Here is a 57,671-nt window from a genome sequence, read left to right as displayed (position 1 = left end):
AGTAGGTGTAGCCGTCGCCCGTCGTGCCGTTCGTGTTGATCGTCAGCGGGTAGGTGACCTTGGCCTCGCGGCCCTTCGCGATCATCTCGTCGAAGGTCGTCGGGGTCGAGTCGACGAGCTCGGTGTTGCGGACGACCGCGACCGTCTCCATCGCGTAGGGCAGGCCGTACGTCTGGCCGTCCCACGTGACGGCGTCGACGGCGACGCCGATGAAGTCACCCTTCTTGTCGGCGAAGTCGACCGGGGTGACGACACCGTTCTCGACGAGCGCGCCGAGCCAGTCGTGCGCACCGATCGTGATGTCGGGGCCCTCGCCCGTGCCGACCTGCGCGATGAAGTCCGCTCGGATGTCCTCGAAGTTCTTGACGACGGTCTCGATCTTCACGCCCGTCGCATCGGTGTAGGACTTCGCGGCGGACTCGACGGCCGGCTTGCGGTTCTCGTCGACCCACACGGTGAGCGTCGCGTCGGCAGGGGCGGCGCTCGTGGGGGTGGAGGCCGACGGAGCAGGGGTCGTGGCGCCCGGTGCGGGGTCGCCCGAGCAGGCGGCGAGGAGCGCGCCCACGGCCAGGACGGCCGGGACGAGCAGGGTGCGGGAGGTACGCATGGTTCTTCCTTCCGGTGGTGGTGCGGCGTCGTCGTCGGCGACGGCGCCGTGGGATCGTCCCGCCGGCCTCAGCCGCGCGGGTCGGGAGTCGGGACGGTGGCGCGCAGGACGGCTCGGCCGCCTGCTGCCAGGTGCACGGTGCCGTCGACCGGGAGGTCGGCGAGCAGCTCGTGCACCGCGCCGGCGTCGGCCACGGGGACCTCGACGTCGGAGTCGGTGTGGTTGAGCAGGACGGTGTACTCGACGCCGTCGCCCACGCGGGTGACGGCCTCGACGCCCTCGGGGAGTGCGGGCGGGACGATCCCCGCGTCGGCGTAGGCGGCGGCGAGGACGGGGGCGAGCCCGTCGACGTCGAGGAACGCGGGCACGTACCAGGCGGTTCCTGCGCCGTGCTCGTGGCGCGTGACGGCGGGCAGGCCCGCGCCGGGCCCGCTCGCGAAGGTTGCGACGACCTCCGCACCGTCGAGGACGACGTGCTCCTGCCAGACGCGGTTCGTGAGCGTCGTCGGCCACTCCCCTGCGGGCGCCCACTCGACCTCGGCGGTGGCACCTTCGCGGAGAGGAAGGTACTCCTCGACGTGGACGCCGAGGACGGTGCGCAGCGGGGCGAGGTAGCCGCCCGCGTGGACCGTGTCCGTCTCGTCGACCGCCGCGGCGAAGCCCGCGACGACGAGCGTCCCGCCGCCCGCGACGTACGCGGTGAGGTTCGCGGCGGCCTGTTCGGTGAGCAGGTAGGACGCGGGCGCGACGACGAGGCGGTAGCGCCCGAGGTCGTCCGTCGGGCGGACGAGGTCTGTCGTGAGGTGGTCGCGCCACAGCTGCTCGTACCAGGTGCGGGTGCGTTCCTGGGCGTCCATGTCGACGCTCGGTCGCCACTCGAGACCTTGCGCCCAGTGGGACTGCTGGTCCCACAGGAGCGCGACGTCGCTGCGCACCGTCGTCCCCTGCATCTCGCCGAGTCGGGCGAGGTCCCGGCCGAGCTCCACGACCTCGCGGAAGACGCGCGAGCTCGTGCCAGCGTGCGGAACCATCGCTGAGTGGAACTTCTCGGCGCCGAAGCGCGAGGCTCGCCACTGGAAGAACATCACGGCATCCGCGCCACGGGCGACGTGCGCGAGCGAGTTGCGCGCCATCTCCCCCGGACGCTTGGCGACGTTGCGGGGCTGCCAGTTGACGGCCGACGTCGAGTGTTCCATGAGGATCCACGGTGCACCGCCGCTGGCCGAGCGCGTGAGGTCGGCGGCGAGCGCGAGCCCGATGTGCCCGTCGACGTCGGCAGCGGTGAGGTAATGGTCGTTCGAGACGATGTCGACCTCGGGCGCCCAAGCGTGCATGTCGATCGCGGGGCACTCGTTGGCCATGAAGTTCGTCGTCACGGGCTGGCTCGCGCGGGCCCGGATCGCGTCGCGCTCGAGGATGTAGCACTCGCGCAGCGCGTGCTCGCTGAAGCGTGCAAAATCGAGCTGCTGGGACGGGTTGCCGATCGAGGCGGTCGGTCCGGGCAGACCGACCTCGTCCCACGTGCCGTAGACCTGGCCCCAGAACGTCGTGCCCCAGGCGGCGTTGAGGCCGTCGAGGTCGCCGTAGCGGTCGGCGAGCCATGAGCGGAAGGCAACGAGGGCGTGAGGGGAGAAATCCTCGCACACGGGGGCGCCGTACTCGTTGTGGACGTGCCAGAGGACGACGGCCGGGTGGTCGGCGTAGCGCTCGGCGAGCCGTGACGCGATGCGGACGCACGCCTCGCGGTACTGCGGCGACGTCGGGGCGGCCGCGCCGCGCGAGCCGGGGCCGAGCGGGACCCCGTCACGGGTGAGGACGCGGGCCTCGGGGTAGGTCGCGTAGAACCAGGCGGGGGGCGCGGCGCTCGGGGTGCCGAGGTCGACGTCGATGCCGGCTGCGTGGAGGTCGTCGAGGAGCCGGTCGAGCCAGCCGAAGTCGTACTCACCCTCGCGCGGCTCGAGGAGCGCCCAGTCCCACATCCCGATCGTCACGGTCGTCACGCCGGCCTCACGCATGAGGACGAGGTCCTCGTCGCGGACGTCCTGCGTCCAGTGCTCGGGGTTGTAGTCCGCGCCGTACGCGATGCGGCGTCCCAGCGGCCACTCGGTCGCCATGGTGCTCCTTCGGTCGGCGTCGTGCTGCGCGCCGTCGTGCAGTCGTCCCAACTGGGAACGGTCACAGTCTGACGCAGGCACTGCGCTCCTCACAAGCGCTGGCAGACTTCCGTTACAGGACCGTGACCACACTTCCGTTGACTGTGACCGTGCGCAGCCCTCTGTGCGCGGGCACAGGAGGGACGACGAAGGGGCGGGGTCCCCGGTCATCGACCGGGCACCCCGCCCCTTCACCACACCAAGTCCCCCTGGCGCATGGTTACTTCTTCTTGCGCGCCTTCGCCGCCCGACGACGCTCCTCACGGTTGCCCGAGCCGACGGCGCCGCCCTCGGCACCGGCCTGCTCAGCCTCCCCGGACTCGCCCGGCGCCGAGTACTGCAGCGGCACCCGCTGCCCCGGACCGTCGAGCCCCTTGGCGACGAGCTTCGTCGCCGGACGCGCAGCAGCAGCCTCCTCAGCCTCGGCATCGAGCGCGTCGAGGTCGATCTCGTCATCGGCGACCTCATCGCCCTCCTCGACGGGAGCGACGCTCACCTCAAGGTTGAAGAGGTACGCGACCGACTCCTCCTTGATCGCCTCGGTCATCGACTGGAAGAGCTGGAAGCCCTCGCGCTGGTACTCGATGAGCGGGTCACGCTGGGCCATCGCGCGCAGCCCGATGCCCTCCTTGAGGTAGTCCATCTCGTAGAGGTGCTCGCGCCACTTGCGATCGAGGACCGAGAGGACGACGCGACGCTCGAGCTCGCGCACGTTTTCCGCACCGAGCTGCGCCTCGCGCGTCGCATAGGCGACGCGCGCGTCGCCCTTGAGCTCCGCAGAGAGGAGCTCGCTCGAGAGGAGCTCGCGCCCGCCGGCCTCCTCGACGACGTCGTCGACCGAGATCGAGACGGGGTAGATCGCCTTGAGCGCTGTCCACAGCGTGTCGAGGTCCCACTCGTCAGGCGCGCCCTCCGCCGTCGCGGCGTCGACGTAGCCGCCCACGACGTCCGCGATGAAGTGCTGGATCTGGTCACCCATGTCCTCGCCCTCGAGGACCCGACGACGCTCGTCGTAGATGACCTCGCGCTGGCGCGACATGACGTCGTCGTACTTGAGGACATTCTTGCGGATCTCGAAGTTGCGAGCCTCGACCTGCGTCTGCGCCGACTGGATCGAGCGCGTCACCATCTTCGACTCGAGCGGCATGTCGTCCGGGAAGCCCGCGCGGTTCATCATCGACTCGGCAAGACCCGAGGAGAACAGGCGCATGAGCTCGTCCTGCATCGACAGGTAGAACCGGGACTCGCCCGGGTCGCCCTGACGGCCGGAACGACCGCGCAGCTGGTTGTCGATGCGCCGCGACTCGTGACGCTCGGTGCCGAGCACGTAGAGACCACCGAGCTCGACGACCTCGTCATGCTCGGCCTTGACCGACGCCTCGCACTCCTCGAGGACCTTCGGCCACGCCTCGTTGTACTCGTCCTCGTTCTCGACCGCGTCGAGACCCAGCTCAGCCATGCGATCGTGCGCGAGGAACTCGACGTTGCCGCCGAGCATGATGTCCGTACCACGACCCGCCATGTTCGTCGCGACCGTCACGGCGCCCTTGCGGCCCGCCATCGCGACGACCTGCGCCTCACGCTCGTGGTGCTTGGCGTTGAGGACCTCGTGCGGGACGCCCTGCTTGCGCAGCGCCTCCGAGAGGAGCTCCGACTTCTCGACGCTCGTCGTGCCGACGAGGACCGGCTGCCCCTTGGCGTGGCGCTCGACGATGTCCGCGACGACCGCCGTGAACTTGCCGGACTCGTTCTTGAAGACGAGGTCAGGCTGGTCGATGCGCTGCATCGGACGGTTCGTCGGGATGGGGACGACCCCGAGCTTGTACGTGCCCTGGAACTCCGCGGCCTCGGTGTCGGCCGTACCTGTCATGCCCGAGAGCTTGCCGTAGAGGCGGAAGTAGTTCTGGAGCGTGATCGTCGCGAGCGTCTGGTTCTCCGCCTGGATCGCGACGCCCTCCTTCGCCTCGATCGCCTGGTGCATGCCCTCGTTGTAGCGACGGCCGGGCAGGATGCGGCCCGTGTGCTCGTCGACGATGAGGACCTCGCCCTTGAGGACGACGTAGTCCTTGTCGCGCTTGAAGAGCTCCTTGGCCTTGATCGCGTTGTTGAGGAACCCGATGAGCGGCGTGTTGAGCGACTCGTAGAGGTTGTCGATGCCGAGGTAGTCCTCGACCTTCGCGATGCCCGGCTCGAGGACGCCGATCGTGCGCTTCTTCTCGTCGACCTCATAGTCCGTGCCCGGGGTGAGGCGGCGGACGACCTTGGCGAACTCGCTGTACCACTTGTTGACGTCGCCCGAGGCGGGGCCCGAGATGATGAGCGGCGTGCGCGCCTCGTCGATGAGGATCGAGTCGACCTCGTCGACGATCGCGAAGAAGTGGCCGCGCTGGACGAGGTCGTCGGAGGACCACGCCATGTTGTCGCGCAGGTAGTCGAAGCCGAACTCGTTGTTCGTGCCGTACGTGATGTCCGCGGCGTACTGCTTGCGACGCTCAGCAGGGTCCATCGACGAGAGGATGCATCCCGTCGACATGCCGAGGAAGCGGAAGACACGACCCATGAGCTCGCTCTGGTACTGCGCGAGGTAGTCGTTGACCGTGACGACGTGGACGCCCTTGCCCGCGAGCGCGTTGAGGTACGCGGGCGCGGTCGCGACGAGCGTCTTGCCCTCACCGGTCTTCATCTCGGCGATGTTGCCGAGGTGGAGCGCCGCACCACCCATGAGCTGGACGTCGAAGTGACGCTGGCCGAGCGTGCGGCGCGCAGCCTCACGCACCGCGGCGAAGGCCTCAGGCATGAGGTCGTCGAGCGTCTCACCCTCGGCGAGGCGCGCGCGGAAGCGCGTCGTCTCCTCACGGAGCTCCTCGTCGGAGAGCGCTGTGAAGCTGTCCTCGAGCCGGTTCACCTGGGCTGCCACGCCCGACAGCTTCTTGAGGATGCGTCCTTCGCCGAGGCGGAGGACCTTCTCGAGGATCGCAGCCACGCGCCACTCCCGAATCGTTGAGGTTGAGGCCGTCACCCTGAACGACGACGGCATACTCGCCCATCCTATGCGCGGACGGGCCTCCCAGGTCACACCTGTGTCACGGCGCTACGCGCAGAGCGGACACGAGGTCGCCGCGCGCGTCCTCCGGGACGACGACGCGCTCCGCCCCGAGCCACGCCCCGAGCCGGGCGAGCTCCGCGTGCACGACACCGGGCAGGTCCGCCACCGGGCGTTCCCGGGTCCCCGGGGCGCGCCCCGGCTCGTGGAACGCCCCGAGGACCTCGACCGCCCCCGCACGGCGGTCGAGCCGCAGGTCGAGGCGCGCGACGAACCTGTCCCCCACGAGCAGCGGCAGCGCGTAGTACCCGAACGTGCGCCGCGCCGCAGGAGTGTAGATCTCGATGCGGTACGTGACCCCGAAGAGGGCCTCGAGCCGCGGTCGGAACCACACGAGCGGGTCGAACGGGCTCACGAGCGTCGACGCCCTCGCGCTCCCGGGCAGCGTCGCGTCCCGGTGGAGGTACGTCGGGGCGTCCCAGCCACGCACGGCCACGGGCCGCAGCGTGCCGTCTGCGACGAGCTCCGCGAACGCGGCGTCGACGAGAGGTCCGCGCAGCCGGAAGTAGTCGCGGAAGCACGCCGCGGTGCCGATGCCGTGCGCACGCGCACCGATCTCGAGGAGGCCACGCACGCACGTCGCGTCGTCTGGCTCCGCCGCGAGAACCTCGGCCGGCAGGACCCGCGACGGCAGGTCGTAGAGGCGCTCGAACGTCGGTGTCCGTCCCGCGACCGCGACCCCTCCGGTCGTGAGGAGCAGCTCGAGGCAGCGCTTGGCGACCGACCAGTTCCAGCCCCACTCGGTGCGCGCGCCCCGCGGGTGCTCGTCCTCGATCGCCGCCTGCACGCCGGCCGCCGTCACCGGGCCGAGCTCTCCGACGAGCTCGAGCACCCGCGCGACGACCTCCGGGTGCGTCCGCGCGACGGACGAGATGCCGCCCCACGCGTACTCCTCGGCCCGACGACGCCGGACCGCGAGCAACGGGTACGTGCCCACCGGCACGATCGAGGCCTCGTGCGCCCACGTCTCGACGAGCCGTCGCGGACCGCGGCCCGACGCCCGCTCGAGCGCAGCGACGTCGTACGCACCGTGACGCGAGTACGTCGGCACGAGATGGGCGCGCGCGAGCACCTGGATCGAGTCGATCTGCAGAAGACCCCGGCCCGCGACGGAACGCGCGAGCGCGGCGGGCCCGAGGCCGGGCGTCGCGACGACGCTCGGCCGGTTCAGGCCCTGCGCGCCGAGCGCGACACGACGGGCCTCGCCGAGGGAGAGCGTCTCGCGGGTGATCGCCATGCCCCGATCGAACCACGTGCCACCGACATCGCCGCAGCGGACACGTGGGTGTGCACAGCCCCCGCCCGACGAGGGTGAGGCCCCGGTCCGTGGGACCGGGGCCTCGCCGTCGTGCGGTCGTGCCGGGCGTCAGTCCGCGGTGACCTCGGACTCGGAGACGTCAAGCTCGATGACGCCATACGACCAGCCCCGACGGTTGTAGACCGCCGACGGACGACCGGTCGCCGAGTTGACGAAGAGGAAGAAGTCGTGACCGACGAGCTCCATCTCGTAGAGCGCGTCGTCGATCGTCATGGGACGGGCGGCGTGCACCTTTTGTCGGATGAGCACAGGAGAGTCGCCGAGCGTGGACTCCGAGACCTCGCCCGCGGCGAGCGGCGCGGCCGGAGCCTCCGGCTCGGCCGGCGGCTCCGCGGAGTACGGCCGGACGTCGACAGGCGGCGCCACCATGTTGCCGCGGTGGTCCTTGCGACGGTCACGCACCCTGCGAAGGCGCTCCATGAGCTTGGCACTCGCGAGGTCCAGCGCCGCGTAGCGGTCGTCCGCCGCGGCCTCTGCCCGCACGACGGGTCCCCTGTCCCGGACGGTGAGCTCGACCCGTTCCCGCACGTCGGCGAGCCTCGGGTTCTTCTCCTCCGTCACCTCGACCTCGATGCGCTGCGCACGCGGCGCGAGCTGCGAGACCTTGCTGAGCTTGTCCTCGACGTGTCGGCGGAAGCGCTCGGGCACCTCGGTGTGCCGGCCGACGATCGCGATCTCCATGTGAGCCTCCGTTGTGGGCTGGCGAGCGCTCCCTCCGGAACGCTCGCGGACTGTCGTCTGGGGGTGGGCCACCAGGGCCTCGAGGTCCGATCACCTCCTTGACGAGTCGTACGTCGCCCCACCGTCGTCCGGCGCCCGGGCACAGATGGTCCGGGGTGAGATCCAGGTGGGCTGGCTCACGACGAGCCTATCCCGTCCGCCGACGGGCTCGCAGCACCTAGGTCCCTGGCGTCGCCGCGAGGACGACCGCGCCGAGCACGCAGCGCCCCGCCGCGACGAGCGTGTCGTGCACCGCGGCGAGGGTCGCGCCCGTCGTGAGGACGTCGTCGACGACGACGACGGGCGTCGACGCGTCGCCAGCGCGGGCGACCAGCGCCCCCGCGAGGTTCCTGCCGCGTGCGTCGCGGCCGAGACCCGCCTGGTCCCGCACCCACGCCCGACGTCGCAGCGCGCCCTCGTCGCGCCGGGCGTCGACACCCCCGGCGCGCAGGCCCCGCACGAGACCTGCCGCGAGGACCTCGACGGGCACGCAGCCGCGGCGCAGCGTCGAACGCGGCGACGACGGCACGGGCACGACGGCGACAGGGCCGGACGTCGCGGCTCGCACGACGCGAGCGAGCGTGCACCCCGCACTGTCCATGACCTCCGCGAGCGCCGCGTCGACGTCCCGCCGTCCGCCGTCCTTCCAGGCGACGACGAGGCCGTGCACGGGTCCGCGCAGGGCCGCGAGCGCCCACACCGGCAGGGGCGGCAGCCCGTCCGTCCGGTCGAGCCGTGGCGCGCCCTGCTCGCAGCGGCGCGGTTCTCCGAGCAGCATGACGCACGAGAGGCACAGCACGACCCCCCGCGCGCCGCAGCCCGCGCACGCGAGCGGGACGACGAGGTCGCCGAGCCGCGCCAAGGGTCGCCACCGAGCCGGGTCCACCCCGAGATCCTCACGTACGACAGCAGCTGGGAGCGCCGGCCTGTGGATGCCCGGCACGGTTCTCCATGCTGGGGTCGGCCGGTCAGCCCGGGTACGTGAGCCTGCGCACGCCCGCGACCACCGGCGTCCAGTTCGTGCCCGTCGCGCCGCGGCCGAAGACCTCGCCGTCCGACGTCTCGACGTACACCGCGCGCCGGCCTCGGCCCGCCGTGAGCGCCACGGCGCCCTCGACGGTCGACATCGCCTCGCTCGTCCCTCCGACCGGGACGACGTGCGCCGCAAGATGCGCTCCCCCCGGCGGTGCGCCGAGGACGACGAGCGTCGACTCGTCGACCCAGTCGACGTCCGTCACGGTTGTGAGGGACGCGCCGCCGCTCACGGGCGTCGTGAGCCCCGTCGGCGTCCCGTCCTCGGCGCGCACGACGCCTGCGACGAAGACCCGCGCGGCCCCCGGCGCCCCGACGACGACCGCGACACGGGCGCCGTCGCGCGCGACACGCAGCGCCACGACGCTCGTGTCCTCGAGCCACGGGGCCTCGAACAGCAGCGGCTCGTCCGCGCCCGGCGTGAGGACCATGAGCGCCGGGCCGTGACCGCTGTCGGCGGTCCAGACACGTCCCGTCCGGTCGACCGACGGCACGACGAGGTTCTTACCCTCGACGAGCGGCGTCGGCGGCGCCCCGTCCGTCGCGAGCCGAAGGATCCGCGACGTGCCCTCCCGCGCGACGAGGACAGTGCCGTCGGCCGACGAGGCGAGGCCCGTGACGTCGACGCCCTCGAGCGGTGCCACGCCCTCGACGGGCGCAAGCTCCCGCCCCTCGAGCCGGACGAGGACCGAGTCCTCGGCCCTCAGCCCGACGGGCGGGCCTCCGGGCGACAGGTCGCGCTCGAGCTGCAGCGGTGACGCCCCCGTGAGCGACACCCCTCCCACCCTGAGGTCCACGCCTGCCACGCCGAGCGGTCGGAGGGTCGCGTCGATCTGTGCGGCGAGGAGCGACCGCTGCCGTTCGTCCGCCGCGAGGACCTGCTGGCTGAGGTCGACCGTCACCCGTCCGGTCTCGTCCGGCCGCACGCCCTCGACGGAGAGCGTCGTCCCCGGCGGGGCACCCGAGACGACGACGTCGCGCAGCAGCGTCGACGGCCCCGCGAGGAGCGAGGAGATCGCGTAGGACGCGTGGTTCTCACGCGGGAACCAGCGCACCTCGGGGACGAGGAACGCGAGGTCCGTCGTCGCGAAGTACACCGATGTCGCCTCGTAGGCCGCGCGGAAGTTCGGCTGCGAGACGAGCAGGCCGTCCGGGACGGCGGCGATCCGCCACTCGCCCTCCGCGGTCCGCTCGAGCTCGACCTGGACGTCCTGGACCGCCTCCGGGTCCGCCTCCGTGAGCCGGCCCGCCCCGTCGACGGACGCCGACACGCGGGCGTGCCCCGTGAGCGCGAGACGGGTCGCCGTCGCGACGTCGAACGTCGGCACGGGCGACGGCGCCTCCGTGACGCCCTGGGTACCGCTTCCGGTTCCTTCCCCGGTCGGGGCGCCGCTCGTGCGCGACGGGTCGTCCGTCGCGCCACCGTCGTCCTGCCCCTCGGCCGTGTTCGGGCTCGGGACCTCGCGCGGGTCGTCGAACGCAAGATCACCCGCATAGACGGTGATGCCGGTGCGGGGGTCCCACGCGTCGACGGCCGCGGGCGTGAGGAACGTCCGCGCGGTCTCGAAGCGGTCGACCGCGCCGGCGGCCTGCGCCGTGACGAACCCGCGGACGATCTGCTCGGGCGACGCGCCGGCGACCGGCCCGTCGATAATGAGGTAGATGGGGTCCTGCCCGTCGACCGTGTCGGCCGCGCCACGCGCGACCGGCCCAGCCGTCGGGAGCGACACGCACCCGGCCAGGGCCGCGGCTGCGAGCGCCGCCACCACCGCGGTGCGGGCACGCTGCCCTCTCGACGCCGTCATGACTCCTCCTCGTCGCCGTCGGTGAGCACGGGCACGGACGCGGCGCCGAAGCCGCCAGGGGCGCTGCTCGGGTCGTGGTGCTCGGGGTCCCGCGGCTCGGCGCTCTCGGGGACGAGCGGCACAGGCGACGTCACGAGCCGGATACCTGCGCGGCGCGGGAGCGTGAGCCGGAACGCGGCGCCCTCCCCTGGACGCCCCCAGGCCTCGAGCCAGCCGCCGTGGAGCCGCGCGTCCTCGAGAGAGATGGCGAGACCGAGGCCGGTCCCCCCGGTCGTGCGCGCCCGCGCCGGGTCGGCGCGCCAGAACCTGTCGAAGACGCGCGACGCAGCCTCCGCGGTCATCCCGACGCCGAAGTCACGGACGTGGACGGCGACGGCGTGCGCGTCCGACGCCACCGTCACCTCGACGGGGCCATCCTCGGCGTGCTCGATCGCGTTGACGAGCAGGTTCCGCACGATGCGCTCGAGACGCACCGGGTCGACGTCGGCCCGCGCTGGGGTGTCCTCGTAGTCGACCGAGAGGAAGACGCCCTTCGCCCCAGCGAGCACGACCGCGTTGTCGACGGCACGGTCGACGATGTCCCGCACGTCGCGGTGCTCCGCGTCGAGCGTCGCCGCACCCGCGTCGAAGCGAGAGATCTCGAGGAGGTCCGCGAGCAGCGACTCGAAGCGGTCGAGCTGGAGCGAGAGGAGCTCCGCGGAGCGCCGCACGACGGGATCGAACTCGTCCCGCGCACCGTTGATCATCTCGGCGGCCATGCGGATCGTCGTGAGCGGCGTGCGCAGCTCGTGCGAGACGTCGGAGACGAAGCGCTGCTGGACGGCGCTCAGCGCCTCCATCTGCTCGATCTGCCGCTGGAGGCTCGCGGCCATCTCGTTGAACGACCGACCGAGCGTCGCCATCTCGTCGCTGCCCCGCACGGCGAGACGCTCACCGAGGTGCCCCTCGGCGAGCCGCTCGGCACTGAGCGCCGCCCGCTGGACGGGGCGGACGACCTGCCGTGTCGAGACGTACGTGATGACGACGAGGATCGCGATGAGGGCCGCTGCTCCGACGAGCAGCACGCTCTGGATGAACCCGAGCGTGTCCTGCTCCGCGGCGAGCGAGTAGACGAAGTAGAGCTCGAACGGTCCCGCGAGCGGAACCTCCACGAGCGAACCAACGGCGATCCCGGGACCGGACCCGGCGGCGGTCGGGATCGCGACCGACTGCCACAGCTGCCCCTCGCCGCGGACGACAGCAGCGCGCAGCTCGTCGCTGATGAGCGGGATGAGCGACTGCGCGGTCGTGATGTCGACGATACTCGGCGCCACCTGGGCCGCCTCGGTGCGTAGGAGGACGACCTCACGTGAGCTCGTCCCGCTCGAGCGCAGCTTGGGCAGCATGTCGTTGAGCAGCAGCTGGACCTGCGTCGACGTCGCCGCCGTCGAGGTATCGAACGTCAGCTGGGCCTGCTGCGCTGTCCGCGCGGAGTCGAGGAGGACCTCCTCGAGCCGCTGGTCGAAGACGCCGTCACGGATGGATCCCGAGAGGTAGCCGCCGAGCACGAGGAGAAGCACGGTCCCGACGACGAGTGCCGTCGAGACGACCTTGACCTGGATCGAGCGTCGCCAGCGCTGCACGAACCTGCCGAGCGGACCGAGCCGCACGGGCGCCTCTGCGTCGACGGGCTCGGTGCTCATGCTCCCGAGGAGCCGGCGCGGTAACCGACGCCACGGACCGTCACGACGATCTCGGGCCGCTCGGGATCGTGCTCGATCTTCGAGCGGAGCCGCTGGACGTGGACGTTGACGAGACGGGTGTCCGCAGCGTGCCGGTAGCCCCAGACCTTCTCGAGGAGCACCTCGCGCGAGAACACCTGCCACGGCTTGCGCGCGAGCGCGACAAGCAGGTCGAACTCGAGGGGCGTGAGGGAGATCGCCGTGCCGTCGCGCAGGACCCGGTGCCCGGTGACGTCGATCTCGAGGTCGCCGATCGTCAGACGCTCGGCCTCGACCTCCTCGTTGCGGCGCAGCCGCGCGCGGATCCGCGCGATGAGCTCCTTGGGCTTGAACGGCTTGGAGACGTAGTCGTCCGCCCCGGCCTCGAGGCCCAGGACGACGTCGACCGTGTCGGTGCGCGCCGTGAGCATGATGATGGGGACGCCCGACTCGGCGCGGATGAGCCGACAGACCTCGTTGCCGTCCTTGCCCGGCAGCATGAGGTCGAGGAGCACGAGGTCGGGCTTGGCGGCACGGAATGCCGCAAGCGCACCGTCGCCGTCGGCGCAGAAGGACGGCTCGAAGCCCTCCGAGCGCAGCACGATGCCGATCATCTCCGCCAGTGCGGTGTCGTCGTCGACGACGAGGACGCGTTCCTTCATGGCGGCCAGTCTGCCATCTGGCGTGGTCACATGGCGCGGACCGGCCTGCACGGCGGGTGAGGTTCGTGGCACGATGGCGCGTGTCCGCGCGGTGAGAGATGCCGTCGGGCGCACCGACGGGGGCTGGGAGGTCGCACGGATGTCGAGCGGAGACGGTACGGGGTGGGGTCAGCCGAGCCCCGACGGGCACGACGGGACGCCGCGGCCGGAGCCTCGGTACGGCCAGTACGCGCCGACGCCACCGAAGCAGCCGCAGGATGAGCAGCCGCAGTACGGCCAGCCCCAGTACGGCCAGCCCCAGTACGGGCAACCCCAGTACGGCCAGCCCCAGTACGGGCAACCCCAGTACGGCCAGCCCCAGTACGGCCAGCCCCAGTACGGACAACCGCCCGCCGGTTACGGGCCGCCCCAAGGATTCGCGGGCCCGCCGCCCTCGTTGCGCCCCGGGATCATCCCGCTGCGTCCGCTCGGCCTCGGCGAGCTCTTCGACGGCGCCTTCGGTGCGATCCGCACGAACCCGCGCGTCATGGTCGGTCTCACGACACTCGTCGTCGCGATCACCGTCGCGCTCGGCGTCCTCGGTCAGCAGGCCATCACGAACCTCTTCCCGCAGATCTTCGGCACCGGCCTCGGCGAGTTCTTCGGCGAGGACCTCTCGGCCTCCGAGGTCGAGGAGATGCAGTCCGTCATGGCGCCGTTCGTCGCGACGATGCTCCTCACCCCGCTCATGTCGCTCGTCGTCACGCCCGTGATGACCGGCATGCTCACGGTCTCCGTCTCCCGCTCCGTGCTCGGCCACCGCGCGACGACGGGCGAGATCTGGGCGGCGACACGACCCGTCGTGTGGCGCCTCATCGGGTTCACGCTCCTGCTCGGCCTCGCGTCGAGCATCGTCGTCGCCCTCGGGATCGGGCTCGTCGTCGTGGTCGCGCTGCCGCTCGCGTCGAGCGTCGAGGGCGGGCTCGTCACGGTCCTCGTGGCGATCCTCGTCGCGCTCGGGCTCGTCGTCCTCTTCACGTGGTTCGCCGTCCGCACGATGCTCATCGCGCCGTGCATCGTCCTCGAGAAGCTCTCGATGGGCACGGCGATCGTCCGTGGATGGGGACTCACTCGCGGCGGGTTCTGGCGGCTCCTCGGCATCTACATCCTCGCCCAGATCGCCGTGAGCATCGTCGCGCAGATCCTCGTCGTCCCCATCGGCTTCCTCGTCGGGCTCCTCGGGGCGTTCCTCCCCCTCGACGCGGCGATGACCGGGGTGACGATGCTCTCGATGCTCATCACCTACGTCGTGACCATCACGTTCCTCGGCTCGCTCATCGCGCTGCTCTACATCGACGTCCGCATGCGTCGTGAGGGGCTCGATGTCGAGCTCGCCGCCGCAGCCGCACGCGAGACCCCCTGAGGTGCTTCCACGTCCGCGGCTCGCACTGAGCATCCCCGTCGACCCCGACGCGCCGACCGCGCGTCGGTGGCTCGAGGACGAGCTCGCGCGGCCGGAGTACCACGAGGGCCCCTCGCTCCTCGAGCGCTTCCTCACATGGATCACCGAGAAGATCGGCGCGCTGCTCGCCGCGGGAGGTGACGTCTCCCCCGCCCTCCTCGTCACGCTCGTCGCCCTCGTCGTCGCAGTCGTCGTCGCCGCGGTGTGGGTCGCCGGACCTGCCCGGTTGCGCGCCAAGCGCCTCGCACCCGGGGCGGTCGCCGCGGACGACGACGCACGCACCGCCGCGCAGATGCGCGCCGCGTCGCTCGACGCCGCCGCACGCGGTGATCTCGCGACCGCGGTCGTCGAACGGTTCCGCGCCGTCGTGCGCGCCGCCGAGGAGCGCGTCGTCCTCACCGAGCTCCCCGGGCGCACCGCGGACGAGGCTGCGAACGAGCTCAGTGCCGCGTTCCCCGCCTCGGCTGCGGGTGTGCGCGCCGCCGCCCGGCTCTTCGACGACACGCTCTACGGCGAACGTCCTGCCACGGCGCAGCACCTCGCGACGCTCGTCGCGCTCGACGAGGAGCTCGACGCGAGCCGGCCGCTGCCCTCGGCCGAGCGCGCCGCCGTCCCTGGGAGGCTCGCATGAGCGCCGACGTCGCACGCACCGACGACGCCGTCGGCGTCACGGGCGACGGGTCCGACGTGCGGTCGCGCGTCAGCGCACGCTGGCGGCGGTGGCGGTGGCCCCTCGGGGTCGTCGTCGTGCTCGTCGCCACGGTCCTCGCCCTCACCGTGCTCTCGCCGCGCCGCAGCTCCGTACCGCTCGACGTCGCGAACGTCGGCGACGACGGCGCCCGGGCCGTCGCCCAGGTCCTCGGCCGGCAGGGCGTCGACGTCGTGCAGACCACGAGCGCATCCGACGCCACGCGCAGGGCTCAGAGCGGCTCGACGCTCGCGGTCGTCGGGGACGGGCCGCTCGCCGACGAGGTGCTCGACGAGCTCGCACGCGCGCGCGCGGACCTCGTGCTCGTCGGCGCCGATGCCGACGCCGTCGCACGGCTCACGGAGGGCCGCGTCACGGCCGGCACCACCGGCACCGTGCCGGCTGTCCCGCTCGACGCGGGCTGCGTCGACCCCGACGCGGTCGCCGCAGGTCGGATCGCGGTGCTCGGCACGGCCTACGTCGTGGACGAGGGCGCCACAGGATGCTTCGTCGTGCCCGGCACGACGGCCGCAGCCGTCGTCTCCGTCGTCCTCGACGACGGTCGTCGCATCGACGTGCTCGGCTCGACCGATCTCGTGACGAACGGCACGGTGGCGCGCGAGGGCAACGCGGCGCTCGCCCTGCGCACCCTCGGACGGCACGCTGACCTCGTGTGGTTCCTGCCGCGCGCCATCGCGCCCGTGGTCGAGGGGGTCGGACCGCCGTCGCTGCTGGACCTCCTGCCCGACGAGGGTCGGTCGCTCGCTCTCCTCGGCGCTCTCGTCGCCCTCGCGGCGGTCCTGTGGCGCGGCCGCCGGCTCGGCCCAGTCGTCTCGGAGGAGCTCCCCGTCGAGGTCCGCGCTGTCGAGTCGACGTACGGTCGCGGCCGGCTCTACCGCCGTGCCTCGGCACGCGGGCACTCCGCCGCCGCGCTGCGCGCGGGCGCCGCCGACCGCATGGCCCGCAGGGTCGGCCTGCCTCGCTCGGCGGACGGCCCGACGCTCGTCGACGCCCTCGCGCGGGCGACCGGCCGCGACGCCCTGCCGATCACCCAGCTGCTCCACGGCCCCCCGCCCTCCGACGACGCGGCGTTCGCCGCCCTCATCCACCAGCTTGACCAGCTCGAGAGAGAGGTTGACCGCTCGTGACCGACGAGAACATCCCGACGCCGGACGCCGCCGTCCCCACCAGCGACGTCCCCGCGAACGACGTGCCCAGCGCGACCGCACCGGCACCGATCACGCCGGAGCCCCGAACCGCGTCGGGCGACGACGCCGCGCTCCGCGCGTCGCTCGCGGCCGTGCGCGCCGAGGTCGCCAAGGCCGTCGTGGGCCAGGACTCCGCCGTGACGTGCCTGCTCATCGCACTGCTGTGCCGCGGGCACGTGCTGCTCGAGGGTGTTCCCGGGGTCGCCAAGACGCTCCTCGTGCGCACGCTGTCGGCCTCGCTCTCGCTCGACACGGCGCGCGTGCAGTTCACGCCGGACCTCATGCCCGGCGACATCACGGGCTCCCTCGTCTACGACGCACGCACGGCCGAGTTCTCCTTCCGCGAGGGGCCCGTCTTCACGAACCTCCTGCTCGCGGACGAGATCAACCGCACGCCCCCGAAGACGCAGTCCTCGCTCCTCGAGGCCATGGAGGAGCGCCAGGTGTCGGTCGACGGCACGCCGCGCCCGCTACCGGACCCGTTCCTCGTCATCGCGACACAGAACCCCGTCGAGTACGAGGGCACGTACCCGCTGCCCGAGGCACAGCTCGACCGCTTCCTCCTCAAGGTCGTCCTGCCGCTCCCCGAGCGCGAGCAGGAGTTCGAGATCCTGCGGCGCCACGCGACCGGCTTCTCGCCGCGTGACCTCGCGGGCGCGGGGGTCCGCCCGGTCGCTGACGCAGCGACCCTCGAGGCTGCGCGCGACCATGTCGCACGCGTCCAGGTCGCGCCCGAGATCCTCACGTACATCGTCGACCTGTGTCGCGCGACACGCAGCTCGCCGTCGCTCTCGCTCGGCGTCTCGCCGCGTGGCGCGACGGCGCTCCTCGCGACGTCACGCGCGTGGGCGTGGCTCGCGGGCCGCGACTACGTGACGCCCGACGACGTCAAGGCGCTCGTCACCGCGACCCTGCGCCACCGCGTCCAGGTACGGCCCGAGGCCGAGCTCGAGGGCGTCACGGCCGAGTCGGTGCTCGCGACGGTCCTCGCGAGCGTGCCGGTTCCCCGATGACGCTCGCTCCTCACCACGGTGCCGGGGAGGCCTCGTGGTCGTGACCGGTCGCGCCGTCGCCCTCCTCGGGCTCGGCGCACTGCCCGTGATCCTGCGCCCCGAGGTCGCGACGGTCCTCGCGTGGGTCGTCCTCGTCGTCCTCATCTGGGTGCTCGACGTCGCCCTCGCGGCGTCGCCGCACCGCCTCACGGTCGCCCGCACGGTGCCCGCGTCGGTGCGCCTCGAGGAACCGACGACGTCGACCGTCGTCCTCACGAACGTGTCGGGGCGTCGCGCGCGCGGACGGCTCCGCGACGCGTGGCCGCCGTCGGCGGGCGCCGCAGCGCCGGTCCACGAGTTCGACGTCCGCGCGGGCGAGGGTGCCCGGATGCGCACGACGCTTGTGCCGCAGCGCCGGGGCGACCGCACGGCAGCAGGCGTGACGGTGCGGACGTACGGTCCGTTGCGCGTCGGCGGGCGTCAGGTGACGCTCGACGTCCCGGCGACCCTGCGCGTCCTGCCGCCCTTCCGCTCTCGCCGTCACCTGCCGTCACGGCTCGCGCGACTGCGCGAGATGGACGGACGCTCGGCCGTCCAGGTGCGTGGCGAGGGCACGGAGTTCGACTCCCTGCGCGAGTACGTCATCGGCGACGACGTCCGGTCGATCGACTGGCGGGCGACGGCGCGCCGCGGCGACGTCGTCGTGCGCACGTGGCGTCCCGAGCGTGACCGCCGGGTGCTCATCGTCCTCGACACGTCACGAACGTCGGCCGCACGCATCGGCGACGAGCCACGTCTCGACGCGGGTATCGAGGCGTCGCTGCTGCTCTCGGCGCTCGCGTCACGCGCGGGCGACCGTGTCGAGCTGCTCGCGTTCGACCGGCGTGCGCGTGCACGTGTCGCGGGTGCGTCCGGCGCAAGGCTCATGCCCGCGCTCGCGGAGGCGCTCGCGCCCGTCGAGCCTCAGCTCGTCGAGACGGACTGGCCCGCGCTCGTCACGGCCGTCCGAGAGCGGCTCAGCCAGCGCGCGCTCGTGGTCCTCCTCACGACGACGGACCCGGCGGCCGTCGAGGCGGGGCTCCTGCCCGTCGTCGACGGGCTCGTGCGTGACCACCTCGTCGTCGTCGCGTCCGTGCGGGACCCGGAGATCGACGAGCTGCGTCGCACCCGTTCCGACGTCGAGGGGCTCTACGACGCCGCGGCCGCCGAGCGCGGCGAGCTCGAGCGGACGTCCGTCGCGACCGTGCTGCGGCGTCGCGGCGTCGAGGTGCTGCACGCACCGCCCGACGAGCTCGCGCCCGCGCTCGCCGACCTCTACCTCGCGCTGAAGTCCGCGGGACGTCTCTGAACCGTCCCCCGGGCCGGCCCGGCGGGCTGCCGCGGCGTGCGGGCACGGCGGGCTGGCGCGACGTGGGCAGGGCTCGTGGCCCGGCACGCGCGCAGACCGCGCACACGGCCCGCGTGCGCTCACCCGTGACGGCGTCTGCGAGAATCGACGCCATGAGTGCGCCCCAGCAGACTGACCGTGAACGCCGCCACCGCAGGGTGGCCCTCATCGTCGTGGGTGCGATGGTCGCGAGCGTCGCGGTACCGGCGCTCGCGATCCTCGCGTTCTGAACCGTCCCCGGCGGCGCGGGCCCGACACTGTGCGGTCGCGCGCCGTGACGGGCCGCGCGAGCTCAGGCGGGTTGCGCGCTCACGCGTAGAGCTGGACGCCGCCCGCGCGGTCCTCGTCGAGGTCGCCCGTCTCGCCCGCCCGCACCGCTCGGCGGCCGTACACCGTCACCCAGGTCCAGAACGCCGCGAGCACGACCGCGCCGATGGCGATCTTCAACCACCACGGCAGCGTCGACCCCGTCACCCAGCCCTCGACGATTCCGGACACCGCGAGCGCCACCGCGAGCGTCACGACGATCGTGAACGTCGCACGGCCCTCCTGGGCCAGAGCGACACCGCGCGGGCGCCGGCCCGGATCGACGATCGTCCAGAACAGCCGCAGGCCAGCCGCTCCCGCGACGAAGATCGCGGTGAGCTCGAGCAGCCCGTGGGGCGTGATGAGCGCGAAGAAGATGTCGAGGCGGCCGTGCTCGGCCATGAGTCCGCCCATCGCCCCGACGTTGACCGCGTTGTTCGCGAGGACGTAGAACGGCCACACGCCCGTGATGCCGAGGGCGATGCACTGGGCCGCGATCCACGCGTTGTTCGTCCACACGGTGAGGGCGAAGTCGAGGCCCGGGTCGTAGTACTGCGCGAAGGCCTCGTCGACGTAGTGCTGCTGCTCCTCGGGCGAGCCGAGCAGCGCGAGGATCGTGGGGTCGTTGACGGCGGCGACGCCGGCGACGACCGCGACGAGCACGCATGCGGCGGTGACCCCGTGGACCCACCAGCGGATGCGGTAGACGGCTGCGGGGGCGCTCACGGTCGCGAAGCGGACGACGTCGGACCAGCGTGGGTCGTGCGCGCCCGCGAGCGCGTTGCGCGCGCGGGAGACGAGCACCGAGAGCCGCTGCACGAGCCCCGGGTCGGGCGCGCTCGACCGCACGACGGACAGGTGCGTCGCGACCGATTGGTAGAGGCGCACGAGCTCGTCGGCCTCCGCGCCGCTGAGCCTCCGGCGACGCGTGAGCTCGGCGAGCCGCTGCCACTCGGGCTCGTGCGTGAGTCGGAAGGCGTCGAGGTCCACGACCGCTACCCTAGCGGGAGCGGCTCGGACGGCGAGCGCAGCATCCAGGGAGGTCATGTGCGCGACGGCATCGTCACCGGGGAGGGCGTCGTCGTCGATGCGCGGCCCGCCGCGTTCCTCACGCGGGGCCTCGCACTCCTCCTCGACCTCGTCCTCCTCACGGTCGTCATACTCCTCGGCGTGTGGATGATGTCGGGGGTCTCGCTGCCGACCGGGTATGAGGGGCCGATCACCATCGCGCTGCTCGTCACGGTCATGGTCGTCATCCCCACGACGATCGAGACGCTCACGCGTGGTCTCTCGCTCGGCAAGCTCGCGCTCGGGATCCGGGTCGTACGCATGGACGGCGGGCCCATCACGGTGCGTCACGCGTTCATCCGCGCGCTCGTCGCCGTCGGCGAGACGTACCTGACGTCGGGGGCCCTCGCGCTCACCGTCTCCCTCCTCAACGAGAAGGGACGCCGGCTCGGGGACCTCCTCGCGGGGACGTACGTCGTGCGCGACCGTGGTCGCAGCACGGTCGACGTCACGCTCGTCATGCCGCCGCAGCTCGCGGCGTGGGCGCGGACCGCGGACATGCGCAGGCTGCCCGACAGTCTCGCGCTCGCCGCGCGTCAGATGCTCTCTCGCGCGGACCGGCTCGCGCCCGCCGCACGCGAGCGTCTGGGCCGGTCTCTCGCGGCGGAGACCGAGCAGTTCGTCGCGCCCGGTCCGCCTCCGGGCACGCATCCGGAGGCGTTCCTCATGGCGGTCCTCACCGAGCGCCGCGAGCGCGAGTGGGCGTCGGCCCAGCGCACGCGCGACGCGGCGCTCGAGCAGGCCTCGATGATCCACCGGCTCCCGTACGGGGTTCCGGACCCGTCCTGAGCAGGCGCCCCCGCGCACGACGACGGGCCGCGCGCACCTGGGTGCGCGCGGCCCGTCGTCGTCGTCTCAGTAGCGGTAGTGCTCGGGCTTGTAGGGACCCTCGACGGGGACGCCGATGTAGTCGGCCTGAGCGGGGCTGAGCTCCGTGAGGCGGACACCGAGCGCGTCGAGGTGGAGGCGCGCGACCTTCTCGTCGAGCACCTTGGGCAGGCGGTGGACGTCGGTCGCGTAGGCGTCGGGCGTGCCGGCCTTCGTGAAGATCTCGACCTGAGCGATCGTCTGGTTGGCGAACGAGTTCGACATGACGAACGACGGGTGACCCGTCGCGTTGCCGAGGTTGAGGAGGCGACCCTCGGAGAGCACGATGATCGAGCGGCCGTCGGGGAACGTCCATTCGTGGACCTGCGGCTTGATCTCGGTGCGCGTGACGCCCGGAACCTTGGCGAGGCCGGCCATGTCGATCTCGTTGTCGAAGTGACCGATGTTGCCGACGACGGCCTTGTTCTTCATGCGCGTCATGTGGTCGGCGGTGATGACGCCGAAGTTGCCGGTCGTCGTGATGAAGAAGTCGGCCTCGCCGAGGACGTCCTCGATGCGTGCGACCTGGAAGCCGTCCATCGCGGCCTGGAGCGCGCAGATGGGGTCGACCTCGGAGACGATGACGCGGGCGCCCTGGCCGCGGAAGGCCTCGGCTGCGCCCTTGCCGACGTCGCCGTAGCCGGCGACGAACGCAACCTTGCCGCCCATGAGAACGTCGGTCGCGCGGTTGATGCCGTCGGGCAGCGAGTGGCGGATCCCGTACTTGTTGTCAAACTTCGACTTCGTCACGGAGTCGTTGACGTTGATCGCGGGGAAGAGGAGCTCGCCCGTCTCCGCGAGCTGGTAGAGGCGGTGGACGCCCGTCGTCGTCTCCTCGGTGACGCCGAGGATTCCGGGGGCGATGCGGGTCCAGCGCGTCGGGTCGGCGGCGAGGCCGCGGCGCAGGACGGCGCGGACGACGTTCATCTCCTCGGAGTGGTCCGTGTCGCCGTCGGCCGTGTCGGCCTCGACCGCGCCAGCCTTCTCGGCGGCGAGGCCGAGGTGGACGAGCATCGTCGCGTCACCGCCGTCGTCGAGGATCATGTTCGGACCCTCGAGACCGCCGTCGGCCGTGGGCCACAGCATGATCTGCTCGGTGCAGTCCCAGTACTCCTCGAGGGACTCACCCTTCCACGCGAAGACGGGCACGCCAGCGGGGGCCTCGGGGGTTCCGTTGCCGACGGCGATCGCGGCGGCGGCCTCGTCCTGCGTCGAGAAGATATTGCACGACGCCCAGCGAACCTCGGCGCCGAGCGCCGTGAGGGTCTCGATGAGGACGGCCGTCTGGACGGTCATGTGGAGCGATCCGGCGATGCGCGCACCACGCAGCGGCTGCGCGTCGGCGTACTCGGCGCGGAGCGCCATGAGCCCGGGCATCTCGTGCTCGGCGAGACGGATCTGGTGGCGGCCGGCCTCGGCGAGGGCGAGCGAACGCACCTTGTACTGGCCGGGCACCTCGTCGAACGAGGACATGGGGCTCCCTGGGTCGGGCGGAGGAGGACGTCGTCAGGATATCCCGCGGCGCACTGCCCGGGACGTGGCCCTGGGCACGTCCGCACGGGACGAGAGTGAAGTGTGAGGCGTGCGGGGACGCACGCCGGGGCTTTATTCGCGGGCGGCGCTGAGGCAGACTGTCGCCATGCACGCCCCTGCACGCCCTCGCCCGCGCCACCGCCGACGCCGCGCGTGGACCGCGCCGCTCCTCGCGCTCGTCCTCGCCGTCCCGACGCTCGCCGCCGTCGCGGCGCCCGAGGCGTCGGCCGCGTCGGGCACCGTGACGATCTCCTCGTCCGTGAGTCGCTCGACGATCACCCGGGGCACGAAGGTCACCGTGCGCGGCGACTACCGCCAGGGGGGCACGGCAGTGACGTGCTGCTCCCTGCGTCTCCAGCAGCGCACGACGGGGTCGTGGCGCACCGTGGCGACGCTCAAGCCCGCGCAGGGCAAAGTGAGCCGCACCGTGACGCCGAAGGTGACGACGAGCTACCGCTTCATCACGACGAGCGGCAAGACCGTTTCTCCCGTCCGCACCGTCAAGGTACGCGCCGCCACGGCCGCGAGCGCGAAGGTGACGCTGTCCTCGTCGGTGAGCGCCTCGAAGGTCAAGCCCGGCACGAAGGTGACCGTCACCGGCTACTACCGGCAGGGAACGAAGCCGATCTCCCGCTACTCGGTGCGCCTCCAGCAGCGCACGACAGGCTCCTGGACGACCGTCCGGACGGTCCGCCCGTCGTCGAAGGGCAAGCTCACGACCAAGGTGTCGCCGACCCGCACGACGCAGTACCGGTGGACGACGACCTCCGGCAAGACGGTCTCACCGACCCGCAAGGTCACGGTCTCGAAGGTCGCGAGCGGCGTCACCGTCTCCTCGAAGGCCTCCGCGTCGCGTATCACCGCCGGGACGTCCGTGACGCTCACGAGCCGCTACCGCTCGAACGGCGCACCGGTCACCTGCTGCTACCTCCGCGTCCAGGCGTCGACGACCGGCAGCTGGAAGACGCTGCGCACGCTGCCGCCGTCGAGCACGGGCAACTACACGTACCGCGTGACGCCGACCGCGACGACGAGCTACCGCTTCATCACGACGAGCGGCAAGACGGTCTCGCCCGTCCGCAAGGTCACCGTCACACCCCGCACGAACGTTCCCGAGCAGAAGCCCGAGGCGCCGAAGCCCGAGCCCAAGCCCGACCCCGAGACGTCCGCGCCACCGAGCGCGACCGCGCCCGACGCGTTCACGATCGCGGGCAAGGGGTTCGGTCACGGCCTCGGCATGTCGCAGTTCGGCGCGTACGGCATGGCGACGGCCGGCCGCACGTCGACGCAGATCCTCGAGCACTACTTCACGGGCACGAGCGTCGCCAACCGCACGCTGCCGGAGGACGTCGCCGTCCAGGTCATCGCGAAGAGCGACCCGGACACGCTGACGTTCACGATCGACAGCGGTATGTGGCGCATCCGGACGGCCAAGGGCACGACGGCGCGCGACAAGATCCCCTCGGGAACGACCGGCACGCTGAAGATCGTCGGCGGCAAGCCCGTCGTCGTCGTCGGCGGGACGACGTACCCCAAGGCGTCCGAGCGGGGTGCGACGCTGCGCCTGCACTGGTCCGGCACCGAGTACTACCAGAGCACGGGAACCCCTGCGGTCGCCCGGCTCCTGCGCGAGTCGGGCAGCGCCGCGACGCACGGCACCTACCGCCACGGCCGGTTCACCGTCACCGTCATCGACGGTCACCTCAACGTCGTCAACGAGCTGCGCTTCGCCGACGAGTACCTCTACGGTCTCGGCGAGATGCCGTCGTCGTGGCCCCAGGCCGCGCTCGAGGCGCAGGCGATCGCGGGACGCAGCTACGCGTTCGGCAAGGTCGCTGCGCCGCGTCGCGCCGCGTGCAACTGCAACGTCGTCGACTCGACGTCCGACCAGTTCTTCACGGGCTGGACCAAGGAGAACGAGGGGACGAACGGCTACTACGGCAAGCGCTGGCAGGCCGCGGTCGACGCCGTGACGAGCGGCACCAAGGGCCGCGTCGTCCTCCACGACGGGGGTGTCGCGACGACGTACTACTCGTCGTCGACCGGGGGACGCACCGCGAACTCCGAGGAGGTGTGGTTCGAGAAGATCCCCTACATCCGGTCGGTCGACGACCCGTGGAGCCAGCAGGCCCCTGGCGACCTCAGGAAGACCAACCGCGTGTGGACGAGCACGCTCACGCAGGCACAGGCCGCATCGATCTTCGGGCTCACGGACATCGCCCGGATCGAGGTCACCGAGACGTGGGCGAGCGGCCAGGCCAAGACCTTGCGGGCGACGTCGGTCGACGGGCGCACCGTGGATCGCTCCGAGCAGGGCGACCGGTTCCGGACGCTCCTCGGGCTGCCTGGCGGCTGGATCGACAAGGTGACCCCCGGGCAGTGAGGCGCCTCACCCCGTGCGTCGAGGGGTGAACATACCCGGAGATCAGGTGAGCGCTCTTGTCTTCGTGAGCATTCTCTCCGCGTCAAGGTCTTGATTCTCACGGTCGGTCTCGCCCTACGATGGCCGCGCCCGCGGAACCCCCGCGGCACCGCAGCCCTGGGGAGCCCACCGCATGACCGCACCGCTCGACCGCCGCCGACCGCCCGCAGTCCTCGTGGCGCTCGGCCTCGCGCTCGCCGGCATCCTCCCCGTCGCCGCCGCGACGGCCGCTGACGCCGCACCGGTCGCCGCGGCCTCGACGCGGATCGCCGCGCCCCAGGCAGCACGCCCCGTCGTCACCGTCGTCCCCGGCGACCGGCGCTTCGCGCTCTCCTGGAGCCGCGTGAGCGGCGCCAAGCGCTACACCATCGAGTGGTCGACGTCGAAGAAGTTCACGAAGAAGACGACGAAACGGGCGACGACCTCGTCCCGCACCCGCACCCTCACGAAGCTCAAGCTGCGCACCGACTACTGGGTCCGCGTCCGCGCCGTGACGAGCACGGGCACCGTGACGAGCAAGGCCGTCAAGACCCGCGTCGACACCCGTGCCGTCGGCCGCGTGCCGATCACCGTGAAGCCCGCGGGCACGCACAAGGTCAAGGTCTCCTGGGGCCGGCTCCCCCGCGGCACGAGCGTCTCGCTCAACGCGTCGTGGCACTACTCCCACCTCACGACGAAGGGCAAGCACTTCACGGTGACGGGCATCCGTCCGACCGAGACGTCACGCGTCGTCACCGTCCCGTCGTCGTTCCGCAAGTACGTCGGCTCGTCGACCGGCAACCCGCTCTACGTCCAGGCCACGTACCGCAACGGACCCAAGAAGAGCACCTCGCGCTTCGGCTACTCCCGCACGGGCTCGAGCCCGACGGGAGCCCAGGGCGCGAACCCGCTCCGCGTCGCGACGTACAACATCGGCTCGATCGCGGCGACGAAGAACACCTCCCGTCCCTGGGAGAAGCGACGCTCCGCCGTCGTCAACGCCATCAAGCGCGCCGATGCCGACGTCATCGCGGTCCAGGAGGCGACGACCGCCAAGGAGGCGGACACGGGCAGACGTCAGATCGAGGGGCTCGTCAGCAAACTCGGCGGTGACTACCGGCTCGCCTACTCAGCCAGCTCGATCGGCAACGTCGACGGCTGGGCCACCAAGGGCGCGCACCTCATCGTCCGCAAGGATCGCGTCAAGGTCCTCTCCTCCGGACTCACGTCGATCAACGAGATCATCAGCAAGGAGCACCGGCTCGACAAGAACCGGTTCTTCGCGTGGGCGCACGTCGAGGACCGCACGACGAAGCAGCGCACCTGGGTCGCGTCCCTCCACCTCGAGAACGACAAGCTCGGCAGCGCGAAGCAGCGCCGCGCGGCCGCCCTCGCGATCGACGACCTCCTCACGCGCAAGCGCGGCTCGGCCAGCGAGCCGATCATCCTCATGGGCGACCTCAACTCCGACGTCGTCCGGCACACGTCAGGCCCGACGACCGCCCTCGTCGAGCGTGGCTACGTCGACACGCTCTCGGGCCCCCGTGCCACGGGAAGCCGCTGGAGCACGTCGAACAACCAGAACGGCGCGAAGGACGGCGGCTACCCCGACAAGCCGTTCCGCTACGCCTACGCACCGACGCGCATCGACTACGTGTTCGTCAAGGACGCCGCCGGCGTCCGCCAGCACACGAACCAGGTGATCCTCACGGGCGGGAAGTTCGACGCCCGATACCGCGGCTCGGACCACAACCTCCAGCACGCGGACATCGTCCTGGGCTGACGGGTGCCGGCCCGGTCCCGGCACCCGTCAGCGGCGCCCGAACCGGCGGGCCAGGACGCGACGCGCCCTGCGCGCCTGCACCCCGGCACGTGTGCGCGCCGGCCGGACGAACGACGTCGTCCGCGCCCGTGCGATGCTCGCGTCGAAGGCCGACGCGTCCTCGCCGTCGTCGTGCACCGTCCTCAGCCCGTTGCGATGGAGGAACGCGAGGTACGCGTGGAAGCGGTCCGGGAAGAGCTCGTGGAACCGCGTCATGTCCGTGCGCTCCGCAAGCTCCGCGACCGACGGCACGCTCGTGAGGTCCTCGATCCGCGTGTGCGGGATGCCGTGCAGCTCCGCGAGCTCGCGCGTCCGGCTGTCGTGGACGAGCAGGTGCGACGGCGTGCCGCCCAGCAGCCCGGCGATCGTGCCGTGCAGCCGGTAGCCGACGAGAAGGTCCTGCCGACCGGCCCAGTCGATCCACCCCCACGGGCTCGGGAAGTACACGAGCCGTCGCGTGCGGAACAGGTCGTCGACGACCTCAGGCCGCGCTCCGCCCTGGGGTTCCTTGCCCGCGACGACCCACCGCGCGCTCCGTGAGTCCTGCACGGGGACGAGAAGTCGCGGATGCTCGCGCAGGGCACGCTCCGCGAACGCCGTCGCGCCGTCGACCCGGAAGTCCGCCCCGAACCCGACGTGCGAGCGCCGACCGATCGTGCCAGCGACCTCTCGCACCCGGTGGTGCGGCCCCCACATGAAGAGCGACGGGCACCCGATGACGTCGACCCGCCCCGGGTCGACGCCGAGGGAGACGAGGTACGTGCGGGTGAGCTCGCCGCGGACCCCGATCGACTCGGACCGGGCGAGCACCGCGTCGACGAAACGTCGGACGACGGCATTGTGCCGTGCGGCCTCGGCTGCGGCCGCAACCTTCTCCGACCCGGTGCGTCCCATCCGGATGTCAGCCGGGTGGTCCGCTGCGTCAGCCGTCGTCTGCGCGCCGATGCCGACGACGGTCACCGGGATGTCGAGCTGCTCGATGATCGCGGCGTACCTCTCGAGGTACGAGGAGAAGCCGATCCGGAAGGCGTTGGACATCGGGAGGACGAGATGGTCGTACCGCGACGAGACCTTGGCCGCCCATGCTGCCGGGTCGTCGAGCAGGTGGGCCTTGAAGGCTCCTGCACGCACGGTCGCGGCCCGCGTCGAGAGCGTACGGTGCACCGCGTGCGCGTAGAGGAGGTTGCCCGTGTTGCCGCCGACCGCGAAGGTCGACGCGTACGGCTCGAGGACCCGCGCAGGGTCCTGGGCGCCGCGTAGGAGGATCCGCGTCATACGCGGCTCCCCGCCGGCCAGAGTCGACGGGGAACGGTACATGACAGGGCAGCGAACATCTCTCGACGCTAGACGCTGGGCGGCACCACCGCGACCGCTGGGGGGTGCAGGGCCCTACCCTCGGAAACGCGCCAACCGTCGACGTACCTTCTGGAGGAACGTCACGCTGGGACGGACCGGGCCGACGCGGCGGCCGCGCGCGATCGCAGCGTCGAACGCTGTCGCGTCCCGCCCCTCGTCGAAGACGGTCTCGAGCCCGTTGCGCCGCAGGAAGTCGAGGTACGTTGCGAACCGCTCCGGCTGCAGCGCGTGAAACCTCTCGTAGTCGGTCCGCGCCGCGAGCTCCGCGACGTCCGGCACGCCGTCGAGGACGTCGATCCGCGTCGACGGGATCGCGTGGTACTCGGCCAGCTCGAGCGTCCGCGAGTCGTGGACGAGGAGATGGGCGGGCGTCCCGCCGAGGATCCCCGCCACGTTCCCGTGGAGCCGCGTCCCGACGACGAGGTCCTCCCGACCGAGCGTGTCGATCCATCCCCACGGGTTGGGGTGGAAGAGCATGCGCCGCTCCCGGTAGAGCGGGTGTCCCGTGTGGATCGGCAGCCGGACGTCGTGGCGCGTCATGTCGAACTCGTCGACGCCGTGGACGACCGCGCACATCGAACGGAAGTCCTGGACCGCGACCGTGAGGCCCGGGTACCGGGCGGCGTTGTGCTCGACGAGGTCGGCGACGCCGTCGACCCGGTGGTCGATGTTGAGCGAGATGCGTGCGTCAGGGAGCAGCGGGAGCTGCGGCTGCCGCACGCGCAGGTCGGGACCCCACGTGAAGAGCGAGGGGCACCCGATGACGTCGACCCGCTGCGGATCGACGCCGAGCCCTACGAGGTAGCGGCGCGTGAGATCGCCGCGCACACCGATCGACGCGGAGCGCTCGAGGACCGCGTCGACGAACCGCCGCACGACCGCGTCGTGGCGCGAGGCGCCCCGCGCCCCGGGAAGCCGTGCCGACCCCGTGCGTCCCATGACGAGCGGTCCGTCGCCGTCGATCGCCTCGAGGGTCGTCTGCGCGCCGACGCCGACGACAGTCACGGGGATGTCGAGCAGCTCGACCGCGGCGGCGAGCCGCTCGAGGTCGTCCGTGAACGACGCCCGGAACGCGTTCGACATCGGGATGACGAAGCGGTCGTAGCGCGAGCTGACGTCCGCCGCCCAGGCGCGCGGGTCGTCGAGCTCCTCCAGGTCGAACGCCCCGGCGACGACCTCGGTGCCCGCGACCGAGAGCGCTCGGTGCACCGCGTGCGCGTAGAGGAGGTTGCCGGCGTTCCCGCCCATCCGGCGCAGCGACTCGGCTGCGGGGAGCACCGCCGCGGGATCCTGGGCGCTGCGGAGGAGGATACGTGCCATGGAGAACCTCTCGGACGTGCGGGGCATACCGACGGGCCCGCCGCGCGTGAAACAATGCCACGTCGCCCGATCCCGGGCGGCGACCGGCCGCTCGCGCGGTTCGCTCGACCCGAAGTCTAGGGCTGGTACCCATGTCGTCGCTCCCCCGCGCCTCAGCGTCCACGCTGCTGGGGCCGTTTGCCCTCGTCGCCGTCGTGCTCGGGCTCTTCCTCGGTGCGGTGTCGACCGTGCTGGGCCTCCCCCTCGTCGTCACCGCGGTCGCGCTCACGTGCTCCGCCGTCGCGGAGCCCTGGCTCGCCGGCCCCGCTCGCGCCTTCATGCGCCGCGCGTCGTTCGGCCACTCCGTGCGGCTCGCCGGACGCGCCGCGCTCGTCGCGCTCGCCGTGAGCCGCGAAGCTCCTGACCTCACCGGGGCCGCGACCGCGGCCGCCGTGTGCCTCGTCACCGTGAGGGTCGTCGACAACCTTGCGGGAGCGGTCCTCCGGTCACGGCGGACGACCGCGGTCGCGACCCGCAACGTCGGCGACCTCCCGGGCACGCGCCTTCCGGTGCCCGCAGCCGTGCTGCTGCCGCTCACGACGCGCGCCGCGGCCATCGAGCCCTTCGTCGTCGTGGGCCTCGCGCTCACGGTCGTCACGCCCACCTGGCTGACGCTCTCCGCGGTCGCCGTCGCCGCCTACGCAGCGCTCGCGCTCGCCACGGGCCTCGTCGCGCTGCGCCTCGGCAGGTCGGGCACGGCCGCCGTCCTCCTCCCCCAGGTCGCTGCGGCGCTCGACGCGCTCGCCCCCGACGTCGCGCTCTACCTCAGCGGCGACGCCGCGTCGGTCTACCAGGCGGACATGTGGCTCGCGACGCTCGAGCGCACCGCACCACGCACCGTCGTCGTCCTGCGCGAGCGGAGCGTCATGGAACGCCTCGCACCGACGTCCCTGCCCGTCGTGTGCGTCCCCGACGCGACGACGCTCATGGCGCTCGGCCTGCCCACGGTCCGCGCCGCCCTCTACCCGGCGAACGTCGGCAAGAACATCCACCTCCTGCGCGAGCCGCACATCCTCTCCGTGTTCGTCGGCCACGGCGACAGCGACAAGAACGCGTCGTTCAACCCGTTCACACGGGTCTACGACGAGGTCTGGGTCGCAGGTCCCGCAGGGCGCGAACGCTACCGGCGCGCACAGGTCGGCGTCGTCGACACGGACGTCCGCGAGGTCGGTCGGCCGCAGGCGGCCGGGCTCGCCGCCCTGCCGGTGCGCAGCGGCGCGGAGATCCCGACGCTCCTCTACGCGCCGACGTGGGAGGGCTGGAACGAGGAGCAGGACTACGGGTCGGTCGCGCACCTCGGCGTGCGGCTCGTCGAGCACCTCCTCGCGTCCGACGCCCCGGTCCGGATCGTCTACCGGCCCCACCCCTTCACGGGCCGTCGTCGACCCGAGGTGCGTGCCGCGCACGTCCGGATCATCGAGCTGCTCGACGCCGCGAACGCGCGCGCGGGCCGTCCGGCGCCGCCCCTGCCCCCGCTCATCGACGAACCTGCCGACGCGGCGAGCCGCGAGGCCGCGGTGCAGGCGCGCGACGCCGCGTGGTTCGCGTCGTCGCCCGCGGCGCACCTCGTCGTCGCCCCGCGCACGGGCGTGAGCATGGACGCCTGCATGACCGTCGCCGACGTGCTCGTCACGGACGTCTCGTCGGTGCTGTCCGACTGGCTCGCGACCGGCCGTCCCTTCGGGCTCGCGGTCCCCGCCCGCCTGGCGGTCGACGATCTCGTGCGTCTGGCCCCGACGGCCTCGGGGGGCACGCTGCTCCTCGCCGACGGGACGGGGCTCGACGAGATCCGCGACCTCGCCCTCGGCCGCACCGACGACGCCCGGGCCGACGAGCGGCTCCGCCTCCGCACCCACCTGCTCGGTCCGTCGCCCGCCACGGCGGACGTCACGTTCGCCGCCGCGGTGCGCGACATCGTCGCGCGGTCCGAGGAACGGCTCGCGCGCCTCGGGACCACGGACACCCCGTCGTCCGCAGCCGGGGCAGTCACCTCGCACGACGCCCTGGTCCCTTCCGACGACGCGGCCGACGGGGGCGCAGGCCGGTAGCATGGACCGGCGGCGTCCCGCAGGGCGCCCGAAGCAAAACGAAGGAGTCGTCCTGTGCGCACGGTCGGAGTGGTTCTCGCCGGAGGCGTCGGTGCTCGTCTCGGGCTCAAGGTGCCCAAGCAGATGGTGAAGATCGCCGGCAAGACGATCCTCGAGCACACGGTGAGCGCCCTCGACGCGAGCCCCGAGATCGACGAGCTCGTCGTCATGATCACTCCCGGCTGGTCCGAGCACGTCGCGACGCTCCTCGGCAGCCGCTACGGCAAGCTCACGCGGATCCTCGAGGGCGGCGCGACGCGCAACGAGACGACGCGCCGCGTCCTCGACGCCCTCGGCGAGGAGGAGTGCAAGGTCGTCCTCCACGACGCAGTGCGCCCTCTGCTCGACGAGCGGGTCATCAAGGACTGCGTCGACGCGCTCGACTCCTACGGCGCCGTCGACGTCGTCATCCCGTCGGCCGACACGATCGTCGAGGTCGACGCGCACGACGTCATCTCCTCGATCCCCGACCGCAACCGACTGCGCCGGGGCCAGACGCCCCAGGCCTTCAAGCTCTCGGTCCTGCGCGCCGCCTACGCCAAGGCGCTCGACGACCCGTACTTCGCGGCGACCGACGACTGCGGCGTCGTGCTCAAGTACCTGCCCGAGGTCCCCATCAAGACCGTCGCGGGGGCCGAGCACAACATCAAGGTCACGCACCCCGTCGACCTCTTCATCGCCGACAAGCTCTTCCAGCTCGCGTCGCAGGGGCCGAGCCACCTCACGGCCGCCGAGCGCTCAGAGCTCCTGCGCGACCGGACGATCGTCATCCTCGGCGGCTCCTACGGGATCGGCGCGGAGATCGCCCGCATCGCCGAGGCCGCAGGTGCGAACGTCGTCGCCCACGGGCGGTCGACGACCGGCCTCCACGTCGAGGACTACGAGTCCATCGCGACCGCGTTCGCGCAGACCAAGGCCGAGCACGGCAAGATCGACGCCGTCGTCCTCACCGCGGGAGTCCTGCGCATCGGCCGCCTCGCCGAGACGACCGAGGAGCAGATCGCCGAAACGATCGGCGTCAACTACCTCGCCCCCGTCCACGTCGCCAAGGCTGCCTACCCGTATCTCGCCGAGACGAGCGGCCACCTGCTCTACTTCACGTCGTCGTCCTACACGCGCGGCCGCGAGAACTACGCGCTGTACTCCTCGACCAAGGCCGCGGTCGTCAACCTCACGCAGGCGCTTTCGGAGGAGTGGGCCGGCGTCGGCATCAAGGTCAACGTCGTCAACCCCGAGCGCACCGCGACACCCATGCGCACGCAGGCGTTCGGCGAGGAGGCCCCGGGTTCGCTCCTCTCCGCCGAGGCGGTCGCGGAGTCCTCTCTCGACGTCCTCGTCTCCGACGCGACAGGCCTCGTCATCGACGTGCGTCGCGAGCAGGCACAGGACCGCGGCGAGGCCATCGCGAGCGCGCTCGACGAGACCGAGGCCGAGCTCTCCGAGAACACCACCGCCTGATCCGTGGACGCCGCGGACGCCGTCGACGACGAACCGCTCGCGTGGGGCAGGCACCTTCCCGCGCGCGTGCGTCAGCTCTACACGCTCGGGGCGCGGCCACTGCTCGTCTCGGGCGTCGCCCTCATCGCATGGGCGTTTGCGGCCGCCACACCTCCAGTCGAGGTTATCGGCGCCCTCACGGTTCCGCTCGCCCTCGCCCTCGTCCTCCAGCGGCGGCTCATCGGGCGGACGCCAGGGGGACGCCACGGGCGCTTCGTCCTCGCGGACGGCACGGCTGTCGGCACGTTCGTCGTGCCGCGCCTCGTCGTGCTCGCCGCCCTCGTCCCCACGTCACGCGGCGACGTGCCGCGCATGGCGACGCTCGCCGTCCTCGCAGCGGCGCTCCTCGCCGAGCCGGTCCTGCGCACGCTGCTGCGCCGCGCCGTCCCGTACGCGTTCAACGTCCCGGCGGGCTACGGCCCCGTCCGCAACTGGCCGCTCCTCGACCCGACGCTCGCGTGGCTCGCATGGCTGATCGCCGCTGTGTGCGCGATCCTCGGCCAGGTCACGGGCCGCGGCGAGGTCGTCGGTCTCGTCGCAGCGTTCCTGACGCTCGGCCTCGTCGCCACGCTCGGGGTCGACGCGTTCCGCCGGACCACCGCCCGCCAACGGTTCGAGCGGCGGATCCCGGAGCTCCTCACCGAGGTCGCCCCCGCGATGCTCCTTCACTGGGAGTCCATACCAGGGACGGGCTACCAGGTACGCATGTGGCTGCCGTACCTCGACCGTGTCGGCGCTCCCTACGTCATCGTGCTGCGGGATCCGCTCAACATCCCGGACATCTGCCAGGCCGCGACCGTGCCGATCATCGTGCGCCCCGCGCTTGAGCAGCTCGACGAGGTCGCGGCCACCCCGTCCCTCCGCGTCGCGCTCTACGTCAACACCGCGACGAAGAACCAGCACCTCGTGCGCTACTCGAACCTCACGCACGTCCAGCTCAACCACGGGGACTCGGACAAGGCGCCGAGCCACAACCCGGCGTTCCGCCTCTACGACCGCAACTACGTCGCCGGGCAGGCGGCGATCGACCGGTTCGCTGCCAACGCAGTGCGCGTCCAGGACGACTTCTTCCGCATCGTCGGGCGGCCGCAGGTCGAGGGCGTCCTCCCCGCGCCCGACGTCGACCGCACGCCGACGACCGTCCTCTACGCCCCGACGTGGCGCGGCTTCTACATCGACTCCGACTACACGTCGCTGCGCGTCGGCGCCGACCTCGTCCGTGAGCTTCTCGAACGCGGTGTGCGCGTCGTGTTCCGGCCCCACCCGTTCGCACGGAACGACAGCCGTCTCGCGCAGTGCTGCGACGCGATCATCGAGCTGCTCACGGAGGACAGCGCCACGACGGGCGTCGACCACGTCCACGGGCCGCGCGCCGAGGACGTCGACCTCGTCGAGTGCTTCAACCTCGCCGACATCATGCTCTCGGACATCTCGAGCGTCCTCGGGGACTTCCTCTACTCCGAGAAGCCCTACGTGCTGCTCGCGACCCAGCAGACGGCCGACGACCTCCGCGTCGACGTGCCGCTCGCCGAGGGCGGGTACGTCGTCCGTGCGGTCGACGGCACGACGGCCCGGACCGATCTCGCCGCGGTGCTCGACCTCGCCCTCGGGCCCGACCCCGCGCGCACCCGACGGGAGGAGCTGCGCCGCCACTACCTCGGCGACCTGCCGCGCGACGGCTACGCGGACCGCTTCGTCGCGGTGATGCGCGACGAGCTCGGGCTCCCACCCACGTCCTGAGCCGCGCGACGCACGGCCACGGGTCAGCGCTCGCGCCGCACGACCTCACGCGCGGCGTCAAGGAAAAGCCCGACGTAGTCGTCGCGCTCGACGTCGCCGAGGTACGCCGTGCGCAGGCGCAGCCTGTCGGTCCGGAGCGGATCGGGGCCGAGGAGGTCGTCGAGCGCGGCACCGAGCCCGGTGAGCTCCTCGTCGATGACGTACGCGCCCTCCGCGACCGGGTTGGCGGCGACGAAGTCCTCGGTCGTCGTGCCGACGGCGACGAGCGCGAACGGCTTGCCGGAGAAGAGGAAGTCCGGGACGACGCTCGAGACGTCGGACACCATCGCATCCGCCGCGTTGAAGCAGTCGACGACGGACATCTGCTGGGCCGCAACCTCGCCGAAGAGGTGCGCGCGACAAGTCGCGGCGGCGTCCGTCGCGAGCAGCTGCTCGATCTCCCTGCACGCGGCGGCGAGGCTGCGGGACCGCCACGCGTGCGGGTGCGGGCGGAACACGACGGTCGTTCCGCGCCGCAGCAGCTCGCGGACGATGTCCGGCCCCTGGAGGAGCGAGGAGTAGTTCGAGTCCGCCATGAACCCGGCCCACGTGGGCGCGTAGAGCACCGTGAGCGGTGCGTCCGCGGGCCGCGCCGCGGCCGGCGCGACGTCGGCGACCTGGGGACGTCCGACGATCCGGAAGAAGTCCTCGCGCGTCGTCACGCCGTTCGCCGCATAGCGGTCGACCGCCGCCTGCCCTGCGACGAAGTTGAGGTCGTACATCCGCATGACCGGGTTGAAGCTCGGTGCCTTGTCGGAGTCCCCATGGTTGAGCTGCACGTGCGTGAGCTCGGTGAACCGCACGAAATGGCAGTTGCGGATCGAGTTGTTGACGTAGAAGGCGGTCGTGAGGCTCGGGACGAGGACGTCGTCGAGGCCGTCCATCGCGCGCACGACGACGACGGGCCTGTCGGTGAGCGCCGCGACGGCCTCGAGGTTGCGCGGGTGCCGGAGCACGACGACGAAGGGCTCGCCGATCTGCTCGAGGTACGGCAGCCACATGCTGATCTGGTACGTCGTCTCGAGCCCGGCCTCCCAGTAGAGGACGAAGCGCGGCGCGTACTCCTCGAGCCCGCCACGCAGCCCCTGCTCGGCCTGCAGCCGGTCGCGTCGCGCGAGGAGCGCCCAGACACCAGCGCCGACGAGAGCAGCGAGCGCGAGGGACATGAGGCCGAGCGCGGGGACCATGCTGGTGCCGAGAGCCGCCAGGACGAGCGCGACGACCATCGCAAGCACCGACCCAGGTGCGACGAGGTGCACGGTGCGCGGGGTACGCGCGAGTGCAGCCCATGGAGCATTCGCTGCCGCGGGCTCCCACGCCGCCTCGGCACGTCCGAGCACCGTCTCGGCCAGCACCCCGAGGACGAGAGCCCCGGCCACGACGAAACCGAGGGCATCGGGGTTCGTGACCGCGACGAGCACCGCGCCCAAGGAGCGCGACACCGCGAAGCTGCCGAGACCGAAGCGGCTCGGCCGGGGTGTCGCGTCAGGCCGCCGGAGCGCGCGCCGCACCGCGCCGACCGGACGGAGGAGCGCGAGGACGGCGACACCCGCCGCGATCATCACCCAGAGTCCGCCCTCGACCGCGCCGACGACGAGCAGCGCGCCGAGCGCGGCGGCCGCGTTGACGAGGACCGCGACGTTGCCGAGGGCGATCGCGCCGATCTTGCGGAGCATGGGTCAGCCCTTCGCGGGCCCGGACCGGGCCCTCGTGTGCTCGTGGTAGGCCGCGGTGACGTCCTCGGCCGGGCCGTCCATCCGGACGAGCCCCTTGTCGATCCAGATCGCACGCGTGCACATCGCCTTGATGGAGGCGAGCGAGTGCGAGACGACGAACACCGTGCCCGCCTGCCGGCGGATCTCGTCGACGCGCTGGCGGCTACGCTCCCGGAACGCTGCGTCGCCGGTCGCGAGCGCCTCGTCGATCATGAGGACGTCGGGCACCGCGGCCGTCGAGATCGCGAAGCGGAGCCGCGCCGCCATGCCCGCCGAGTACGTCGTCATGGGGAGGTGCACGAAGTCGCCGATGTCGGCGAACTCGACGATCTCGTCGAACCGCTCCTCGACCTCGTCCTTCGTGAGGCCGAGGGCGAGCCCGCCGATCATGATGTTGCGCGCGCCCGTGAGCTTGCGTACGAGGACCGCGCTCACGCCGAGCAGCGACGGGATGCCTGCGACGTACACGGAACCCTGGGACGGTTGGATGAGGCCGGCAAGCGCCTGGAGCGTCGTCGACTTGCCCGAGCCGTTGGTCCCGACAATGCCGATCGACTCGCCGTGACGCGCGACGAACGACACGCCACGGACGGCGTGGATCTCCGTGACGCCGCCCGTGCTCCCGAGAGAACGGCCGACGAGCTTGCGCATCCTGCCCTGCGGAGCAGCCTCGACGGCCTTGCGCCTCGTGCCGAGGATCCGGTACGTCACGTGAAGGTCGTCGACGACGACCGACGGATCGCCGAGCACTACCTCGCCGTCCGTCATCGGGGTGAGGTCGTCCGCGTCGACCTCGACGTCGAACTCGTCAGTCACGTCCGTACCTCGCCTCGTCGCGCCAGAAGATCACAAAGCCCACGACGAGCGTCACGACGGCCCACGCGAGCCCGACGAGCCAGAGCTCGCCCGACAGCTGCGCGGAGGGTTCGTCGAGCATCGCCTGACGTGCAAGGTTGAGGTACACGGCGACGGGCTGGTAGTTCATGATCGTCGCGAGCACGCCGCCGCCCGCGAGGTAGTGATCGATGCTGAAGATCACGCCCGACGCATACATGCCGATCCGCAGGACGAACGGCAGGAAGTTCAGCACGTCCGGCCAGCGTGCACCGAGCCGCGCGAGGACGAAGCCCGCTCCCGTGCTGAACATGAAGAGCAGGAGCACCGCAGGCACGATGAGGAGCCATCGCCAGTTCGGCGTCGAGTCGAGATGGAGCATCCAGCGGTCGGAGACGAGGACGAAGCCGGCCATGACGGCGAGCGCCGGCAGGAGCATCGCGAGCTCGGCGAGCACGGAGGAGATCGGCAGGACCGCCCGCGGGAAGTGCAGCGACCGCACGAGGTTGAGGTTGCGCGGGATCGCACGCGCGGCGCCGGTGACGGAATCCTGGAAGAACTTGTACATGAACGTCCCGACGACGATGAAGCCGATGACGTTGGTCATCCCGTCGCGGGTCTTGAGCAGGAGGCCGAAGATGAGCACGTAGACCGCGGCGTTGAGCGTCGGGTTGAGGATGTCCCAGACACGTCCGAGGTACGTGTTCTGGTTCTCGGCCTCAGCCCTCGAACGCGCGAGGACGAGCATGAAGTCGCGGCGCGTCCACAGCGAGCGCACGTACTCACGCAGCCCGGGTCGCACACCCATCTGGTGCAGCCCGTACCGCTCCGCGATCTCGGCAGGTGTCATCCCCGCCGTCGCGTCGTTCGTCGCGTCTGTCGTCACGCGTCCATCCCTACAGGTCCCGTCCGTCCGGTTGTCCGACGTTGCATTGTGTCAGCCTCCTCGGCAGTCGTCCTACCCGGGCTCCCCCGCGGGAGCGTCGGAGCGGGGGTCGAGGCCGGCGACGAGCGCCGCCGCGGCGGCGACGAACCGTGCGGTCGCACGGCCCGGCGTGACGTCGGAGAGGTAGTGCTCGACGAGCGCACGCGCGGCATCGTCGTCCGACTCCGCGAGGGCCCGCGCGACCGCGGTCGCGGCGTCCTCGTCGGCGTCGAGCATGCGCTCGGGCGCGAGGATCGGCGCAGGTTCGGGCACGACCGCGTCCCCACCCGGGCGGGCGACGAGGAAGGGACGGCCCGTGGGCAGCCAGTTGAGGGCGACGCCGGAGACGTCGCACACGAGGACGTCGGCCCGGGCGAACGCAGCGGCGAGGTCGGGCGACGTGTCGACCCGGTGCGCGCCGCCGGCACCCGTGACGAGCGCGCGGATCTCCGCGTCGGCCGCGCCGTACTCCGCCGACGTCACGCCCGTGAGCGGGTGAGGCCGGTAGAGGACGTCGTAGCGGCCGTCGTCGAGCAGGGCGCGCACGAGGCGCACGCCGTGGCTGAGCACCGACGAGTAGGCGACCGACGGCTGCGCGCCCTCCCACGTCGGCGCGTAGAGCACGGCCGTCCGCTCCCCCGGCGTGCGCTGCGGCAGCGTGAGGAGCCCGCTCGAGTCGAGCTGCGGCTGACCGACGATGACGCAGCGGGCCTCGGCGTCGTACCGCGGGACGTGCGCGACGAGCCGCTCGACAGCCGCACGCCCCGCGACGAAGCAGAAGTCGTACGCCTTCACCTGGTTGGACGCGCTCACGCCCTTGTCGGACTCGCCGTGTCCGAGATAGACGTGCGTGAGCGACGTGAACCGCAGGTTCTCGAAGTTCCGGGGCGAGTGGTTGACGTAGAGGGCGACGCGGACGTCGCTGCGCGCGAGGAGGTCGTCCATGCGCCCGTAGCGCGCGATCGTCAGCACGTCGAGGCTCGACGCCTCCCGCACGGCACGTGCGGTGCGGGAGTCCTGGCAGACGACGACGGTCCGGGCGACGCGGTCGAGCGCCTCGAGCGCCGGCACCCACGGGCGCAGCTGGTAGAGGCTCTCGAGCGTGTCCGGGAAGAACACGACGACCCGGTGCGGCAGCGACGTTCCCGCGAGCTCGTCGTCCTGGCCGAGGCGGTCCGGGATCGTCACGGGGAAGAAGCGCGAGCGGCGCGCGCGGCCCATGACCCAGCGCTGCAGCGCCCGCACCTGGCGGGAGCCGAACGATGACGCGCTCATGCCTCGTCCCACAGACCGGCGAGCTGGTTGTCGACCATCGAGAGCGCCGAGCCGATCGCCATGTGCATGTCGAGGTACTGGTACGTGCCGAGGCGGCCCCCGAAGAACACTCTCGGCTCGGCCGCCGCGAGCTCGCGGTAGCGGAGCAGCATCTCACGGTCGGAGGCGGTGTTGACCGGGTAGTACGGCTCATCGCCCTCGTCCGCGAACCGCGAGAACTCACGGACGATGACCGTGCGGTCCGTCTGGAGGTCACGCTCGGGGTGGAAGTGGCGGAACTCGAGGATCCGCGTGAAGGGGACGTCCTCGTCGGCGTAGTTCATCACCGACGTGCCCTGGAAGTCGCCCGTCTCGACGATCTCCTGCTCGAAGTCGAGCGTGCGCCACGTGAGGCGCCCCTCCGCGTGGTCGAAGTAGCGGTCGAGCGGCCCCGTGTAGACGACGGGCACGCGCCCGACGACCTTGTCCTTCGAGAGCTCGTGGGAGTCGTCGAAGAAGTCGGTCGACAGGCGCACCTCGATGTTCGGGTGGTCCGCCATGCGCGTGAGCCACGCCGCGTACCCATCGGTCGGCAGGCCCTCGTACGTGTCGTTGAAGTAGCGGTTGTCGTACGTGAAGCGCACGGGCAGCCGCGAGATGATCGACGCCGGGAGATCCCGCGGGTCCGTCTGCCACTGCTTGGCCGTGTAGCCGCGGATGAACGCCTCGTAGAGAGGACGGCCGATGAGCGAGACGCCCTTCTCGTCGAGGTTCTCGGGCCGCTTGCCGTCGAGCTCGGCGGACTGCTCCGCGACGAGCGCCCGCGCGGCGTCGGGCCCGTGCGACGAACGGAAGAACTGGTTGATCGTGCCGAGGTTGATCGGCATGGGGAAGACCTCGCCGCGGTGCGACGTATACACGTGGTGCACGTAGTCCGTGAAGGACGTGAAGCGGTTGACGTACTCCCAGACGCGTTCGTTCGACGTGTGGAAGAGGTGCGCGCCGTAGCGGTGCACCTCGATGCCCGTCGTCGGTTCGACCTCGCTCCACGCGTTGCCACCGAGGTGGTCGCGCCGGTCGAGGACGACGACGCGCCGGCCCGCGGACGCCATGCGTTCGGCGACCGTGAGCCCGAAGAGCCCCGCACCGACGACGACGAGGTCTGCTCCCATGGTCACGACTCCTTCTCCCCCGCGCGACGACGCAGGATGACGGACCTGTACGCGACGCGACGCACGGCCTCCGGGACCAGACGGTACCCGCCCCGCACGACGACGTTGCGGACGGCCTGCGGGGTGCTCGTGAACCCCTCGCGCCGGAACGTCCCCTGGAGGGAGAGCTCCGAGCGCAGCAGCGAGCGCCCGCCGCGGCGCGCGTACGAGCCCGCGCCGGTGCGGTACTTGACGAGCGGCTCGGCGAGGTTGGCGACCTTCGCGCCGTGCGCGATCATGCGCGCGAAGAGCAGGTAGTCCTCCATGAGGTGGAGGTCCTGGTAGCCGCCCGCCGCCGCGACCGCGGAGCGACGGTAGACGACGCTCGGGTGGTTGAAGGGGTCCGCGAAGCGCGCGTAGCGCGCGATCTCGTCAGGGTCCGTCGGCAGGACGCGCAGCGCGCCCGTGACGTGCTCGTCGTCGTCGAACTCGACGAGCGCCGTGCCGACGAGGTCGGCGCCGGCCGCGACGACAGGGATCTGCTCCGCGAAGCGCCGCGGGAGCGAGATGTCGTCCGCGTCGGCACGCGCGACGACCTCGTGCGCGCAGCGCGCGAGCCCCGCCTCGAGCGCACGGGCGAGCCCGACGTTCTCGGGGAGCTCGACGAGCGTCACCGGCACGACCGCCCGCTCCCGGATCGCGACGAGCTCCGCCGCGATCTCGGGCCCGACGGGGCCGTCGCGCACGATGACGACCTCGTCGGGACGCAGCTCCTGCTCGACGGTCGCGGCGTCGAACGCGCGCGCGAGGAACTCGGCGCGATCGCCGCGGTAGACGGGCAGGAGGACGGAGAACGGAGGAAGCTCGCCCGTCATCGCACGGACCGGTCGAGGACCACGACGTCGTCCGCGAGCGAGAGGCCCGCGAGGACCTCGGACGTCGGACGCGGTCGTCGCAGGACGCCGTCACGCAGACCGCGACCCCCCGCACGCAGGAGGACGCCACGCGCCTGGGACCGCGCGACCGTCCGCGCCCAGCGACGCAGCGTCGACGCACCGTAGAGCAGCCGCTCGCCGCCGCCGAGCGCGCGCGACCGCGTGAACATCCAGATCTTGTTGCGCACCTCGAAGTAGAACCGGTCCCCCGGGTCGGCGTCCGTCGCGCCGAACGTCTTCGTGCGGTGCTCGACGACGCTCGCGGGCACGTGGAGGCCCGTCCCGTCGCGCAGCAGCCGGCACGAGTACTCGAAGTCGTCGTTCCAGATGAAGTAGTCGGCGACGGGCAGACCGTGCGTGCGGACGGCGTCCGCGCTCACGAGCATCGAGACGAACGACGTCGAGCGCACCGGGACGACGCCTGCGCGGCGCGCGGCCGCGAGCGCCGCCCGGCTCGCGCCCGGCCGGCTCCGGGGCGTGTTCATGGGATGGTCGCGCCCGTCGGTCCACACGACGCGGCTGCCCGCGGCGTCGACCGGCCCCGGGTGCGTCGCCCATGCCGCGAGCAGCTCGGCGAGAGCCGTCGGCGTCGGGATCGTGTCGTCGTCCATGAGCCACACGCCGTCGGCGCCGAGGCTCGCGACCGCGTGCGCGAGGCCTGCGGCGAAGCCGCCGGCGCCCCCGGTGTTGCGCTCGAGCGTCACGACGACGGGAGCCGCCGGGTGGTTCCTCGCGACCTGCGCCGAGTCGTCGGTCGACGCGTTGTCGACGACGAGGATCGCGTCGAGCGGCCGGGTCTGCGCAGCGAGCGCGTCGAGCGCGTCCTGGAGCAGGTCCCGGCGGTTGAAGGCGACGACGACAGCGACGACGCGGCCGCCGGGCCGCACGAGAGGAGAGTCCACCACCCCTCGAGGATACCGATGAGCGGAGCGCCGGGGCGCCCCGACGTCCCGCGACGCCCTCAGTAGGACGGGTAGACGTAGTAGAGGACCGCCGAGCGGGGGAACCAGCGCTCGAGCACACCGCGATGTCCCGCGGGGAGCGGACCGACCGTGTTGCCGTCGATGAGCCGCACCCTGCCGCCCGAGATCTCGCTCACGAGCGCGACGTGCGTCGCCTCGCCCGCGGGCCCCGTCGTGTGCCGGAACGCGAGCGCACCGACCTTCGGCGTCGTGCCCGAGGGGAGGGTGCGCAGCGTCGTCGACCGGAACGTCCTGAACCTGTTGATCTTCGGGACCGCAGCGCCGTTGCCCGAGGCCTGCGACGCCCACGACTGGAAGAACGAGCACCACGCGGCCCGCGACCCCATCCAGGTGTTGAACTTCGTCGTCTGTCGCGACGGGTCCGGCGCGCGCCTCACGTAGCCGACCTGCGAGCGGGCGGCCGCGATCATCGCGCCGCGGTCGCCCGTGACGGTCGTCGACGCGACAGCGCCGCTCGACGGCGAGACGTAGGCCGTCCCGCGCGAGAACCTGTGGACGCATCCACGCTCGAGCAGTCCGCACCGGCCGTCGGCGACGGGCACGCCCCACCGGCCCTTCGCCGCGCGCGCGTCCGCATACCAGCGACCGGTCGCACCGCTGACCAACCACGTGCGGACCGTCGTGCGCGTCGACGTCTTGCGCGTCACCTCGACGAGGACACCCCCGGCGTACTCGCGGGACCGGACCTTGACGAGGCCGGTGACGCGCGTCGCCCGGCGCTGCGCAGGGGTGAGCGTCCGGATCTTGTCGAGGGGCCGGCCAAGGCGCGTCGTCCCGAGCGCGGCGGCGCGCGCCTCGAGCGTGCGTGCGCCGCGACTCACGACGACGGCACGCTGCGCGGTGCGGACGGTCCTGCCGTCCGCACCGAGCACCCGCACGCGGAACGCGTCCTGCCGGTCGACGACGACGTGCGCCGTGAGACGCCCCGACGCCGACGTCCGGGAACGCACGACGCGGTTCCAGCGCGTCCCTCGGCGCTGCTCGACGACGACCTCGCGCGTCGCCGCCCTCGTCACGCCGCTCACCCTCACGGCGAGCCAGAGACGCTCGCCCGCACGGGGACGCGTCGAGGACACGGCGAGACGCACCGTGGGACGCGTCTCGGACGCCGCGGCACGGACTGCGGAGCCGTCGACGACGGGCGCGGCGACTGCCGCGGGCACGAGAGGGCCTGCGAGCGCGAGGACGAGCATGAGCACGAGACCGGGCACCAGGCGAGCTGGGGGACGACGAGCCATCACCCCACAGTGCCACGGGGCCCCGGGCGTGGCCAGAGCAGAACGGGGCGGGGTCGCTCGCGACGCGCGACCGGGGCACCTATTCTCGGCTGGTGACCACACGCGACCCGTACCTCGACAACGCGCGCGGCCTCCTCATCGGCCTCGTCGTCCTCGGGCACGTCCTCACGCCGCTCGCGACCCGAGAGGCCGACGTCCTCAACTTGTGGATCTACTCGTTCCACATGGCCGCGTTCGTCACGGTCTCCGGGTACGTCGCGCGGGGCTGGGTCGGCAGCCCGCGCCAGGCGGCCGCGATCGTCACGTCGCTCGTCGTCCCGTACGTGCTGCTCGACCTCGCGCACGAGGCGATCGCCTCCGTCCAGGACGGCACGGCCATCCGCGTCACGCTCCTCACGCCGGCGTTCACGCTGTGGTTCCTCGTCGCGCTCGCCCTGTGGCGCCTCGCGACCCCGGTCCTCAGGGTGCTCCGGCACCCGCTCGCCGTCGCCGTCGTCCTCAGCCTCGCTCTGCCCTTCGAGCGGGCGCTCGACTCGACGCTCTCCCTCGGCCGCGTCGTCGGGTTCCTGCCGTTCTACGTCCTCGGCGCCTGTGCGACGCCGGCGACGCTCGCACGCGTCCGGGGGCTCGGACGGAGGTGGCGCCTCGTCGGAGGCGCCTACCTCGTCGCGCTGCTCGTCGTCTGCGTGGTCGTCGAGGACCGTGTGCACCGTGGCTGGTTCTTCCTCGACGGCTCCTACCGTGAGCTCGAGCTCGACCCCGTGCCCGGTCTCGTCATCCGTGCGCTCGCGCTCGCTGGCGGCCTCCTCGGCACCCTCGCGATCCTCCTCGTCGCGCCGCGCGGCGACTCATGGCTCACCCGCTGGGGTCGCAACAGCCTCGCCATCTACATCGTCCACGCACTGCTCGTGCGGCCGTTCCTCGGTTCCGGGACGCTCAAGGCGCTCGAGGGCCCGTGGGTGGTCGCCGCCGCTGTCGGCGTCGCCGCCGTCCTCACGGCGATCCTCGCCCTCGACCCCGTCGCGCGGGGCGTCGACGCGCTCGTCCGGCCGGCCTGGCTCGGGCGACTGCTCACCGACCGCGAGGCGGCCGCCCGGCGCGGCGCACCGGCCGACGCGGCACGCAGCGGTACGGAGGTGCACAGCGCCGAGGTGCGCAGCGGCACAGAGACCACGGGCGTACCCGGTGACGAACAGTCGCGTCCCGCTCAGTAGCGCGGGTAGCCGTAGAACTTCACGCGGTTCGCGGTCGACCACTTCTGCTCGGACACGCCACGGAAACCGCCGCCCGGACCGTAGTTGCCGTGGATGACGTTGAGCCAGCGGCCGTCCGCGCTCACCGAGGTCACGAGCATGACGTGGTTCGCCTCGGAGTGCGGGGGCCTGGTGCTCACGAACGCGAGCGCGCCCGGGCGGGGCTTCGAGCCCGTCGGCATGGACGCCCGTACCTTCGAGACGAAGCTCGGGTAGCTCTTCGCGACCGGGATCGCGGCCTGCCCCGCGGCTGCGCCCGACCACGAGAGGAAGATCGAGCACCACGCGTTGTCGGAACCGACCCACGCGTTGTACTTCGTCGTGTGCGGACCGACGCCCGGGTAGCGGTCCTTGTAGCCGACCTGCGAGCGTGCGACTGCGAAGACCTCGCCCATGCGGCCGCGTGCAGCCGACGACGACGCCTTCCGGTCCCCCTGCGCTGCATAAAGCGTGCCCTTGGCGAAGCTCTGGACGCAGCCCCGCTCCGCCAGGTCGCAGCGCGCATCCGACGTCGGGACGCCCCACCGGCCCGACGGACCGCCGTCAGCGAGGTACCGCCGGAGGATCTTGCCCGTGACGAGCCACGTCCGGCGCGACGACGACGTCGTCACCTCGACGAGCAGCCCCTTCTCGAAGCGCTGGTGGACGACCTTGCGGACGTTCTTCACCCCGGTGCGCGACCGCTGCGACCGCGTGAGCGTGCGACGCGCCGAGGTCGCGTCCCCGACGCGCCCTGCAAGCGTCGACGCCCGCTTCGTGAGGGTTCGTGAACCCGTCGCTCGCACGACCGTGACGGTCCGGCTCGTCGCCGACGCCGACGACCCCGTGGCCGAGGCGACGACACGGAGCCTGCCACTCTTCGACGGGCGGACGGAGAGCGTGAAGCGACCGCCCGCACGCGTCGACGTGCGCGACACCGTCGTCCAGCCGGACGCGCCGTCCGGGCTGGACTGGAGCCGCACCGACCGGCCTGCGGACGAGCCCGAGACCTTGCCCGTCACCCAGAGCCGCTCCCCCGCGAGGAAACGGCCTCCGGCCGACACCGTCGCCGTGACGGTGGGGCGTGGCGGCGCGGCGGCCACGGCCGCCGGCGCCCCGACCGGTACGACGAGCCCTGCAAGCGCGATGACGACGACGAGAAGCGCTGCCCTCACCGTCCGCGAGCTGCTGACGTACGTGACCATGCGTGGCTCCTGCCCCCCGGCGTCGACTGGTGCCCACGCTACCCCGGGGCGGCCGCCCGGGCACGGATCAGGAGGTCGGGCTCGTCGTCCCGGCGCGGCGCAGGTCGGGCTCGAGGTAGATGACCGCCCTGAGGTCGGGAACGGCTGCACGCACCGCGGCCTCGGCCGCGTCGATCTCGGCAGCGACGTCGGCCGCAGACTCGACGGCCGTCACCTCGATCTTCGCGGCGACGAGGATCTCCTCGGGTCCGAGGTGCATCGTCCTCAGGTGGATGACCGACTCGACGCCGCCCGTGCCCTCGAGTGCGGCGCGCACCGCCGCGACGTTCTCCGGGGTCGCCGCCTCACCGATGAGGAGCGACTTCACCTCGATGCCGAGGATGATCGCGATGAGGATGAGGAGGACGCCGATCGACGCCGTGCCCGCCGCGTCCCACAGGCCGTTGCCCGTGACGAGCGTCATCGAGACGCCCACGAGCGCCAGCACGAGTCCGACGAGCGCACCGAGGTCCTCGAGGAGGATGACCGGCAGCTCGGGCGACTTGGCCCGCTGGACGAACTCCCGCCACGAGAGCCGTCCACGCACGTGGTTGGACTCGACGACCGCCGTCCGGAACGAGAACGACTCCATGGCGATCGCCACGACGAGCACGACCACCGGCACCCAGTGCCACGACGTGATCGGGTGCGGGTCCTGGAACTTGTGCCACGCCTCGTAGAGCGCGAAGAGACCACCGAGGGAGAAGAGGATGATCGACACGAGGAACGCGTACACGTACCGCGCCCGGCCGTAGCCGAACGGGTGCTCAGGGGTCGCCTCCTTGCGCGCACGCTTGCCGCCCACGAGGAGCAGCACCTGGTTGCCCGAGTCCGCGAGCGAGTGGACGGACTCCGCGAGCATCGACGACGACGACGTGAGCAGGTAGGCGATGAACTTCGTCACCGCGATGCCCGCGTTCGCGAGCAGCGCCGCGACGATCGCCTTGGTTCCACCGGCAGTTGACATGGTCAGTCGTCCCCTCGACGTCGCCCTCGCCCCCGGACGGGGCGCGGATCAGTGTAGGGCCGAAGGTCCGCTGCGCGCGCGACGGCCCGTGGCTGCACCGCCGCCGGCCTCAGAGCGGGCGGGCGTCGTCGACGAGCAGCACGGGGATCCCATCGCGGACCGGGTACGCGAGCGCCCCCTCGGGAGCGGTCGACCACAGCTCGGGCGAGCCGTCAGGGCCGACACCGTCGACGAGCTCGGCGCCCGTCGCGGGGCAGCGCAGGATCTCGCGCACCCATGGCTCGACCGGCACTCCCGCGAAACCCTCGTCGTTCTGCGCGCTCATCGTTCCTCCTGCGTGTCGTGGTGGGACGTGCTCGCCCCTCGATCCGTCCGGCGCGGCGCGTCGCGCCCCGTCCCCTCGCGGGGCGGACATGGTCAGCTGCTCGGCCTGCGCATCCGGGGAAGGACGTCGTCCGGGTCGAGAACCTCGCCCGTCGCTCCGATCCAGCTCGTCGTCTCGCAGCGGTGGCACGAGACGAAGACGACGTCCGTGCCGTCCGCGAGCGTCATGTCGACACGGGTGAGCTCCTCCGCCCCGCAGCCGACGCACTCGCACGTCCCCGGGGACAGCGGTGCGGGCGAGCTCAGCGATCCGAGCGGCTCGGCAGGTCGTGCGCCGCGGCGGCGGCGCGGCGTCGGCCCGGCCACGTCAGCCCTCGCCCCGCAACACCCGGAGGTGCCCCTTGCGTGCGATCTCCCCGACCTGGACGGGAGCGGGCTCCGCGAGGTGACGGCCGCGGACCGGCGCGACGGCCGCCCGGCCGGCCTCGCGCACCGCGTCAGCGAGGGCGAGCAGGTCATCCCGGCTCGGGCCCGCCTCGACGTGGTCGGTGACGAGACGCACGACCTCCCAGCCCCGCGGGGCTGTGAGCCGGTCGGCGTGCTCGGCGCACAGGTCGTAGCTGTGCGGCTCCGCGAGCGTCGCGAGCGGCCCGAGGACCGCGGTCGAGTCTGCGTACACGTACGTGAGCGTCGCCACCGCGGAGCGGGGGCACGCGGTCCTCGTGCACTGGCGAACGGGTCTCACAGCTCCCGATGGTAAGCCGCCACGGCCCCCAGACCCGAATCCCACGCCGAGCACCGGCCCCCGCGCACGAACGCCTAGTCTGGGGACGTGCGTCCGAGACCCCCTGCCCCCACCCCCGCCGAGGGCGTGCGGCGGCGCGACCGACGCGGTCGCGGCCTCCGCGGCCCCCTCATGCCGGCCACCCTCCCGGCCGCACGGACGCGCGCCGAGCGCTTCGACGACCTCGTCGTCGCGACGGTCGTCCGCATCGAACGGACATGGTCGCGGCAGCTCGCGGGCACGGAGTTCGCCGTCGAGGACGTCCCGCCGTCCGACCCGGCCCCGTGGGAGCACCGCCGGGGCGTGCCGATGGGACGCTACTTCCCGTCCGACGGCGCGCTCGCGGCACGGATCGTCGTCTACCGTCGGCCCGTCGAGGAACGCGCGCACGACCGCGACGACCTGGCCGAGCTCGTCCGCACCGTCGTCGTCGAGCAGGTCGCCCACATGCTCGGCCGCGACCCCGAGGAGATCGACCCGGGGTACGTCGGGGACTGGTGAGCCCCTGCCCCGGGACGGGCGCCGCAGGGCGGACACCGCCGGACGACACGGGTCGTCAGAAGCCCTGCGACGGCCGCACGACGACCGACCGTGAGACGACGTCGCCCACGGCCGGCGCGAGCACCGTGAGCAGGCCGTCGGCCGTCCCGTCGAGCGCATCCGCGCTCGCCTCGAGCGACCACGCAACACCGGGGCCGTCCCCGACCGTCCGCACGACGACCGCCGCGACGTCGACACCGGGCGCAGCGGCGTCGACCCCGAGCACGGTCGTCCCCCCGACGGGGACGTCGACCGGTCGGGTCGCCACGACGCGGCCGTCGACCCCCACGAGGTCGACCTCGACGCGCCGCGTCGCGACGGCGAGCGGAGCCCCGTCGTCGTCGACCGGGACGCCCGTCCCGAGCGCTGCTCCCGGGACCGCCGAGAGATCCTCGGGGACCGCGGCGAGCACGAGCGTGCGCCGGACGCCTGCGGGGCTCGCGACGAGGCTCGTCCCCGGGACCGGCGCGACGTTCCCCGCGACGATCGCCCTGTCGTCGCCGTCCGTCCCGGGACGCACGACGGTGACGGACGCGACGACCGGGACGGCCGCGTCGACGACGACCGTGTACCGGCCACCCTCGAGCGCGTCGAGGTCGAGCGAGACGAGCTGACCCGGAACCGCCTCGAGCTGCTCCGCGCCCGGGACGAACACCCTTCCGTGCGCGCCGAGGACCGTCACGGTCACCGGCACGGGCTCCGTGGACACAGCCTCCTCGGACCCTGCCTCCGGGCCGGGCACGAGGACGTCGAGGCGCGGTCCGGCGCCCGGGCCCGTCGTCGTCACGCCGGAGACGACCTGGCGCGTCGCGGGCGACGTCGCGGACGCGAGGTCGACGCCCGTCGGCCGCAGCCCGTCGAGCGCTCCGACCTGCAGGTACGACGTCACGAGCGCGCCGCGTGCCACGACCTTCACGGCAAGGAGCCGCTGCTCGGGCGCGACGCTCTCGAGCAGACGTGCGGACTGCCCGCCCGCCGGGACCGTCATGGTCGTCGGCCCTGCCGCCTCGACGCGCCCGCCCGGTCCCCACAGCTCGACGTCGACGACCGCGGCGGTCCGCGACGGGTTCTGGACGACGAGCCTCGTGCTCGCGCCCCGCGTCGTCGTCCCGCCGAGCAGCCACTGCCCGGCGGAGGGCATCGCGCAGGACGCACCCGCGAGTCCGCGCAGGTCGCCCGCGGTCGTCGTCGAGACGACCGCGCCGCCGAGAGCAGCCGTCCCGTCGGGTGCGGGCGACGCGGCGAGCGTCACCGGGCCCGTCACCCGCCCGCGTGCGACCCCGTGGCCCCCCTGCGGCGTCACCGTCACGCCGTCGGGCGTCGCGCCGTCGAGCAGGCGCACCGGGGCGGGCCCGACGGTCGCGGGCGTGAGGACGACTCCGCCGAACGCCGTCACCGTGCCGACGGGCGTCGGGTCGAACGCCGGGTCCGTCGACGCGTCGGGATCCGCGAGCTGCGCGGGGCCCGGGCACACGACGTCGACCGACGACGGGACGACCGACAGCTCCTGCGCGGCCCCGCCGCCGGCCTCCTCGACCGGCAGGAGGTCGACCGCCCAGGCCGTACCGCCCGCGAGCCCCACGACGAGCAGGCCCGTGAGCCCGCGCAGCGCCGCAGCGCCGTACCGGCGCCGAGGCGCGTGCACGGGGGCCTCCTCGGCGGGCTGCTGCGTGCTCTCGTCGGTGCTCACCGTTCCACCACCCTGCGTCGGACGGGCACGACGAGCAGCCCGTAGATCACCGCCGTCGCGACGAGCACGACCTGCCACCAGGTGCCGCCCGGCGACTCGTACCAGACCTCGAGGCGGCCACCGCCCTCGGCGGGCAGCGCGAACGTCTGCTGCCACGCTCCCTCGGGCACGCGCTGCGCGACCTCGAGCCGCCGCCCGTCGAGCGTCGCGCGCCAGCCCGGCGCGGCACGCTCGGCGAGGACGAGGGTGCGGGTCCCGGGCTGCACGTCCCAGCCCGTGCCCGCGGTCGTCCCGAGCTCGGCGAGGTCGCTCGCCCGGAGCCTCACGTCGATGCTCCGGCCGTCCGACGGCACGACGAGACCGGAGCCCGACCCGTCGAGCAGCCGCGCCCAGCCTGTCACCGTCGCGGTGCCCGTCGACTCCCCTGCCGGGACCGCGACGCGCCACACCGTGCCGGTCGCGCCGTCCGCGACACGCTCGAGACCGGCGTGCGCGTCGAGCCGCGCGAGCAGGGCGCCACGGGCGTCCTCGTCCGTCGTCGGGCCGACGAGCACCGCGCCGACTCCGAGGTCGACGAGCGCCGAGGCGTCGTCGTCGACCCCGCCGACGAGGCTCGCGACTGCCGTCGCGAGCGCCTCGGCGGGCGCGTCCGCGTCGGCCGAGAGCGCACGGTGCGCGAGGACGACCGACGTGTCGGCGAGCTGGGGGCCGTCGGCGTGCAGGAGCTGGAACGTCGTCGTCGGGCCCGCGTCGAGGCGCAGCACGCGCGCCGTACGGGGTGCTTCCTGCATCTGGCGTCCCACGGCAGGCACGACGTCTCCCTCGAGAACGCGCAGCCCGGCCGCACCACGCACGTCGACGAGCTCGGCGCCGCGCGCCAGAGCGAGGCCCGAGCCTGCGAGCCCGACGACGACGAGGAGAGCGAGGGTCATCTGACGCCATCCGAACGCGTGCTCCGCGACGCGTTCCGTCACGTGGTCGAGCCCCACGAGCCCCGCGCCGAGCAGCGCGAGGACGATGAGCGACACCGCGCCGCCGGCCGACGCGTGCACCGCGCCGAGGTCTCCTGCACCGACGACGACCGTCGCGGCCGCGGCACCCGCGGCGAGCGCGACCGTCGCGACGAGCCACGCGCCGCGCACCGCACCCGCGCGGTCGCGGCGCATGAGCGCGCCAAGCGCGCACACGACGACGAGCCCGCCGAGGACGAGGGGCAGCGCAGCGGCGACTGCGGTGGGCACAGGCAGGCTCTCGGCCCACGACCACGCGGGCAGGACCGTCGGCTCGCCGAGCAGCAGGCGCCAGCCTGCAGGCGCGTCCGTCGGCACGGGCCGTCCCGGAGACGCGAGGAGCAGCGGCCACGCCGCCGCACCGCGGCGCACGACCTCCGCGACGAGCGGCACGAGGACGAGCACGGGCGGCACCGCGACGAGGAGGAGCAGGCGACGCCCACCGCGCGGGCGCGGCCGTCCGCGCAGGAGGGCGACGAGCACGAGGCCCACGAGCGACGGCACGAGGAGCACGGGCGCTCCCGCGACCGCGAGGGCGAGGGCGAGACCTCCGAACGCCGCGGCGGGGACCGACGCGTGCGCGACCGGACGGGTCACCGGCAGGACCGTCTCCGTCACCGGGACCGACGCGACGCCCGCGGCCGCGAGGTACGCCTCCTCGCCGTCGTCCGACGTCGCGGACTCCCGCTCGAGACGCCGCGCCTCCGCGCGTCGCGCGGCCGCGACGACCGCACGCTCGACCGGAGGACGTGCCCCCAGACCGACGGCCTTGAGAGCACCCCACACGGCCCACGGCAGCACGACGTGCGCGAGGACGTCGCCGAGGCGCCCCGCACCCAGCCCGGCCGCGAGCACGGGCGTCGCGACCCACACGAGCGCGGCCGTCGAGCGCAGGAGAAGCGACTTCGTCGCCGTTCCGGCGGCGAGCCACGCGCCGAGGCCCGCGACGACGAGCGATCCCACGAGCGCGACGTCGACGACCGTCTGCAGGTCGCCCCCGAACGGGGTGACGAGCGCGACGAACGGCAGGAGGACCGTGAGCAGGGGGTCCGCGGAAGCAGCGTCGCCGACCCCCGAGCGCAGCCAGCCGTCGGCGACCTCCGCCCACACGTCGGCGAGCGAGCCGCTCGCCACGGGGAGCGACTCCGACACGAGCCGGGCTCCGCGCCCCACGGCTCCGAGCGCCGGGCCGAGCCACCACAGGGTGAGACCGACGAGCCCGACCGTCGTGAGGCTGACGCCGACGACGCGTCGACGCAGGTCCGCACGACGCTCGGCGAGCGCGAACGCGTCGCCGCGCGCGAGCGCCCGACGCCGCTCGCCGCGCGCGAGCCGGCGGTCGCGCCGCGCGACGACGACGTCGCGCCACGTCGCGCGCAGCGGGACGAGCGCGGACCGTGGCAGGACGCGCGCCCGTCGCACCCGGCGGCGCGAGCGCCACAGCGCGACGGGACGCAGCACCGCCCAGGCGGCCGCGGTGATCTCGGCACGCGCGCGCCGCGCGCGCTTCGCACCGAGCTGCCACAGCGCGCGCGGCAGCGCGAGGAGCGCGACGACGACGAGGTGCAGCCACACGAGCCCCGTCGGAGCACCCGTGAGCCGGTACCAGAGCTCGGCGCGGCGCCGGGCCGCGAACGACCGCTCCTCGTCGGGCTCGTGCTCGGGGTCGGTCTCCCGGCGGCGCAGGTCGAGGTGCGTCGCCCTGGCGTGCGCGACGACAGCACCCGGGACGACGACGACGCGGTGGCCGGCAAGTCGTGCGCGGCGCGAGAGCTCGAGGCCGTCACCGACGTTGCCGTACTCGGGGTCGGGACCGTCGAGGGCCGTCCACACGTCGAGGCGGGCGAGCGCGCCCGCGAGCCCCACGCCGAGGACGTCGACCCGGCCGTCGTGCTGGCCCTGGTCGATCTCGCCCGGCTCGACGGACGTCATGCGCCGACCGGCGGGCGACGTCGTGAGGCCGACCTCGACGAGGCGGCGACGGTCGCCCGGCTCGACCTGCTTGGCGCCCGCGAGCACGACGGACGGCGCATGCTCGACCGCACGGACGAGCGCGTCGAGCGCCTCGGGCTCGGGCGTCGCGTCGTCGTGGAGCAGCCACAGCCAGCCCGACGGGCTGGGGGCGGGGGCGGAGCCGAGGTCGGCGAGGTGGGCGAGCCCGGCGCGCACGGCGGCGCCGAAGCTCGTGGCGCGTGGCGCGTGGACGAGGACCGTCGGGGGTGCGTCGTCGGAGGCGGGGGCGAGGCGTGCGCGCCGGTCGGCGTCGCGGACGACGTCGACGACGAGGAGGCGGTCGGGGGCGTGCTGCTGCGCACGGACGGCGGCGATCGTCGCGTCGAGGTAGGGGGTCGCGCCGCGCGTCACGACGACGGCCGTGACGGTCGTCGGCGCGTGGGTGACGCCGGTGCGGGTGCGCGGGGTCCCGGCGTCGCCCCGGCCGTGAGGACGGGCGGGGCGAGGGCTGCGGGCGGGGGTCGCGTCGGGGGTCGTCATGCTGTCGCCATCATGCCGCTCCGACGGGTGAGGGTCCCGGAGGACCGCCGGTGTGTCAGACGGCCTGTCGCTTGAGCTTGCGGCGCTCGCGCTCGGAAAGTCCGCCCCAGATGCCGAAGCGCTCGTCGTTGGCGAGCGCGTACTCGAGGCACTCGGCGCGGACCTCGCAGCCCGTGCAGACGCGCTTGGCCTCGCGGGTCGAGCCGCCCTTCTCGGGGAAGAACGCCTCGGGGTCGGTCTGCGCGCACAGGGCGCGGTCCTGCCATGCGAGGACGGTCTCGTCGGTGTCGATGCCGAGCGTGAGGATCTCAGCCCCCACGGGACGGCTCGCGTCGGACGGGAACGGGCCGTCCGTCTCGAGCAGGTTCCACATGGTGCTCCCCCTTCGTCTCTCCGTGCGCCGCCGGACCGGTGCCCTGGGTGGTGACCGGGGCGTCGTCGTCCCGCACCTGAGCCGCTCGGGGCTCTGGTGGCCCCGCACGACGATCCGTTACCCAAATTACATGCGTGTCATGCGGGTAAGTCAAGCCGAGGTGTGCTATCCCGACGGTGAGGAACCTCCCAGGCACCTCCCGCAGGCGCCCACGTCACGTCCTCGGTGAGGTCACGGACGGCCACGACACAGGCAAAGGCTCGGTAGGCTCTCCCCATGACGACCTCCCCTGTCGCGGCGATCCTCGCGACCCTCACCCAGGATCCCGGCCGCCCGCGCCTCACCTGGTACGGACCCGACGACGAGAGGGTCGAGCTCTCGGGAGCCGTCCTCGCCAACTGGGTGACGAAGACCTCCAACCTCCTCGTCGAGGAGCTCGACGCAGCCCCCGGCACCGTCGTCGCGCTCGACCTGCCCGCGCACTGGCGCACCCTCGTGTGGGCGCTCGCCGTGTGGCGCACCGGCGTGACCCTCTCGCTCGTCTCGCCCAAGGACGACGAGGTCGAGGCCGACGTCGCGATCACGCATCGCCCCGAGGCCTGGGCCTCCTACGACGTGCCGCTCGTCGCCGTCGCGCTGCCCGCCCTCGCGCGCTCGTTCGGCGACGGCCTGCCCGCCGGCGCGCTCGACGCCGCAGGTGCCGTCATGACGTACGGCGACGTGCTCGGGCCCGTCATCGATCCCGTCCCGGACTCCCTCGCGATCGTTACAGGCGCCTTCCGCGGCGCGGTCACCGTGTCGTACAACGACCTCGTCGACTGGGCGGAGTCCGCGCGCGTCGCTCCCCAGGGGGACCGCATCCTCCTCACGTCCGACGCCGACTGCGTGACGTGCGCCGACGAGCCTGCGACGCACCACGCCGACCACCTCGGGCGCCGGGGCAAGCTGCTCCAGACGCTGCGCTCGTCGCTCAACGCGTGGTCGACGGGCGGCTCCGTCGTGCTGCTCGACCCGACGCAGTCCGAACGCATCGCGACGCGCGAGGCCCGCGCGCACCTCGTCGAGATCGAGCGCATCGGCCGCTGACCTCGACCGTTCTCTCCCCCTCGCGCAAGAATCCGCCCGTACGGCTATCCGGAGCAGCCATACGGGCGGATTCTTGCGCGAGGTGGGGCGGGTCAGGGCTGGCAGACGGTGAGCCGGTAGACGCTCGCGGTGCCCTCGGAGTCGACGACCTCGACGCCCTCGGTCGGCGCCCGGTGCAGTCCCGGCGCGCCCGCGTCGACCTTCGCGCCGTCCGCGGCCGTCGCCGTGTCGACGTAGAGGTGCGTGATGCCGTTGCGGCGCACCGCGTCGCACACCGCCGGGTCCGTCACGAGATCCGAGAACGAGGCCCGCAGCAGCCGCTGGTCCGCGGTGAGGTTCGACACCGACAGCTGCGGCAGGAACACACGACGGTCGGCGACGGCCCAGACGAGGGCCGCGCCGTTCGCCGGGTCCCCGACGACGAGCGCGTCGGGCGGCAGCACCCGGTCGAGGCGACCGAGAAGCCGGACCTCGTCGGGCGAGAGCATGTGCCCCCACCTCGTCGCGCCCGGCTCGTAGGCCTCCGCGAACCGGCCCGCCGTCGCTGGCACGGTCCACGGCACGGACGTCACGAGGGCGAGCACCGCGATGCTCGCAGCAGCGCGCGACGTCGTCGCACCCCCGGCCCGCACCACGGCGGGCACGGGTCCGGCCCGCCGCCCCAGGCGACGGGCGACGGCGCCCCCGAGCACGAGGCAGCCGAGCGCCGCGAGCGGCACCGCGACGACCGGTAGGACCGCCTGGATCCTCGCGGGCTGCGAGTACCAGAGGCCTGTGAGGACGCGCAGCGGCGTCGGCGGACCCGCCGCGAGCGCCGTGAGCACGACGACGAGCGCCCACGCACCCACGACCCACGTGATGCCCTGCAGGTCGGCGCGCGCGCGCTCGACCTGCGCGGCCCCGCTCCCCGGACGCACCGGGAGCCACGGCACCGCACCGATCCGGGCACGCAGCACGACGACGATCCCGGCGATCGTCGCGACCGCGACGACGAGGTCGCCGACCGGCCCTGACAGCGGCTGGTCGATGAGCACCCCGCCGATCGTCGCCGGGTAGAACGCCTTCGTCGCCCGCGGGAACGAGAGCATGTTCTGGACCGTGGGGTTCGTGAGAACGACGACGAGGCCACCGACGAGCCCCACGCCCCCGACGACCGCGCTCGCGACGACCCGCCCCCGCTGGCCCGCCGCCCAGCGGCGCGACGCTGCGTGCGTGAGTGCCGCGAGGCCGTACGGGCCGAGGAGCAGCCCGAGCGAGAAGACGCCCGAGCCGTGCGCGAGGCCGACACCGCCCGCCGCGGTGAGGACGACGAGCACGGTGACGACGAGCCGTGCCGGCGCCGTCGCAGGCACACCACGGTCGACACGGGCGCGGCTCGCGACCGCGAGCGCCGTCGCCCCCGGGACGAGCGCGACCGCGAGCGCGTACGGCCACTGGGCGAGCGTCGAGAGGACGACCGCGGGGAACGCGCCGAACGTCGCGACGAGGAGCAGCGCGAGCGGCGTCGCCGTCCACCAGCGCCACAGCAGCACGCGCACGAGCGCCGCGACGCCGAGCGGCCACACGAGCCCGCCGAGGACGAACGTCGACGCGTTCGCGGCGAGCGTCACGGAGCCGCCCGCGGGCAGCAGCGCGACCATCGCGTGCCACACCGCCGGGTAGTAGACCTTCGGTCCGATCTCCCCGTAGAGGGGCCGCATCGCGCCCCGGTTCGACGCGAGCCCCGTCTCCTGCACGGCGCGCACCCCGTTGAGGTGGAAGACCGAGTCCCATTGCTGGAGCACCGCGTCCGGCGCGCCCATGCCGAGCACGACGGGCACGCAGAAGAGCAGTGCCGCGACGGCGAGCGACGCGACGACCCACGGCCAGCGCGCGCCCCCGAGCTCGAAGCGACGCGCCCACAGCCCCGCGGGTCGCAGGCCGCGCGAGCGCTGCTCACGGGCGACCCAGCGGCCGAGGACCCACGCGACGAGGGCCGCCAGGAGGAGCGCGGCGCCGATCG

General features: G+C 72.8%; 44 protein-coding genes (2 of these 44 running past the window's edge). 14 read left to right on the top strand and 30 right to left on the bottom strand.

Annotated features, from left to right (window positions below; genetic code table 11):
• The 9 genes from IGS67_RS05595 to mtrA form a co-directional block, all read right to left on the bottom strand.
• Window positions 1-607 carry the beginning of a sugar ABC transporter substrate-binding protein gene (locus tag IGS67_RS05595; protein WP_192278660.1) on the bottom strand. The gene continues 656 nt to the left of window position 1, outside the view, so the window shows 607 of its 1,263 coding nt (coding positions 1-607); it begins with the start codon at window positions 605-607; the stop codon falls past the left edge of the window.
• A 68-nt stretch (window positions 608-675) separates the two neighbouring features.
• The gene (locus IGS67_RS05590) at window positions 676-2,721 is read right to left on the bottom strand and encodes a beta-galactosidase (protein ID WP_192278658.1); all 2,046 of its coding nucleotides are present in this window, start codon (window positions 2,719-2,721) and stop codon (window positions 676-678) included.
• A gap of 259 nt (window positions 2,722-2,980) precedes the next feature.
• Complete coding sequence (gene secA, locus IGS67_RS05585) at window positions 2,981-5,743, bottom strand: preprotein translocase subunit SecA (RefSeq protein WP_192278656.1); 2,763 nt, start codon at window positions 5,741-5,743, stop codon at window positions 2,981-2,983.
• Window positions 5,744-5,843: 100 nt separating this feature from the next.
• Entirely contained in the window at window positions 5,844-7,100 is a 1,257-nt protein-coding gene (locus tag IGS67_RS05580; RefSeq protein ID WP_192278654.1) for a winged helix-turn-helix domain-containing protein, read from the bottom strand.
• Between the two features lie 129 nt (window positions 7,101-7,229).
• Window positions 7,230-7,862 (bottom strand): ribosome hibernation-promoting factor, HPF/YfiA family, encoded by a 633-nt coding sequence (hpf, locus tag IGS67_RS05575; RefSeq protein WP_192278652.1) that lies wholly within the window; start codon window positions 7,860-7,862, stop codon window positions 7,230-7,232.
• Window positions 7,863-8,079: 217 nt separating this feature from the next.
• Window positions 8,080-8,787, bottom strand: a complete 708-nt coding sequence (locus IGS67_RS05570; protein WP_192278650.1) for a ComF family protein — start codon at window positions 8,785-8,787, stop codon at window positions 8,080-8,082.
• Between the two features lie 82 nt (window positions 8,788-8,869).
• Window positions 8,870-10,738 (bottom strand): LpqB family beta-propeller domain-containing protein, encoded by a 1,869-nt coding sequence (locus tag IGS67_RS05565; RefSeq protein WP_192278648.1) that lies wholly within the window; start codon window positions 10,736-10,738, stop codon window positions 8,870-8,872.
• A complete protein-coding gene (gene mtrB / locus IGS67_RS05560; RefSeq protein WP_192278646.1) occupies window positions 10,735-12,420 on the bottom strand; it encodes an MtrAB system histidine kinase MtrB in 1,686 nt (561 codons plus the stop codon). The genes IGS67_RS05565 and mtrB overlap by 4 nt, the downstream gene beginning before the upstream one ends.
• Window positions 12,417-13,100 (bottom strand): MtrAB system response regulator MtrA, encoded by a 684-nt coding sequence (gene mtrA / locus IGS67_RS05555; protein ID WP_192278644.1) that lies wholly within the window; start codon window positions 13,098-13,100, stop codon window positions 12,417-12,419. Before mtrA ends, mtrB begins: the two co-directional genes overlap by 4 nt.
• 139 nt (window positions 13,101-13,239) lie before the next feature.
• Here mtrA and IGS67_RS05550 point away from each other — a divergent pair, with 139 nt between their 5' ends.
• From IGS67_RS05550 to IGS67_RS05530, 5 genes are all read left to right on the top strand, one after another.
• Entirely contained in the window at window positions 13,240-14,502 is a 1,263-nt protein-coding gene (locus IGS67_RS05550) for a hypothetical protein (RefSeq protein ID WP_192278643.1), read from the top strand.
• A gap of 1 nt (window position 14,503) precedes the next feature.
• Window positions 14,504-15,172, top strand: coding sequence for a DUF4129 domain-containing protein (locus tag IGS67_RS05545; RefSeq protein WP_328741658.1), 669 nt, complete (start codon window positions 14,504-14,506; stop codon window positions 15,170-15,172).
• A complete protein-coding gene (locus IGS67_RS05540) occupies window positions 15,169-16,377 on the top strand; it encodes a DUF4350 domain-containing protein (RefSeq protein ID WP_192278639.1) in 1,209 nt (402 codons plus the stop codon). Before IGS67_RS05545 ends, IGS67_RS05540 begins: the two co-directional genes overlap by 4 nt.
• A gap of 89 nt (window positions 16,378-16,466) precedes the next feature.
• Window positions 16,467-17,450, top strand: coding sequence for an AAA family ATPase (locus tag IGS67_RS05535; RefSeq protein WP_328741815.1), 984 nt, complete (start codon window positions 16,467-16,469; stop codon window positions 17,448-17,450).
• A gap of 34 nt (window positions 17,451-17,484) precedes the next feature.
• Entirely contained in the window at window positions 17,485-18,777 is a 1,293-nt protein-coding gene (locus IGS67_RS05530; RefSeq protein WP_192278637.1) for a DUF58 domain-containing protein, read from the top strand.
• A 348-nt stretch (window positions 18,778-19,125) separates the two neighbouring features.
• Here the strand turns inward: IGS67_RS05530 and IGS67_RS05525 are convergent, their stop codons facing one another.
• Complete coding sequence (locus IGS67_RS05525) at window positions 19,126-20,112, bottom strand: stage II sporulation protein M (protein ID WP_192278635.1); 987 nt, start codon at window positions 20,110-20,112, stop codon at window positions 19,126-19,128.
• Between the two features lie 57 nt (window positions 20,113-20,169).
• Between IGS67_RS05525 and IGS67_RS05520 the strand changes: the two genes are divergently transcribed.
• A complete protein-coding gene (locus IGS67_RS05520; protein WP_192278633.1) occupies window positions 20,170-20,979 on the top strand; it encodes an RDD family protein in 810 nt (269 codons plus the stop codon).
• 66 nt (window positions 20,980-21,045) lie between these two features.
• Here the strand turns inward: IGS67_RS05520 and ahcY are convergent, their stop codons facing one another.
• The gene (ahcY, locus tag IGS67_RS05515) at window positions 21,046-22,530 is read right to left on the bottom strand and encodes an adenosylhomocysteinase (RefSeq protein WP_192278631.1); all 1,485 of its coding nucleotides are present in this window, start codon (window positions 22,528-22,530) and stop codon (window positions 21,046-21,048) included.
• A 166-nt stretch (window positions 22,531-22,696) separates the two neighbouring features.
• On the opposite strand from ahcY, the gene IGS67_RS05510 reads away from it, so the two are divergent.
• Together IGS67_RS05510 and IGS67_RS05505 are read left to right on the top strand one after the other, a co-directional pair.
• Complete coding sequence (locus IGS67_RS05510) at window positions 22,697-24,973, top strand: SpoIID/LytB domain-containing protein (RefSeq protein WP_192278629.1); 2,277 nt, start codon at window positions 22,697-22,699, stop codon at window positions 24,971-24,973.
• 172 nt (window positions 24,974-25,145) lie between these two features.
• A complete protein-coding gene (locus IGS67_RS05505) occupies window positions 25,146-26,774 on the top strand; it encodes an endonuclease/exonuclease/phosphatase family protein (protein ID WP_192278627.1) in 1,629 nt (542 codons plus the stop codon).
• 27 nt (window positions 26,775-26,801) lie between these two features.
• On the opposite strand, the gene IGS67_RS05500 is transcribed toward IGS67_RS05505, so the two are convergent.
• A complete protein-coding gene (locus IGS67_RS05500) occupies window positions 26,802-28,088 on the bottom strand; it encodes a polysaccharide pyruvyl transferase family protein (protein WP_192278625.1) in 1,287 nt (428 codons plus the stop codon).
• A gap of 114 nt (window positions 28,089-28,202) precedes the next feature.
• Window positions 28,203-29,489, bottom strand: a complete 1,287-nt coding sequence (locus tag IGS67_RS05495; protein WP_192278623.1) for a polysaccharide pyruvyl transferase family protein — start codon at window positions 29,487-29,489, stop codon at window positions 28,203-28,205.
• A gap of 131 nt (window positions 29,490-29,620) precedes the next feature.
• Between IGS67_RS05495 and IGS67_RS05490 the strand changes: the two genes are divergently transcribed.
• From IGS67_RS05490 to IGS67_RS14315, 3 genes are read left to right on the top strand one after another with little or no spacing between them, the layout of a single operon-like run.
• Complete coding sequence (locus IGS67_RS05490) at window positions 29,621-31,576, top strand: hypothetical protein (protein WP_192278621.1); 1,956 nt, start codon at window positions 29,621-29,623, stop codon at window positions 31,574-31,576.
• Window positions 31,577-31,630: 54 nt separating this feature from the next.
• Window positions 31,631-33,073, top strand: coding sequence for an SDR family NAD(P)-dependent oxidoreductase (locus IGS67_RS14320; RefSeq protein ID WP_192278619.1), 1,443 nt, complete (start codon window positions 31,631-31,633; stop codon window positions 33,071-33,073).
• Between the two features lie 3 nt (window positions 33,074-33,076).
• Window positions 33,077-34,852 carry a CDP-glycerol glycerophosphotransferase family protein gene (locus tag IGS67_RS14315; RefSeq protein WP_192278617.1) on the top strand — a complete coding sequence of 592 codons (1,776 nt, stop codon included), beginning with the start codon at window positions 33,077-33,079 and terminating at the stop codon, window positions 34,850-34,852.
• 23 nt (window positions 34,853-34,875) lie between these two features.
• On the opposite strand, the gene IGS67_RS05475 is transcribed toward IGS67_RS14315, so the two are convergent.
• From IGS67_RS05475 to IGS67_RS13810, 8 genes are all read right to left on the bottom strand, one after another.
• Window positions 34,876-36,567, bottom strand: coding sequence for a CDP-glycerol glycerophosphotransferase family protein (locus IGS67_RS05475; protein WP_192278615.1), 1,692 nt, complete (start codon window positions 36,565-36,567; stop codon window positions 34,876-34,878).
• Window positions 36,568-36,570: 3 nt separating this feature from the next.
• Window positions 36,571-37,422 carry an ABC transporter ATP-binding protein gene (locus IGS67_RS05470; RefSeq protein ID WP_328741647.1) on the bottom strand — a complete coding sequence of 284 codons (852 nt, stop codon included), beginning with the start codon at window positions 37,420-37,422 and terminating at the stop codon, window positions 36,571-36,573.
• Window positions 37,415-38,326, bottom strand: a complete 912-nt coding sequence (locus tag IGS67_RS05465; RefSeq protein ID WP_328741645.1) for an ABC transporter permease — start codon at window positions 38,324-38,326, stop codon at window positions 37,415-37,417. The genes IGS67_RS05470 and IGS67_RS05465 overlap by 8 nt, the downstream gene beginning before the upstream one ends.
• Before the next feature lie 72 nt (window positions 38,327-38,398).
• Complete coding sequence (locus IGS67_RS05460; RefSeq protein ID WP_192278613.1) at window positions 38,399-39,640, bottom strand: CDP-glycerol glycerophosphotransferase family protein; 1,242 nt, start codon at window positions 39,638-39,640, stop codon at window positions 38,399-38,401.
• Window positions 39,637-40,791, bottom strand: coding sequence for a UDP-galactopyranose mutase (glf, locus tag IGS67_RS05455; RefSeq protein ID WP_192278611.1), 1,155 nt, complete (start codon window positions 40,789-40,791; stop codon window positions 39,637-39,639). Before glf ends, IGS67_RS05460 begins: the two co-directional genes overlap by 4 nt.
• Before the next feature lie 2 nt (window positions 40,792-40,793).
• On the bottom strand, window positions 40,794-41,645 hold the full coding sequence (locus IGS67_RS05450; RefSeq protein ID WP_192278609.1) for a glycosyltransferase: 852 nt from the start codon (window positions 41,643-41,645) through the stop codon (window positions 40,794-40,796).
• Window positions 41,642-42,610 carry a glycosyltransferase gene (locus tag IGS67_RS13815; protein ID WP_328741642.1) on the bottom strand — a complete coding sequence of 323 codons (969 nt, stop codon included), beginning with the start codon at window positions 42,608-42,610 and terminating at the stop codon, window positions 41,642-41,644. The genes IGS67_RS05450 and IGS67_RS13815 overlap by 4 nt, the downstream gene beginning before the upstream one ends.
• Window positions 42,611-42,666: 56 nt before the next feature.
• Window positions 42,667-43,926 carry a hypothetical protein gene (locus tag IGS67_RS13810; protein ID WP_235977744.1) on the bottom strand — a complete coding sequence of 420 codons (1,260 nt, stop codon included), beginning with the start codon at window positions 43,924-43,926 and terminating at the stop codon, window positions 42,667-42,669.
• A gap of 92 nt (window positions 43,927-44,018) precedes the next feature.
• On the opposite strand from IGS67_RS13810, the gene IGS67_RS05440 reads away from it, so the two are divergent.
• Entirely contained in the window at window positions 44,019-45,140 is a 1,122-nt protein-coding gene (locus tag IGS67_RS05440) for an acyltransferase family protein (RefSeq protein WP_192278604.1), read from the top strand.
• Here IGS67_RS05440 and IGS67_RS05435 read toward each other — a convergent pair.
• From IGS67_RS05435 to IGS67_RS05415, 5 genes are all read right to left on the bottom strand, one after another.
• Window positions 45,134-46,363, bottom strand: a complete 1,230-nt coding sequence (locus IGS67_RS05435; RefSeq protein ID WP_192278602.1) for an LGFP repeat-containing protein — start codon at window positions 46,361-46,363, stop codon at window positions 45,134-45,136. The genes IGS67_RS05440 and IGS67_RS05435 overlap by 7 nt on opposite strands.
• A gap of 67 nt (window positions 46,364-46,430) precedes the next feature.
• Window positions 46,431-47,369, bottom strand: coding sequence for a cation diffusion facilitator family transporter (locus IGS67_RS05430; protein ID WP_192278599.1), 939 nt, complete (start codon window positions 47,367-47,369; stop codon window positions 46,431-46,433).
• Between the two features lie 109 nt (window positions 47,370-47,478).
• Window positions 47,479-47,694, bottom strand: coding sequence for a Trm112 family protein (locus tag IGS67_RS05425; protein ID WP_102509247.1), 216 nt, complete (start codon window positions 47,692-47,694; stop codon window positions 47,479-47,481).
• Window positions 47,695-47,786: 92 nt separating this feature from the next.
• Window positions 47,787-48,059: a hypothetical protein gene (locus tag IGS67_RS05420; RefSeq protein ID WP_192278597.1), complete on the bottom strand. Its 273-nt coding sequence runs from the start codon at window positions 48,057-48,059 to the stop codon at window positions 47,787-47,789.
• Between the two features lies 1 nt (window position 48,060).
• Complete coding sequence (locus IGS67_RS05415; RefSeq protein ID WP_192278595.1) at window positions 48,061-48,438, bottom strand: DUF3499 domain-containing protein; 378 nt, start codon at window positions 48,436-48,438, stop codon at window positions 48,061-48,063.
• Between the two features lie 87 nt (window positions 48,439-48,525).
• Between IGS67_RS05415 and IGS67_RS05410 the strand changes: the two genes are divergently transcribed.
• Window positions 48,526-48,978 (top strand): metallopeptidase family protein, encoded by a 453-nt coding sequence (locus IGS67_RS05410; RefSeq protein ID WP_328741634.1) that lies wholly within the window; start codon window positions 48,526-48,528, stop codon window positions 48,976-48,978.
• A 55-nt stretch (window positions 48,979-49,033) separates the two neighbouring features.
• On the opposite strand, the gene IGS67_RS05405 is transcribed toward IGS67_RS05410, so the two are convergent.
• From IGS67_RS05405 to IGS67_RS05395, 3 genes are read right to left on the bottom strand one after another with little or no spacing between them, the layout of a single operon-like run.
• Entirely contained in the window at window positions 49,034-50,707 is a 1,674-nt protein-coding gene (locus IGS67_RS05405; protein ID WP_192278593.1) for a DUF5719 family protein, read from the bottom strand.
• Window positions 50,704-54,210, bottom strand: a complete 3,507-nt coding sequence (locus IGS67_RS05400; RefSeq protein ID WP_192278591.1) for a glycosyltransferase — start codon at window positions 54,208-54,210, stop codon at window positions 50,704-50,706. Before IGS67_RS05400 ends, IGS67_RS05405 begins: the two co-directional genes overlap by 4 nt.
• Window positions 54,211-54,265: 55 nt before the next feature.
• Entirely contained in the window at window positions 54,266-54,583 is a 318-nt protein-coding gene (locus IGS67_RS05395; RefSeq protein WP_102509251.1) for a WhiB family transcriptional regulator, read from the bottom strand.
• A gap of 276 nt (window positions 54,584-54,859) precedes the next feature.
• Here IGS67_RS05395 and IGS67_RS05390 point away from each other — a divergent pair, with 276 nt between their 5' ends.
• Entirely contained in the window at window positions 54,860-55,669 is an 810-nt protein-coding gene (locus tag IGS67_RS05390) for a TIGR03089 family protein (protein WP_192278589.1), read from the top strand.
• Between the two features lie 92 nt (window positions 55,670-55,761).
• Here the strand turns inward: IGS67_RS05390 and IGS67_RS05385 are convergent, their stop codons facing one another.
• Window positions 55,762-57,671, bottom strand: partial view of a DUF6541 family protein gene (locus tag IGS67_RS05385; protein WP_192278587.1) — the 3' portion only. 193 nt of this gene lie beyond the right edge of the window; 1,910 of the gene's 2,103 nt are visible here — the last part of the coding sequence; the start codon falls outside the window, past its right edge — the gene reads right to left on this strand; it ends in the stop codon at window positions 55,762-55,764.

Origin of the sequence: Flavimobilis rhizosphaerae (genome assembly GCF_014852685.1) — a bacterium.
In the GTDB taxonomy this organism is placed as follows: Bacteria; Actinomycetota; Actinomycetes; order Actinomycetales; family Cellulomonadaceae; genus Flavimobilis; species Flavimobilis rhizosphaerae.
This window is presented reverse-complemented; position numbering and strand designations above follow the sequence as displayed.

Bases quoted from the DNA above. Each gene is read 5' to 3' on its own strand.
- IGS67_RS05390 (WP_192278589.1), top strand. From the start codon at position 54,860: ATGACGACCTCCCCTGTCGCGGCGATCCTCGCGACCCTCACCCAGGAT.
- IGS67_RS05500 (WP_192278625.1), bottom strand. From the start codon at position 28,088: ATGACGCGGATCCTCCTACGCGGCGCCCAGGACCCTGCGCGGGTCCTC.
- IGS67_RS05550 (WP_192278643.1), top strand. From the start codon at position 13,240: ATGTCGAGCGGAGACGGTACGGGGTGGGGTCAGCCGAGCCCCGACGGG.
- IGS67_RS05450 (WP_192278609.1), bottom strand. From the start codon at position 41,645: ATGACGGGCGAGCTTCCTCCGTTCTCCGTCCTCCTGCCCGTCTACCGC.
- IGS67_RS05565 (WP_192278648.1), bottom strand. From the start codon at position 10,738: ATGACGGCGTCGAGAGGGCAGCGTGCCCGCACCGCGGTGGTGGCGGCG.
- IGS67_RS05435 (WP_192278602.1), bottom strand. From the start codon at position 46,363: ATGGTCACGTACGTCAGCAGCTCGCGGACGGTGAGGGCAGCGCTTCTC.
- IGS67_RS05580 (WP_192278654.1), bottom strand. From the start codon at position 7,100: ATGGCGATCACCCGCGAGACGCTCTCCCTCGGCGAGGCCCGTCGTGTC.
- mtrB (WP_192278646.1), bottom strand. From the start codon at position 12,420: ATGAGCACCGAGCCCGTCGACGCAGAGGCGCCCGTGCGGCTCGGTCCG.
- IGS67_RS05540 (WP_192278639.1), top strand. From the start codon at position 15,169: ATGAGCGCCGACGTCGCACGCACCGACGACGCCGTCGGCGTCACGGGC.
- IGS67_RS05490 (WP_192278621.1), top strand. From the start codon at position 29,621: ATGTCGTCGCTCCCCCGCGCCTCAGCGTCCACGCTGCTGGGGCCGTTT.
- glf (WP_192278611.1), bottom strand. From the start codon at position 40,791: ATGGGAGCAGACCTCGTCGTCGTCGGTGCGGGGCTCTTCGGGCTCACG.
- IGS67_RS05395 (WP_102509251.1), bottom strand. From the start codon at position 54,583: ATGTGGAACCTGCTCGAGACGGACGGCCCGTTCCCGTCCGACGCGAGC.
- hpf (WP_192278652.1), bottom strand. From the start codon at position 7,862: ATGGAGATCGCGATCGTCGGCCGGCACACCGAGGTGCCCGAGCGCTTC.
- IGS67_RS13810 (WP_235977744.1), bottom strand. From the start codon at position 43,926: ATGGCTCGTCGTCCCCCAGCTCGCCTGGTGCCCGGTCTCGTGCTCATG.
- IGS67_RS05590 (WP_192278658.1), bottom strand. From the start codon at position 2,721: ATGGCGACCGAGTGGCCGCTGGGACGCCGCATCGCGTACGGCGCGGAC.
- IGS67_RS05400 (WP_192278591.1), bottom strand. From the start codon at position 54,210: ATGACGACCCCCGACGCGACCCCCGCCCGCAGCCCTCGCCCCGCCCGT.
- IGS67_RS05505 (WP_192278627.1), top strand. From the start codon at position 25,146: ATGACCGCACCGCTCGACCGCCGCCGACCGCCCGCAGTCCTCGTGGCG.
- IGS67_RS05510 (WP_192278629.1), top strand. From the start codon at position 22,697: ATGCACGCCCCTGCACGCCCTCGCCCGCGCCACCGCCGACGCCGCGCG.
- IGS67_RS05430 (WP_192278599.1), bottom strand. From the start codon at position 47,369: ATGTCAACTGCCGGTGGAACCAAGGCGATCGTCGCGGCGCTGCTCGCG.
- IGS67_RS05475 (WP_192278615.1), bottom strand. From the start codon at position 36,567: ATGCTCCGCAAGATCGGCGCGATCGCCCTCGGCAACGTCGCGGTCCTC.
- ahcY (WP_192278631.1), bottom strand. From the start codon at position 22,530: ATGTCCTCGTTCGACGAGGTGCCCGGCCAGTACAAGGTGCGTTCGCTC.
- IGS67_RS05425 (WP_102509247.1), bottom strand. From the start codon at position 47,694: ATGAGCGCGCAGAACGACGAGGGTTTCGCGGGAGTGCCGGTCGAGCCA.
- IGS67_RS05495 (WP_192278623.1), bottom strand. From the start codon at position 29,489: ATGGCACGTATCCTCCTCCGCAGCGCCCAGGATCCCGCGGCGGTGCTC.
- mtrA (WP_192278644.1), bottom strand. From the start codon at position 13,100: ATGAAGGAACGCGTCCTCGTCGTCGACGACGACACCGCACTGGCGGAG.
- IGS67_RS05460 (WP_192278613.1), bottom strand. From the start codon at position 39,640: ATGAGCGCGTCATCGTTCGGCTCCCGCCAGGTGCGGGCGCTGCAGCGC.